This window comes from Microcystis sp. M049S2, from assembly GCF_020245625.1.
Taxonomy (GTDB): Bacteria; Cyanobacteriota; Cyanobacteriia; order Cyanobacteriales; family Microcystaceae; genus Microcystis; species Microcystis ichthyoblabe_A.
Window position 1 is genome coordinate 1 of sequence record NZ_JADBUN010000156.1, and the last position, 48,009, is coordinate 48,009.

Annotated in this window: 49 protein-coding genes and 1 pseudogene; 15 read left to right on the forward strand and 35 right to left on the reverse strand. The window is 41.3% G+C overall.

What is annotated here, in order from left to right; genetic code table 11:
* Positions 1–683: 683 nt before the first annotated feature.
* The 6 genes from argS to IM496_RS13740 all read right to left on the reverse strand — a co-directional run bounded on the left by argS (position 684) and on the right by IM496_RS13740 (position 10,359).
* Positions 684–2,441, reverse strand: a complete 1,758-nt coding sequence (gene argS / locus IM496_RS13715) for an arginine--tRNA ligase (protein WP_287662233.1) — start codon at positions 2,439–2,441, stop codon at positions 684–686.
* Between the two features lie 92 nt (positions 2,442–2,533).
* Positions 2,534–2,920, reverse strand: coding sequence for a type II toxin-antitoxin system VapC family toxin (locus IM496_RS13720; RefSeq protein ID WP_194013232.1), 387 nt, complete (start codon positions 2,918–2,920; stop codon positions 2,534–2,536).
* A complete protein-coding gene (gene vapB, locus IM496_RS13725) occupies positions 2,920–3,147 on the reverse strand; it encodes a type II toxin-antitoxin system VapB family antitoxin (RefSeq protein WP_002750932.1) in 228 nt (75 codons plus the stop codon). The genes IM496_RS13720 and vapB overlap by 1 nt, the downstream gene beginning before the upstream one ends.
* 41 nt (positions 3,148–3,188) lie before the next feature.
* Positions 3,189–3,668 carry a 2-C-methyl-D-erythritol 2,4-cyclodiphosphate synthase gene (gene ispF, locus IM496_RS13730; protein ID WP_045361179.1) on the reverse strand — a complete coding sequence of 160 codons (480 nt, stop codon included), beginning with the start codon at positions 3,666–3,668 and terminating at the stop codon, positions 3,189–3,191.
* A gap of 495 nt (positions 3,669–4,163) precedes the next feature.
* Positions 4,164–6,980 (reverse strand): preprotein translocase subunit SecA, encoded by a 2,817-nt coding sequence (gene secA, locus IM496_RS13735; protein WP_287662235.1) that lies wholly within the window; start codon positions 6,978–6,980, stop codon positions 4,164–4,166.
* A gap of 148 nt (positions 6,981–7,128) precedes the next feature.
* Positions 7,129–10,359 (reverse strand): type ISP restriction/modification enzyme, encoded by a 3,231-nt coding sequence (locus IM496_RS13740; protein ID WP_287662236.1) that lies wholly within the window; start codon positions 10,357–10,359, stop codon positions 7,129–7,131.
* 175 nt (positions 10,360–10,534) lie between these two features.
* On the opposite strand from IM496_RS13740, the gene IM496_RS13745 reads away from it, so the two are divergent.
* From IM496_RS13745 to IM496_RS13765, 5 genes are all read left to right on the forward strand, one after another.
* Complete coding sequence (locus tag IM496_RS13745) at positions 10,535–11,251, forward strand: DUF433 domain-containing protein (protein ID WP_016516788.1); 717 nt, start codon at positions 10,535–10,537, stop codon at positions 11,249–11,251.
* Positions 11,248–11,670, forward strand: a complete 423-nt coding sequence (locus IM496_RS13750) for a PIN-like domain-containing protein (RefSeq protein WP_151697272.1) — start codon at positions 11,248–11,250, stop codon at positions 11,668–11,670. The genes IM496_RS13745 and IM496_RS13750 overlap by 4 nt, the downstream gene beginning before the upstream one ends.
* A gap of 348 nt (positions 11,671–12,018) precedes the next feature.
* Complete coding sequence (gene rpmB / locus IM496_RS13755; protein ID WP_002775299.1) at positions 12,019–12,255, forward strand: 50S ribosomal protein L28; 237 nt, start codon at positions 12,019–12,021, stop codon at positions 12,253–12,255.
* A gap of 144 nt (positions 12,256–12,399) precedes the next feature.
* Positions 12,400–12,666: a photosystem I reaction center subunit PsaK gene (psaK, locus tag IM496_RS13760; RefSeq protein WP_002734065.1), complete on the forward strand. Its 267-nt coding sequence runs from the start codon at positions 12,400–12,402 to the stop codon at positions 12,664–12,666.
* Positions 12,667–12,946: 280 nt separating this feature from the next.
* Positions 12,947–14,083, forward strand: a complete 1,137-nt coding sequence (locus tag IM496_RS13765; RefSeq protein WP_287662237.1) for an amino acid ABC transporter permease — start codon at positions 12,947–12,949, stop codon at positions 14,081–14,083.
* A gap of 486 nt (positions 14,084–14,569) precedes the next feature.
* Here IM496_RS13765 and cydB read toward each other — a convergent pair whose 3' ends face one another.
* Positions 14,570–15,583 (reverse strand): cytochrome d ubiquinol oxidase subunit II, encoded by a 1,014-nt coding sequence (cydB, locus tag IM496_RS13770; RefSeq protein WP_287662238.1) that lies wholly within the window; start codon positions 15,581–15,583, stop codon positions 14,570–14,572.
* Positions 15,584–15,591: 8 nt separating this feature from the next.
* Positions 15,592–17,019, reverse strand: coding sequence for a cytochrome ubiquinol oxidase subunit I (locus IM496_RS13775; protein ID WP_287234382.1), 1,428 nt, complete (start codon positions 17,017–17,019; stop codon positions 15,592–15,594).
* A 232-nt stretch (positions 17,020–17,251) separates the two neighbouring features.
* Between IM496_RS13775 and mnmG the strand changes: the two genes are divergently transcribed.
* Positions 17,252–19,159, forward strand: a complete 1,908-nt coding sequence (gene mnmG / locus IM496_RS13780) for a tRNA uridine-5-carboxymethylaminomethyl(34) synthesis enzyme MnmG (RefSeq protein ID WP_159297283.1) — start codon at positions 17,252–17,254, stop codon at positions 19,157–19,159.
* A 499-nt stretch (positions 19,160–19,658) separates the two neighbouring features.
* Here mnmG and IM496_RS13785 read toward each other — a convergent pair.
* A pseudogene (locus tag IM496_RS13785) lies at positions 19,659–20,131 on the reverse strand (tetratricopeptide repeat protein); the annotation flags it as partial.
* Between the two features lie 418 nt (positions 20,132–20,549).
* Between IM496_RS13785 and hisIE the strand changes: the two are divergent.
* From hisIE to IM496_RS13805, 4 genes are all read left to right on the forward strand, one after another.
* Complete coding sequence (gene hisIE / locus IM496_RS13790; RefSeq protein WP_194013226.1) at positions 20,550–21,185, forward strand: bifunctional phosphoribosyl-AMP cyclohydrolase/phosphoribosyl-ATP diphosphatase HisIE; 636 nt, start codon at positions 20,550–20,552, stop codon at positions 21,183–21,185.
* A 239-nt stretch (positions 21,186–21,424) separates the two neighbouring features.
* Complete coding sequence (locus IM496_RS13795) at positions 21,425–22,810, forward strand: dihydrolipoyl dehydrogenase family protein (protein WP_287662240.1); 1,386 nt, start codon at positions 21,425–21,427, stop codon at positions 22,808–22,810.
* A gap of 27 nt (positions 22,811–22,837) precedes the next feature.
* On the forward strand, positions 22,838–23,461 hold the full coding sequence (gene tmk, locus IM496_RS13800) for a dTMP kinase (RefSeq protein ID WP_287662241.1): 624 nt from the start codon (positions 22,838–22,840) through the stop codon (positions 23,459–23,461).
* Positions 23,462–23,465: 4 nt separating this feature from the next.
* Complete coding sequence (locus IM496_RS13805; RefSeq protein WP_287662242.1) at positions 23,466–24,980, forward strand: thymidylate synthase; 1,515 nt, start codon at positions 23,466–23,468, stop codon at positions 24,978–24,980.
* A gap of 320 nt (positions 24,981–25,300) precedes the next feature.
* Here IM496_RS13805 and IM496_RS13810 read toward each other — a convergent pair whose 3' ends face one another.
* From IM496_RS13810 to IM496_RS13825, 4 genes are all read right to left on the reverse strand, one after another.
* Positions 25,301–25,732, reverse strand: coding sequence for a DUF4278 domain-containing protein (locus IM496_RS13810; protein ID WP_271938316.1), 432 nt, complete (start codon positions 25,730–25,732; stop codon positions 25,301–25,303).
* A 767-nt stretch (positions 25,733–26,499) separates the two neighbouring features.
* A complete protein-coding gene (locus tag IM496_RS13815) occupies positions 26,500–27,276 on the reverse strand; it encodes an ABC transporter ATP-binding protein (RefSeq protein WP_287662243.1) in 777 nt (258 codons plus the stop codon).
* Positions 27,277–28,080 carry an ABC transporter permease gene (locus IM496_RS13820; protein ID WP_287662244.1) on the reverse strand — a complete coding sequence of 268 codons (804 nt, stop codon included), beginning with the start codon at positions 28,078–28,080 and terminating at the stop codon, positions 27,277–27,279.
* A gap of 495 nt (positions 28,081–28,575) precedes the next feature.
* Positions 28,576–29,451: an ABC transporter ATP-binding protein gene (locus tag IM496_RS13825; RefSeq protein ID WP_194016692.1), complete on the reverse strand. Its 876-nt coding sequence runs from the start codon at positions 29,449–29,451 to the stop codon at positions 28,576–28,578.
* 164 nt (positions 29,452–29,615) lie between these two features.
* On the opposite strand from IM496_RS13825, the gene IM496_RS13830 reads away from it, so the two are divergent.
* From IM496_RS13830 to IM496_RS13845, 4 genes are all read left to right on the forward strand, one after another.
* Positions 29,616–30,116, forward strand: coding sequence for a L,D-transpeptidase (locus IM496_RS13830; protein WP_287662245.1), 501 nt, complete (start codon positions 29,616–29,618; stop codon positions 30,114–30,116).
* A 125-nt stretch (positions 30,117–30,241) separates the two neighbouring features.
* Positions 30,242–30,496, forward strand: coding sequence for a SemiSWEET transporter (locus IM496_RS13835; RefSeq protein ID WP_002739519.1), 255 nt, complete (start codon positions 30,242–30,244; stop codon positions 30,494–30,496).
* A gap of 153 nt (positions 30,497–30,649) precedes the next feature.
* Positions 30,650–31,903, forward strand: a complete 1,254-nt coding sequence (locus IM496_RS13840; protein WP_194016696.1) for an FIST signal transduction protein — start codon at positions 30,650–30,652, stop codon at positions 31,901–31,903.
* Between the two features lie 38 nt (positions 31,904–31,941).
* Positions 31,942–32,634, forward strand: a complete 693-nt coding sequence (locus tag IM496_RS13845) for a Uma2 family endonuclease (protein ID WP_287662246.1) — start codon at positions 31,942–31,944, stop codon at positions 32,632–32,634.
* On the opposite strand, the gene IM496_RS13850 is transcribed toward IM496_RS13845, so the two are convergent.
* From IM496_RS13850 to IM496_RS13895, 10 genes are all read right to left on the reverse strand, one after another.
* Positions 32,631–33,410, reverse strand: a complete 780-nt coding sequence (locus IM496_RS13850) for a DUF1350 family protein (RefSeq protein ID WP_004162891.1) — start codon at positions 33,408–33,410, stop codon at positions 32,631–32,633. The two genes, IM496_RS13845 and IM496_RS13850, sit on opposite strands and share 4 nt — an antisense overlap.
* Before the next feature lie 165 nt (positions 33,411–33,575).
* Entirely contained in the window at positions 33,576–34,124 is a 549-nt protein-coding gene (locus tag IM496_RS13855; protein WP_194016700.1) for a response regulator, read from the reverse strand.
* 250 nt (positions 34,125–34,374) lie between these two features.
* Positions 34,375–36,153, reverse strand: coding sequence for a S8 family peptidase (locus IM496_RS13860; RefSeq protein WP_287662247.1), 1,779 nt, complete (start codon positions 36,151–36,153; stop codon positions 34,375–34,377).
* 134 nt (positions 36,154–36,287) lie between these two features.
* Positions 36,288–36,722 carry a VOC family protein gene (locus IM496_RS13865; protein ID WP_287662249.1) on the reverse strand — a complete coding sequence of 145 codons (435 nt, stop codon included), beginning with the start codon at positions 36,720–36,722 and terminating at the stop codon, positions 36,288–36,290.
* A 285-nt stretch (positions 36,723–37,007) separates the two neighbouring features.
* On the reverse strand, positions 37,008–38,363 hold the full coding sequence (gene ovoA / locus IM496_RS13870; protein ID WP_287662250.1) for a 5-histidylcysteine sulfoxide synthase: 1,356 nt from the start codon (positions 38,361–38,363) through the stop codon (positions 37,008–37,010).
* A 40-nt stretch (positions 38,364–38,403) separates the two neighbouring features.
* Positions 38,404–39,414, reverse strand: coding sequence for an L-histidine N(alpha)-methyltransferase (egtD, locus tag IM496_RS13875; RefSeq protein WP_287662251.1), 1,011 nt, complete (start codon positions 39,412–39,414; stop codon positions 38,404–38,406).
* Positions 39,415–39,643: 229 nt separating this feature from the next.
* Positions 39,644–39,928 carry a DUF7734 family protein gene (locus tag IM496_RS13880; RefSeq protein ID WP_002743915.1) on the reverse strand — a complete coding sequence of 95 codons (285 nt, stop codon included), beginning with the start codon at positions 39,926–39,928 and terminating at the stop codon, positions 39,644–39,646.
* A 32-nt stretch (positions 39,929–39,960) separates the two neighbouring features.
* The gene (locus IM496_RS13885; RefSeq protein WP_002740183.1) at positions 39,961–40,554 is read right to left on the reverse strand and encodes a DUF3177 family protein; all 594 of its coding nucleotides are present in this window, start codon (positions 40,552–40,554) and stop codon (positions 39,961–39,963) included.
* Between the two features lie 175 nt (positions 40,555–40,729).
* Positions 40,730–40,954 (reverse strand): Calvin cycle protein CP12, encoded by a 225-nt coding sequence (locus IM496_RS13890; RefSeq protein WP_002792997.1) that lies wholly within the window; start codon positions 40,952–40,954, stop codon positions 40,730–40,732.
* 542 nt (positions 40,955–41,496) lie between these two features.
* A complete protein-coding gene (locus IM496_RS13895; RefSeq protein WP_194013626.1) occupies positions 41,497–41,814 on the reverse strand; it encodes a DUF4164 domain-containing protein in 318 nt (105 codons plus the stop codon).
* 189 nt (positions 41,815–42,003) lie between these two features.
* Between IM496_RS13895 and IM496_RS13900 the strand changes: the two genes are divergently transcribed.
* Positions 42,004–42,339 (forward strand): hypothetical protein, encoded by a 336-nt coding sequence (locus IM496_RS13900; RefSeq protein ID WP_104397707.1) that lies wholly within the window; start codon positions 42,004–42,006, stop codon positions 42,337–42,339.
* Positions 42,340–42,397: 58 nt separating this feature from the next.
* Here IM496_RS13900 and IM496_RS13905 read toward each other — a convergent pair whose 3' ends face one another.
* The 12 genes from IM496_RS13905 to IM496_RS13960 all read right to left on the reverse strand — a co-directional run bounded on the left by IM496_RS13905 (position 42,398) and on the right by IM496_RS13960 (position 47,870).
* Complete coding sequence (locus IM496_RS13905) at positions 42,398–42,679, reverse strand: type II toxin-antitoxin system RelE/ParE family toxin (protein ID WP_008207104.1); 282 nt, start codon at positions 42,677–42,679, stop codon at positions 42,398–42,400.
* Positions 42,676–42,891: a hypothetical protein gene (locus IM496_RS13910; protein WP_002782275.1), complete on the reverse strand. Its 216-nt coding sequence runs from the start codon at positions 42,889–42,891 to the stop codon at positions 42,676–42,678. The genes IM496_RS13905 and IM496_RS13910 overlap by 4 nt, the downstream gene beginning before the upstream one ends.
* Positions 42,892–43,017: 126 nt before the next feature.
* On the reverse strand, positions 43,018–43,362 hold the full coding sequence (locus IM496_RS13915) for a hypothetical protein (protein WP_104397709.1): 345 nt from the start codon (positions 43,360–43,362) through the stop codon (positions 43,018–43,020).
* A 256-nt stretch (positions 43,363–43,618) separates the two neighbouring features.
* A complete protein-coding gene (locus IM496_RS13920) occupies positions 43,619–44,293 on the reverse strand; it encodes an HAS-barrel domain-containing protein (protein ID WP_002759297.1) in 675 nt (224 codons plus the stop codon).
* 2 nt (positions 44,294–44,295) lie between these two features.
* Complete coding sequence (locus IM496_RS13925) at positions 44,296–44,490, reverse strand: NAD(P)H dehydrogenase subunit NdhS (protein ID WP_002759298.1); 195 nt, start codon at positions 44,488–44,490, stop codon at positions 44,296–44,298.
* A 438-nt stretch (positions 44,491–44,928) separates the two neighbouring features.
* A complete protein-coding gene (locus tag IM496_RS13930) occupies positions 44,929–45,108 on the reverse strand; it encodes a type II toxin-antitoxin system HicA family toxin (RefSeq protein ID WP_002782277.1) in 180 nt (59 codons plus the stop codon).
* Complete coding sequence (locus IM496_RS13935) at positions 45,105–45,323, reverse strand: type II toxin-antitoxin system HicB family antitoxin (protein WP_004163690.1); 219 nt, start codon at positions 45,321–45,323, stop codon at positions 45,105–45,107. Before IM496_RS13935 ends, IM496_RS13930 begins: the two co-directional genes overlap by 4 nt.
* A 116-nt stretch (positions 45,324–45,439) precedes the next feature.
* Positions 45,440–45,742, reverse strand: coding sequence for a hypothetical protein (locus IM496_RS13940; RefSeq protein WP_194013634.1), 303 nt, complete (start codon positions 45,740–45,742; stop codon positions 45,440–45,442).
* Between the two features lie 89 nt (positions 45,743–45,831).
* Entirely contained in the window at positions 45,832–46,023 is a 192-nt protein-coding gene (locus tag IM496_RS13945) for a hypothetical protein (protein ID WP_228009468.1), read from the reverse strand.
* A 222-nt stretch (positions 46,024–46,245) separates the two neighbouring features.
* Positions 46,246–46,470 carry a hypothetical protein gene (locus tag IM496_RS13950; protein WP_002782285.1) on the reverse strand — a complete coding sequence of 75 codons (225 nt, stop codon included), beginning with the start codon at positions 46,468–46,470 and terminating at the stop codon, positions 46,246–46,248.
* A complete protein-coding gene (locus IM496_RS13955; RefSeq protein WP_287662254.1) occupies positions 46,448–46,735 on the reverse strand; it encodes a BrnT family toxin in 288 nt (95 codons plus the stop codon). Before IM496_RS13955 ends, IM496_RS13950 begins: the two co-directional genes overlap by 23 nt.
* A 355-nt stretch (positions 46,736–47,090) precedes the next feature.
* Positions 47,091–47,870: an RHS repeat-associated core domain-containing protein gene (locus IM496_RS13960; RefSeq protein WP_287662255.1), complete on the reverse strand. Its 780-nt coding sequence runs from the start codon at positions 47,868–47,870 to the stop codon at positions 47,091–47,093.
* Positions 47,871–48,009 lie beyond the last annotated feature (139 nt).

The window sequence follows — 48,009 nt, forward strand, 5'->3', positions numbered from 1 at the left end:
CATTATTCACCAACTGGCAAAAACCTGATTGTGAGGACATCTCAAAAAACAGACTGTTTTTCAGCCAGATCGCTAGATGAACTTCTTGCCAAGGCTTTCGAGGATTTTCCAAAGTCTTCATGAATAATGCAGGCTAGGACTTTCGGACATTTGACCGCTTTAAAGATAACATCTCTGGGATAACAGATGTGGCTTATTGCGTCAGCGGCCTAGATGCGGGAGTAAGCTGTTAACTATCTAAATTACTCGTTAAGACTGTCTATGAGCAAGCAGGGAGCAGGGAGAGGAAGTTTGAGCATTTGTACTAACTTACCATCTCCGAGTTATCACCTGAAAGCGAATAGGCAACAGACGACAATAAGATAACGTCACGAGTCAGTTTAACTAGATTAATCTCTAAGCTTCGCCCAAAAATATTGGCTCTGATTAGAGCTATTTCTAGGTTAGCAAAAACTCAGGTTTTTTAACGTCAGCATAGTACACTTTTTCTGGGTATAAAATAGCACCCAGTTTTGTCAAAGATACGCAATGCAAGGGGTGGGGTGTGGGGTGTAGGGTGTGGGGTGTAGGGTGTAGGGTGTAGGGTGTAGGGTGTGGGAATTATGAATTATCAATTATGAATTATGAATTGGGTAGTTTTTTGCTGTGAATAGTAAACGATGAACTGATAACTGATAACTGATTTACATTCTTTCCAAAACGGGTATTCCCAGGAGATATAAGCCTAATTTTAGGGTTCTTGCCGTTAAATCACACAAGACTAAACGGGAGGTTTTAATCGGTTCTGCTGCTTTCAGAACGGGACAATTCTCATAAAAACGATTATACTTTTTACTGAGTTCATAAAGATAATCACATAAACGATTAGGTAATAAATCCTCTTCCACGGCACTAATTACTTCCGGCAGTTGCAGTAATTGTTTAGCCAGAATTAATTCGCTTTCATCCTTGAGAATTAGCGGTGAATTGGCACTTAAATCCTGAAAATTAATACCACCTTCGCGACTGATACTCTGAACCCTAGCGTAAGCGTACAGCATATAGGGGGCGGTGTTGCCTTGCAGATTGAGCATTTTGTCGTAACTGAAAACGTAGTTACTATTGCGATTTTGGCTGAGATCGGCGTATTTGACGGCACTTAATCCGACGGTTTCGGCAGTATTAGCGATAAAATCGCTGGTTTCTTCTCTTTCCTCGCTTGCTAGTCTTTTTTCTAAGTCAGCGAGGGAACAGGCGATCGCTTGATCCAGTAATTCTTGTAGTTTTACCGTCTCCCCAGAACGAGTTTTTAATTTTTTACCATCTTCCCCTAAAACTAATCCAAAAGCGACGTGAACCACTGCCACATTATCGGGTAAAAATCCCGCTTTTTTAGCCACCTGAAATACTTGGGTAAAATGGTTAGCTTGTCCAGCATCGGTAACATAAATTATTCTTTCGGCTTTATCTTGACGCACTCGATAACAAATTGCCGCTAAATCGGTGGTAGCGTAATTATAACCGCCGTCGGATTTCTTGACAATTAGGGGCAAAGGATCCCCCTCTTTGTTGGTAAAACCATCGAGAAAGACACATAAAGCGCCGTTGTCTTCTGTTAGCAATCCCTGTTGATCTAATTCTCTGATTACTGTCTCAAGGTAGGGATTATAAAAAGATTCCCCCCTTTCAGTCAGTTTTATATCGAGAATATCATAGATTTTCTGAAATTCCCGCCGTGATTGTTGACAAAGTAACTGCCATGCTTGACGACTTTGAGGATCACCTGACTGTAATTTTACTACGGCTTGACGGGCAGTTTCTTTAAAGTTTTCGTCTTCATCAAAACGAATTTTAGCCTTTTTATAAAAGCTAACTAAATCCCCTAAATCCAGAGCATCCGCTTGGGTTAAAGCCCTAGGATAAGCTTCTTGTAGATAGGTAATTAACATCCCGAATTGAGTACCCCAATCCCCGACGTGATTGAGACGAATTACTTGATGATGACGAAATTCTAAAATCCGAGCAATACAATCACCAATTATAGTCGATCGCAAGTGACCGACGTGCATTTCTTTAGCAATATTGGGACTGGAAAAATCGACAATAATTTTTTGACTGGGGTTAGCGGTGGCAACTCCTAAACGGTTGTCAATAATTAGGTCTTTTAATTGGGTTTCTAGATAACTGGGTTTAAGGGTAAGATTGATAAAACCGGGTCCAGCAATTTCGGGGGGTTGACAGAGATCATCTATCTCTAGATTTTTTAGTAAAGTTGCCGCCACTTCCCGGGGTTTTTGTTTTAATTCTTTGGCTAAAGAGAGGGAAATATTACATTGATAATCGCCAAAACGGGGGTTACTAGCGGCGACAATTAGAGGATCGGTACCAGTGAAGTTTTCACCAAAGGATTTAACTAGGGATTGGGAAAAACGCTCTTTTATTTGTTGGATAATGGCAGTCATAGAGAGAATTTAGCAATGAATGTTAGAAGTCTATGGGGAATTAGGAAATTTATCTTGCTCTCATCTTGAATAGAATTAAGCCGAACGAGGCATTATGTCCATTTTCTTGTTACATTATAAGCATCAAATTTAGTATCTTTACTAATTAGAATTAGCGATCTGTTTAGAGATTGAGCAATTAGCATTCTATCAAATGGATCTCGGTGATGCAAGGGTAAAGTACAAATTTTTAGAGTATCAGAAAATGATATAGATAGTAAGGTTACATCTGATGCTTCTAGTTTAGTTTCAATGGTTTCATAACTTTTTTGTAGGGCTAACTTACCTAAATTTAACTTAATCGCGATTTCCCAGAGACTAACAATACTGACATAAACTTCAGGAGCAAAATCAATTTCCTCCCGAAGATTATTAGGCAAGTTAGAATCGTTTTCAGTTAACCAGATGAAAGTATGGGTGTCCAGAAGAAAAGATGTCATCACATATATTCCTGAAAATCTTCCAAAGACTCATCAAAATCATCAGACAAAGGTAAGGTAAATGTACCTTGTAAAATTCCTGAACGACGTTTTCTAAGAGAAGGTTTCTCTATAATAACATCTGATTGATAATTGGCCATCAAATATTCAGCATAGTGAAGCAGCTCTATTTTTAAGAACTCTGGCATTGTTTCGACAGTTTCTAAGATTTTTGTGTCTATATTCATAAGTTATGGATACTTAATCTCAGCAAATTTTTACTAATTACTTATTCCTTAACCAATAAAACCACGGCATAAACTGCGATACCTTCTTCTCGTCCCACAGGTCCTAATTGTTCGTTAGTAGTGGCTTTAATTCCCACCTGTTCTGGATTAATCTTGAGAGTTTCTGCTAATTTGGCTCGCATCGCATTAAGGTGGGGTTTCATTTTCGGTTTTTCGGCAACAATTACCGAATCAATATTATTAATCTGCCAACCTTTATCGATAATTAATTGATTAACTTGTTCTAATAATTTTAAACTATTCGCCCCTTGCCATTGTGGGTCTGTGGGGGGAAAATAATGACCGATATCGCCTAAACTAAGCGCACCCAGCATGGCATCCATAATAGCGTGGGTTAAGACATCGGCATCACTGTGACCCAATAAACCCACAGTATGGGCAATTTCTACTCCTCCTAAAATTAAAGGTCTTCCTGTTACCAATCGGTGGATATCGTAGCCGTTACCAATACGAATATTCATAGAGCAGTCCTCATTGTCGGTGTTTCTGCAAATGTGAGATGCACCCAAATTGCGGTAGAATTTTCTTGGGGATAATCTCCTAACTTCTGACTATCCACTGCCGATTACCGCAAAGGATAGCCATTTATTCTATCAGATTGAGAAGATATTAGGTAAGAACTAACTAAACACAATTAATTACACATATCTAACCACCTCTTGCCTCTTGCCTTTTGCCTATCCTAACCAAAAAGTTAATTTTATCCTACTTACTTATGATAACACTTGTAACTATATTTTTCACTGCCTTGCTGGCAGTTACGGATTTTACTTACCAAGTTTTGATTCATTTTCCCATACAAATCATCAATTTTTTGGGGTCGTTGTTGTCCTATGGAGTAATCGGACTGATAATTTTTGTCCTAGTCTGGATTGTGGGTGACTGATTTCTCGGTAGAAAAAAATGAGAGAATCAGCCTTAGCCAATTCTCCCCAATTTAAGCCAACTTTTAGTTTTTACTGTTCACTAGCCACTGCTTGGGGTTGTCCTTGCGGTTGGAATTGGAACAGGGAATAAACCACATTGCGACGGATATCAATCATCATTTCTAAAAACATCTCGTAGCCTTCCTGTTTATACTCAATTAGAGGGTCTTTTTGACCGTAACCGCGTAAACCAATCGACTCGCGTAAAGCTTCCATAGCTTGCAGATGTTCGCGCCATAACATATCGATTTGCTGCAGGATAAAATAACGTTCGGCATCGCGCATTAAACCGGCGCGAATATTATCCACTTGACGTTCTTTAATTTCGTAGGCTTTACGAACTTCTTCGTGTAGGAACATCTTGATATCATTGACACTCATCTCCTCGACATCTTTAGCGGTAATATCTGCCAACAGATAGACGAATTCCTGAGATTTACTAATCAGTTTTTCCAAATCCCATTCTTCCGCCGGCAGTTCGGGATTCACATAAGCCATGACGATTTCATCCATGGTTTTTTCGGCGTATTGCAGCACCTGTTCTTTTAAGTCCATCCCCTCCAAAACCCGACGACGTTCGGCATAAATAGCGCGCCGTTGATTATTCATCACCTCGTCGTATTCAAACACCTGTTTCCGGGCATCATAATAGAAGGTTTCCACTTTTCTTTGCGCGCCTTCCAAGGAACGAGTCAACATTCCCGACTCAATGGGCATATCTTCTTCCACCCGGAAGGCATCCATTAAACCCGCCACGCGGTCGCCTCCAAAAATCCGCAATAAATTGTCTTCTAGGCTTAAAAAGAAGCGTGTAGAACCGGGGTCGCCCTGTCTGCCCGCCCGGCCTCGCAATTGGTTGTCAATACGGCGGGATTCGTGGCGTTCCGTCCCGATAACGTGCAGTCCGCCCCTTTCTACTACTTCATCGTGTTCTTTGCCTGTGTAATCTTCATAGGTTTTGCGAATTAATTTATAGACTTCGCGTAACTTTTGAATAACCTGGTCATCCGTGGGGGCTTTTTCGGCTGCGATAGCGATTTTTTCTTCTACTTCTAATTCCGGTAAACTTTGAGTTCCGTGGGTATCAACGGCAAATTTAACCGCTTCTTTCAGGGCATTTTCTACCTCTTTCGGTAACTCGGTGGGAAAAATTTCCGCCGAGGCACGCCAGTTTTTTTTCTTCTTACCCGGGGCGAATCCTTGCGGGCGATTGCGTTCTCCTAAACTGGGTAAACTAAAGGCCAAATTGTCATCTTCGGGCATAACTAATTTGGGCATTAAATACTCGCGAATTTTCAATCGGGCCATATAGTCGGAGTTACCACCGAGGATGATATCGGTTCCCCGTCCCGCCATATTCGTAGCAATAGTTACGGCCCCGGCCCGGCCTGCTTGGGCGACGATTTCCGATTCCCTTTCCACGTTTTCTGGACGGGCATTAAGCAAGTTATGGGGAATCTTTCTTTCCTGTAATAACAGCGAAAGCACTTCCGATTTTTCCACACTGGTAGTACCGACTAAAACCGGGCGACCCTGTTCGTGCATTTGTTGACATTCTTCGGCGACTGCGTTCCATTTTGCCTGTTCATTTTTATAGACCACATCGGCTAAATCTTGCCGACGAGAAACGCGGTTAGTGGGGATAATTGTTACTTGCAGGTTATAGACTTTTTCTAGTTCCGTTTCTTCGGTTTTGGCCGTCCCGGTCATGCCGGATAATTTCGGATAGAGTAGGAAAAAGTTTTGATAGGTAATCGTGGCTAAGGTTTGGGTTTCCTGTTGAATTTCTACCCCTTCCTTAGCTTCCACTGCCTGATGTAAACCATCGCCCCAACGTCGCCCCGGTAATACCCGTCCCGTGAACTCATCAACAATAACAATTTCACCACTGCGGACGATATAGTTAACGTCTTTTTTCTGGAGTTCTTTGGCACGAATAGCGTTAGAAATATAGTGCGCCCAGGGATTTTCTTGGTCGTATAAATCGGTAACTCCTAATAGTTCTTCCGCTCTTTTAAAGCCTTCATCGGTCATTAAAACGTTACGGTCTTTTTCGTTAACTTCGTAGTCTCCCGGTCCGTCTTCTACTTTTTGGCGCACTAATTGTTTGGCGATTTCGGCGGCGAGAATATATTTTTCTGTGGGTCGATCGATCGGTCCTGATATAATTAATGGAGTTCTGGCCTCATCAATAAGAATTGAGTCCACTTCGTCGATAACGCAGTAGTTAAAGGGTCTTTGGACAACTTCCCCCATCACTGTAGCCATGTTATCGCGCAGATAATCGAAGCCGAGTTCGCTGTTAGTGGTGTAGGTGATGTCACAGGCATAATTTTTCTTTCTTTCTTCTGGACTCATGCCGGCTTGAATTAGTCCCACACTTAACCCTAAAAAGCGATGTACCTGCCCCATCCATTCCGCGTCACGACGGGCGAGATAATCGTTAACGGTGACGACGTGAACCCCTTTTCCGGTCAATCCATTCAAATAAGCGGGGAGTGTGGCAACTAGGGTTTTTCCTTCCCCGGTTTTCATCTCGGCGATTTGTCCTTTGTGCAGTACCATTCCCCCCAATAACTGCACGTCAAAGTGACGCATCCCTAAGACTCGGATTCCCGCTTCCCGGACAATGGCGAAAGCTTCGGGGAGGATTTCCTCGAGAATCTCCTCTCTTTCGTCATAATTTCTCGCTTTGTCTAATCTTTCCTTAAATTCGCTGGTTTTGCTCCTTAATTCCTCATCGGACAGGTTTTTAATATCCTCTTCCAGCAGGTTGATTTCGGTGACGAGGGGCTGAAATTTTTTAATTTTGCGGGCGTTGGGATCTCCGAGTAGGGCTTTTAACATAGCAGTTTTTATTCTCTCGCTTCGATTGGCTCTTGATCTGTGGTGTTAACAATTGTATCACTCTCGTTGGGAGTAGAGAGTCATTTATCGGTGAACAGGGACTCTTGCCAGTGGGCAAAAATTAAGTTAATCTTCTCTCACCGGTGGCTTAACTAAAGGGGAAACCACCATATTTATTGATAATTATATCTATGGTTTCCATAATTGCGATCGATTCTCCCAAAATGGAGATAATTTGTTGATAATGTTCTAGGTCGTCGTAGCTAAGGTGGCGACCTTTGCGGTCTTTTAGCCACTTCTGACACACTTGATAACCGCCGATATAAAAGTTCCAAATTTGGAGCGGAATCCCCGCAAAATACTGGTCAGAATTAATCGAAATTTGTTGTTTATTTTCGTCATATTTCACCTGCTCGACTAGATTAGAACCCGCCACGGGATAGCTACTAATTTCTTTTCCCGTTGCTTTCATTAGGTGTAAATGTACTAATCTGTCACCTTTTTTGACTAATTCCCAGAATAATTCTTGATTACTGGTTAGAGGAACACGAGGAAAGTCTATTTTTAAAAATTCGGCGTAACGTTGGCGATATTGGGGAGAGTGAAAGACAGCATAGATATAGTTAAAAATGTCTTCTGGTCCAAAAGTTTTCTTTTTGTCTCCTTTGCCATCATTGATAAATTCTAATTCAAGTTTTGCCGAAAGTTTGTTAATAAATTCAGGCGCTAGATTAGGACGGCGACCATTTGGCGAGTTGGTTGGTTCTGTGTCAAATAAGGTTGGGGTATTGGTTGGGTAAAGATAGAGAGGTAAAATTTGCGTGTTTCTATCATGTGAGCCTACTTTCAATTCAATCAATGATTCTGATACATTGACGTGAGAAAAATTCAAAGAAGTTATTTGTCTGGTTGCTATTAATCCAATATTTTCCCCAGCTAGTATATGCTGCATTACCTCACCTCTTGGCATACAGTGAAAGCCTCTTGAGTGAAGAGTATAGTAGGTGTATCTTAAATCAAAAGGTCTATATAAAATAGGCACTAAATTCTTTTTTAATAAACCAGATTGCCTAATATCTTTTTGCGCTAAATCAACCTTCCAATCTCTTGTATCTTTTCCTAAATTGTACTTTTGCCTTGCTTCTTCAATACTTAGACTTGCAAAATCATTAACTACATTCCAAGTTTCTTCTTCAGTCTGTTGAATTGTTAAACTATCTCTAGCTGTGACGATACCAACACTATTAACTGGCATAATTTCAGTAATCTTCCAAAATTGATCGTATTCTGAGCGCAGATTGATATTCTGAGGTTTAAATAGATAAAAAGGAGAATCAGGTTGTAATTCCTGCCAAGAAGTAGAATAAAGATCATTTTCCTCTAACCAATGATACTTACCACAGACAATAACTTGATTCTCAATCATCTCTCTTTTGCCCCATAAATCAGCATGATAAACTTTAGCTAAATTTGAAGAACTATTGTGATATTTAATAAAAATACCAATAGCTACACCTTGCTGAATATCAAACACATTTTGATCCGGTGAACCGTCGGGACAAGCTTCTTTTTTCTTACTGTTGCCGTGTAAATCGAGTATATAAATATCATCAAAAGTTTTTAATAAACTTTGACGCATTCCCCGAAAAGTTGGGTTATCCAAATAACCATGATTAGTAACAAAAGCTAAAATTCCGTAACCAGTTTTCTCGATGCGCCATTGACTAAAGCGAATAAATTTGACATAATCATCATTTAACCATTTGGGATTTTTTTCGCCTAAAGGTTGCTCATCTACTTCAAAATAACTAGCAGTTTTTTCTCCAGAAATAATATCTTTTCCCTTCAATAATTCCTTAATCCATTCTCCTGTATTTACGGAATGTCCAGAGTAGGGAGGATTACCAATAATCACCATAACCGGATGTTCTTGCTTAACACCTTGTGCTGACTCTGCTTCATCGCGAATACGATTTAAAAACCCATCAGCAGGGGGAATTTGAAAAGCTTCCTGTAGGGTGTTAGTGAGATAGATTCCCAAGCGTTCATCGGCACTAAAATCATAGCCTAATTCCTGAAGTTGTAAACCTAACTTCATGTGTGCTACGGTGTAGGGAGCCATCAGTAATTCAAACCCAAAGAGACGGGGTAATAAATGTTTACTGACATAACTAGACCACATCCCTTTCTGTTGACGAAAACTGTCATAGATATGGTCGATAACCGAGTGTAAAAAAGTGCCAGTTCCCACAGCAGGATCGAGGATTAAAACTTGGTGAACTTCCTGAGTTTCTTGGCTATTATTAGGATTTTTAATCGTAATTTTTTTGGCATCGGCCAAACCTTTAGGAATCTGAAACTTATTTTTTAGAATATAGTCCACACTGCGAACCATGTAAGAAACCACGGGTTCAGGGGTATAATAAACCCCCCTAGACTCACGCATTTTACTATCGTATTCTGCTAAAAAAGTCTCATAAAAGTGAACCACAGGATCCTGCTTGCGTGTGCGTTTTCCAAAGCTGCCGAGAATCCCCTCCATGTCCGTTTGTTGTAAAATAGTCGCTAGAGTATCCACGGCCCAAGTAATCCGCTCATCTAATTCTGTACCAGCAATTTGATGAAAAATTCCCCGCAAAAAAGGGTTAGTTTTCGGTAGTCGAAATGCTGCCGTTTCCCTGGAAAAAGAACTTATTTGATCCGTATTACAGCGTGCTGCGAATAAACCATAACAGATTGTTTGTGCATACATATCCGCAAACTGCGCTTCATTGAGATCACTAATTAAAACTCGTTGAAAAGATTGCAATTGTTGCCGCAACATTCCCCCGCAATCTTGATCTTTTAAAGCTTGGCCGATTGCATCTCGAATTAACTGCGCTAAAGCGGCCATTTTTTTCGCTAATTCTCGCGGTGTTGTTATCTGAATAACTTTTGAGAGGAAAAACTGACAGAACAATTGTTCTACTTGTAAAATACCCTGGGAATCAGGTTTAATTTGCTTTTTTTGATTAAGAGTTGCCACGGACGCTGATAGACGCAATTCTCCCGATACATACCAACGAAATTCTAAATGATCAGTGATAATTAAATTACCCAAAGCCTGTAAATAACGTTTTATTTGGGGAGTATTTTCAACCTTTTTGAGAGAAGTTCCGATATCTTTTGCTTCCAGATGGCCAATTTCTACTATACCCTGATTAATCACAAAATCTGGAGCGCCACAAGCAATCCTTTTTGGCTCATTGAGAGCTTGTAGGTTATTATTTAGGGATTCAATTAATTTTTTTAAAGCAGGACGATAACTGTGTTCTGTGGCGTTACCCTGTTGATAAATGCCTGTGATTTCCTCTAGATATTTTGGCAGTGAATTACTCATTATCGTTGCGACATACAAACGTTCTTCTATAGATAAAATATAACCTCATTTAGCCCCCAATGTCCACTGAGATGCCCTCATCCTACTTTATCCCTATCCTCAAGGATACCAAAATTAGCTAAAATGAAATGATAGGCGATAATCTCATCTCAACAACTTCACCAAAATATTAACGATGGTCAAAGCATCATCTCCCTTATCTCTAGAGCATCTCTATCATGTTCCCACCTACACTATAGCCGATACTGCGCGCTATCTCCATATTCCTTTGCCCACTCTGAGAACGTGGGTACGAGGACGCACCTACCCCACTAAAAAAGGACAAAAAGAGTTTTTACCCCTCATTCAACGACCTAATCCGAATATTCCGCAACTTTCCTTTACTAACTTAGTGGAAGCGCACGTTTTAAGAGTTATTCGCAAAGTTCATAACATCCCTCTCGATAAAGTTAGACTGGCCCTAGACTATATTAGTGAACAATTTAACACCGATCATCCTCTGGTTCAAAAACAATTTAGTACCGATGGAATTGACCTTTTTATTGAACAATTTGAACATTTAATTAATGCCTCCCGTTCGGGACAATTGACGATGAAACAATTCTTAAATAATCTCTTAACTCGTATTGAATGGGATGAACAAGATATCGCCACACGGCTTTTTCCCACTATCGACATAAATGGGGAAGACTTCAGCAATAAAGTCCTAAAGATAGACCCTAATATTTCCTTCGGAAAACCCGTGATCACAGGAACAGGAATTCCCACTAAAGTTGTCACAGAACTTTATGATGCGGGGGACTCTATAGAAGATATTGCCAATGATTATAATTGTCAACCTTGGCAAATTGAAAAAGCGATTTTATTCGAGTGCAATTGGCAAGCGGCATGACCTATCAATACACCTATTTTATCGACCGCGCTTTAGGAAAGTCTATCGGTGAAGCTTTGCAAGAAATAGGGGTTAAAATTGAATTTCATCATGCCCATTTTGCCCCAGATGCCCCGGATACGGAGTGGCTACCTATTGTTAGTCAAAGAGGATGGATAGTATTAACTAAAGATGTAAACATTGGTAGAAATATTTTAGAAGTTCAACAGATAGCCCGTTATCAGGCTCAAGTATTTGTTCTAGTTTCTGGCAACTTACCTCGTCAGACTATGATTAATATTTTTGTCGAAACAATCGATAAAATCGAAAAAATAACTCAAGGTAATCAAGCCCCTTTTATCGCCAAAATATACCAAGATTTTCAAGTAAAATTGTGGAAAAATAAAAATGAATTAACCAGAATAATAGAAACTATGTAAAACTTATTATAGCGTTTCTGATTCACAAGAGGTACATTCCCGATCCTGAACAGTTTAATCAGCAAAGATTTAAGTGTGCCGCACAGATGCGAGAAATGCTATAAAATATTTTTTATTCAGTAAAAAATTACAGCTAAATTTGTTGACAATATTCTCACCATTACCTCTGATGCAATTGTGGAAATTGTCTGAGCAGTGAACCGGTTTAATCAACTTCTTAATCCCCCCACTTGCTGTTAAATTTATCTCCGTTCACTTCACCCAGGGGAAGGGGGGGACTTCTGGCGAGATTTGAGTTAAACTAGAAAGGTTGACTATTGACAAACATCGATCGCACAGGAGTAAATTATGTCTAGAGTCTGTACTATGACGGGGAAAAAGGCCAATAACGCCTATGCGGTGTCCCACTCCCACCGTCGCACCAAAAAATTACAAGAAGCTAACCTACAATGGAAAAGAGTTTGGTGGTCGGAAGGCAACCGTTGGGTAAAACTACGCATCTCCACCAAAGCTATCAAAACCATTGAAAAGAAAGGATTAGCCGTCTTCGCTAAAGAAGTAGGCTTAAACTTGAATTTGTACTAAGCGAGTAGTTCATAAGTGGAGACGAATCGGCCTTATTGTTGACTCCTCTGCTTTTGATTATTAAGTATTGCAACAGGGCGTGATGTGGGGTGAAAACTACCTTTAAGATTAAAAACTTAAAACGACCTGTTCAGGAGAATTTCAATGTATTCAACCCTATTAATGGCCGCCACCGCCGTACAAGGTTCCAGCGAATGGAGTCCCAAAGTGGCGATTGTCATGATTATCTGCAATATTCTCGCTATTGCTTTCGGTAAAGCGACTATTAAACAACAAAATGTCGGTCCTGCTTTACCTTCCCCCGCTTTATTCGGTGGTATGGGATTAGGCGCTTTACTAGGTACTACCAGTTTTGGTCATGTCCTCGGCGCCGGTGTCATCCTCGGTCTTTCCCGTCTCGGAGTTATCTAAGTCTGTTTTGATTTTCTCAATCGGTGGCCAAAAGTCACCGATTTCTTTTGTTAAAAATTCTGGACTGTACAATAAATATGACTGGGTGCATCTTAATATTTGTGACTTTCTCTCACATATAGGTGAGCAGCAGAAGTTATTAAAAGAGGGCGAATGCCATTCGCCCCTACAATAATATTATCGCGCCAATGGTAGGGGCGCATCGTGGTCAGTGAGTTTATCGAACTGCGTGCGCCCAAATGTAATATAGATATTTCTCCAAAATTGAGATGCACCCATTATGACTTTACCTCAAAAAAATTCTTTTTGGTACGATGAGCGATTTCAGAAGATTTTTCTACAGGTAATTATCCTGCTAATTGTCTGCCTAATTTTCTGGTTTTTTGGTCGCAATTTAGTGATTAATTTCCAACGCCTACGCTTAAGTTTTGGCTTTGGCTTTCTCTTTGATCCTGACCGACCAGCCTCTTTTGCTATTGGTGACTCTCCTATTGCCTACAGTCCCACCGATACCTATTTTCGCGCTCTTTTGGTGGGATTAGTTAATTCTCTCCGCATTATGATTACTGGCATATTTTTGGCGATTAGTCTGGGAATCGTCATCGGGTTAGGTCGCTTGTCGGATAATTGGTTAATTCGTCAGTTAGCAACAATTTATGTGGAAACTATTCGCAATACTCCTTTATTATTACAATTATTTTTTTGGTATTTTGCTGTATTTCTAAAACTGCCGAAGATTGAGGAATCTTTAGAGTTCTTTGGCAGTATATTTTTAAATAACTCAGGAGTCTATTTACCTTTCCCCGCTAATAGTTTCAGGACATGGTTAGCCTTATTTATCATTGCTTTAGGAATAATTATCTCAGTATTTTTATACCTAAAAAATAAACTTAGTTTATGTCTAACTAGCCTAATACTCCTAGTTATAATTCCTCTAATCTGGGGTTTACAATGGCAAAGTCCCCAAGTTAATCCTCTTAATCAAAATATTGACTTCGGTTTACATCTTTCTTCCGAGTTTGCCACCCTTTTAATCGGTTTAACTGTTTACACAGCTGCCTTTATCGCGGAAACGGTACGGGGAGGAATTCAATCGGTTAATCGGGGACAATGGGAAGCAGCTAAAGCCTTGGGATTAAAACCTTTATTAGTGATGAGATTAGTGATTTTTCCCCAAGCTTTGCCAGTGATTATTCCTCCTTTAACTAATGAATGTTTAAATCTGGTTAAAAACTCTAGTTTAGCGATCGCTATTGGTTATAATGATATTTATGCTATCTCTAGTACCATCGCTAATCAGACAGGAAAAGCTGTAGAGATGTTAATAGTAGTTATGGCCACCTATTTATTCTTTAATCTGGTGATTTCTCTGGCTATGAATCAATTAAACAAACGGGTAAAAATTCAGGAAAGGTAGAAAGGTAGTGGACTGTTTCAGCTAATTTATTGCAATAGATTCTCCCGATTCCTCCTCCTTAAACACAGGATAAAGATGTTTCAGCTTGACCCTAGCATCGCTGGTCGTAAACGTCCATATTACCGTAGATGCAGGGTGAGAGCATCTCAAAAGCTATTGACAATTGGCCAATTTTGTGATCCCCATGGGCATTTCAGGTGATACCAGTCAATCAGAATAGTTACGAAATCGACCAAATGGGTCGATTTTTGCTTAACAATTGAGATAGCCAATTCTCCTCAAATATGCCTGAATCGCTCTCTGGGTAAGCAACTCACATAAAGTTCATTTTGTCAAGGATTGTTAAGATGCGCTCACCCTGCCCCAATCCCTTTACTATTGCCTATTGCCTCCTTTCAACAAACAATTTAAATTACCAACAGCTTAGAGAGTTTCCCCTTAAAAATCCCACCGAAGAAGATTGATAACTCAAATCGGCAACGTCATCTATTCTCCGTAGGATTCAGCAGTAATTTTACCCCGAAAAACGATGTAATTATAAACCGTATAGGCTAGTAAAATTGGGATTAAAAAACCCACAAAAGTCAGCATAAACACCAAAGAACTAGGGGCGGCCGCCGCTTGATAAATTGTCACTGACGGGGGAATAATATCGGGGAAAATCAACAATCCCAAACCGATAAAAGAGAGCATAAACAGCAATACTGTCCAGACCATGGGGGTGTTTTCTTCCTGTAGTTGCAAACTCCGCAGTAATAAACCCAGTAAGACCACAGCTAGAATCGGGATGAGGATAAAGATGTAAATTAGTCGAGGGTCAAATAAACGCTGACGGATATGGTCAGAAAGCAGCGGCGTACTGATGGTGATAAAGACAGCACCGATAAAAGTGGTAATAGCGGCAATTTTTGCCGTTTTATAGTGAACTTCCTGTAAATTACCCGTAGTTTTCAGAATTAGGTAAGTGGAACCCACTAAAACATAAGCTTGGATTAAAGTTAGAGACACTAGAATTGATCGCCATGTTAACCAATCAAAGGGACCGCCGGCAAAATGACCCAATTCATCCACTTTAATGCCCTCAAAAACCGCACCGAGGGCGAATCCTTGCCCCAAAGCGGCCAAAAAACTGCCGAGTCCGAAGGCATAATTCCAGAACAACTTGCGACGAGAATGTTCACGAAACTCGAAGGAAACAGCCCGAAATAACAGCCCCACTACCATAATCACTGCTGGCAGGTATAAAGCGTTTAAAATTGTCCCGTAAGCTAGGGGAAACGCCCCAAACAGGGAACCACCCATCAAAACAATCCAAGTTTCGTTAGCATCCCAAACATTGCCCAAACTGGTCATTAAAATACTGCGACGCTTCTCGGAGGAGGAAGTCAGGGAAAGAATTCCCACCCCCAAGTCAAAACCATCGAGGAGGACGTATAGAAACAGGAATAAACCCAGAATAAAAAACCAAATTTGTGGCAAAAAATACTGTAACGGTTCCATAGTTCCTCCTATTGTTGCGCTTCTAGGGAACGAGGATTTAGTTCTGGTGAGGTCACTTTTTCCTGTTGAGTCCCCGGCAGTGGTAAGTTAAGATTTGGTCCCTGACGGATAATAAGACTACCGAAATAGAGAGCAGAAACCAAGAAAACGACATAAATCGCCGTAATTCCGATTAAAGAGGTTAAAATCTCGCCTGCGGGCAGTTTAGAAGCAGCATCCACTGTCCGGATTTGATTGTAAACCGTCCAGGGTTGACGACCGACACAACGGACAATCCAACCGGTTTCAACCGCAAGATAACCCAGAGGGGCCGCAAAAACCCAAGCGCGCAGTAACCATTTTTGACTGTCGATTTTTTCGTTACTCAGTTGACCGCGCAGCCATTGCCCGACAGTTACAGTCATTAAAGAAGCGAGAAAAAGACCGATAGCGACCATAATCCGGAAGGAATAATAGATTAGCCCCACCATGTGCGGTCTGTCTTCGTATTTCCACGTTTTTAAGCCGAGAACAGGTTCCGATAACTTGGGTTTTAACTCCAAAAGATAACCCAAAGCATTAGGAATCTTCACTTCCCAGCTATTTGTCTCCGCTTTATCCTTGGGTAAAGCAACCAAACTCCAACCGGCAGTTTCTCCCGCAGGAATAGTTTCCCATTGCGCTTCCATGGCGGCTAATTTAGCCGGTTGATAGTGATACACTTGTTCGGCACTAAGATGACCGACAAAAATTTGCAAGGGAGCGATAACAATCGCTAGAGTAAGAATAATTTTGAGAGAACGACTAAAAAAGCTAATGTGACGTTTATTGAGCAAATACCAAGCACTAATCCCACCAATGACGAAAAGAGAAGTTTCCAGAGTTGCGAAAAACATATGCAGGAAACTATTAACCATGAAGGGATTGAGAATCGCTTGTAGGTAGTCCTGAACGATAAATTTACCATCCACGAAGATGCCACCGGCGGGGGTTTGCAGCCAAGAATTAGCGGTTAAAATCCAGAAAGTGGAAAGATTAGCCCCGAAAGCGACGAGAATTGTCGCTAGGAAGTGAATTAACGGGGGAACTCGTCCCCAACCAAACAGCATAATTCCTAGAAAACTAGCCTCTAGCATAAAGGCCATGGTTCCCTCGAAACCGAGGATAGTTCCGAAAAAGTCCCCCACTGCTTCCGAAAAAGGCGCCCAATTCATGCCAAACTGAAAAGCCATCGGTAAACCAGAAGCAACTCCAATGCCGAAATTGAGAATGTAGAGTTTTGACCAGAAGCGAGCGTGATGATAGTAGTCCGGATTGCGGGTTTTTAGCCATAATCCTTCGACAATAACTAGATAAATTCCCATACCAGTGGTTAACACCGGCCAAAGCATATGAAAAATAGCGGTGATGGCGAATTGTATCCGCGACAAAGCAACGGGATTGGCAAGTAAATCCATGATTATAATCTTTAAACGATCGTGAAAATATCATAAGCACCTATAATACTTAGCCAGTAATACCCTGAAAAGGCAAGGGTAAATAGGGATTATATAGATTGTTTTTAGATTTATGCGATCGCTTTGGTGTTAGTCAATGACTTAGTTAGTATTCTTGTATTATATTGGGGGGAAAACTCAGAAAAATTGCTAGAATATTAGCCTGATTAATTAATTTTCCCCTCGATCGAGTATGACTTTCTCCTCAGCCGCAGACTTTCAAGACGAATTTGATGTCATCGTCGTCGGGGCGGGCCATTCCGGCTGTGAAGCGGCCCTAGCCTGCGCCCGTCTCGGTTGTCGTACCCTTCTCCTCACCCTTAATCTCGATAAAATCGCTTGGCAACCCTGTAACCCCGCCGTTGGTGGTCCGGCTAAATCCCAATTAACCCACGAAGTGGACGCTTTAGGCGGCGAAATTGGCAAAATGGCCGACCGCACCTATCTGCAAAAACGGGTTCTTAATGCCTCTCGCGGACCAGCAGTCTGGGCCCTACGGGCCCAAACCGATAAACGGGAATACGCGGCGGTGATGAAAGGTATCGTCGAAACCCAAGCAAATCTGGTTATTCGGGAAGGCATGGCCACAGACCTGATTTTAGGGGCAAATGAGCAAGTTTTAGGGGTAGAAACCTATTTCGGCACTTGTTTCGCCGCTAAAGCCGTCATTTTAACCACTGGCACTTTTTTAGGCGGCAAAATCTGGATCGGCGGCAAATCCATGGCAGCTGGACGGGCGGGCGAATTTGCGGCGGTGGGTTTAACAGAAACCCTTAATCGTCTCGGATTCGAGACCGGTCGCCTAAAAACTGGCACTCCTGCCCGTGTGGATAAGCGTTCGGTGGATTACTCGCGCATGGAACCGCAACCGCCCGATGACGAGGTGCGTTGGTTTAGTTTTGATCCGGAGGTGTGGATCGAACGGGAACAAATGAACTGTCATCTCACCCGCACCACGGCGGCAACTCATCAATTAATCAGAGATAATTTACATTTATCCCCCATTTATGGCGGTTTTATTGACTCCAAAGGGCCGCGTTATTGTCCTAGTATTGAGGATAAAATCGTCCGTTTTGCCGATAAAGAAAGTCATCAAATTTTTATTGAACCGGAAGGGCGCGATATTCCCGAACTTTATATTCAAGGCTTTTCAACGGGACTGCCGGAAAATGTTCAATTAGCAATGCTGCGGACTTTACCCGGTTTAGAAAACTGTGTGATGTTGCGTGCTGCCTATGCAGTGGAATACGATTATTTACCAGCAACTCAGTGTTATCCAACCCTGATGACGAAGAAGATTGAGGGGTTATTTTGTGCGGGACAAATTAACGGCACAACCGGTTATGAAGAAGCGGCAGCCCAGGGACTGGTGGCGGGGATTAATGCGGCGCGGTTTGCTCTAGGAAAAGAGTTAATTGTTTTTCCCCGGGAGGAAAGTTATCTAGGAACTTTGGTCGATGATTTGTGTACCAAGGATCTGCGGGAACCCTATCGAATGTTAACCAGTCGCTCTGAATATCGCTTAGTATTGCGATCGGATAATGCCGATCAAAGATTAACACCTTTAGGGCGAGAAATTGGTTTAATTGATAACCGGCGTTGGCAATTATTCCAGAGCAAACAAGCTAATATTATCGCTGAAAAAGAACGCCTACACGAAACGAGAATTAAAGAACGGGATGAGGTGGCAATCGCCATCGTTAAGGATACAGAACAAAAAATCAAAGGTTCTCTCTCTTTAGCGGATTTACTGCGTCGTCCTAGCTTGCATTATCTCGATCTCGATCGCTATGGTTTGGGTAATCCCGATTTAAATTTAGCCGAAAGAGAAGGGGTAGAAATTGAAATTAAATATTCCGGTTATCTGAAACGACAACAAAATCAAATCGACCAAATTAGTCGCCACAGTAACCGTCATTTATCCCCCGATATTGACTACATGAAAATCGAAACTTTGTCAATGGAATCCCGGGAAAAATTAACAAAAATTAAACCCGCCACCATCGGCCAAGCCTCGCGAATTGGCGGAGTCAATCCCGCCGATATTAACGCTTTATTAGTGTATTTAGAAATGCGGCAGATGTCGGCAGTTAAAAGTTAGTAAATAATCCTGATTATCAGCGATCAAGAGTTATTATTGGCTGCTTAATTAGGGTTTGCTGAATAAATGTGAAATGTAGGCAAGGTAAGGGTTTTTTGGCTTTTCTCGCCAAACAGGTGCAAGATTTTGAGAGAATCGTGCTTCAAAACCTTGCGTCTTCATCGGCCCGCGTCCTGTAGGGGCGAAGCATTCGGGCAATAACCTATCGGTGAAACCGTAGATTTTCTATCCGAATGCTTCGCCCGTACTTTTTGCCGCAAACCCTAATTTGGGACAGCCAGCGAGTTCAAAACAGCCGTGAGTTCCGAGGTGTAAAATCGGAAAGCGAAAGGCTTGTTTTTTGGGCGTTGTCAAATTGAAAGATGCTCCGAATCAGCTTGGAACTGAAATTACTTTGACTTGCCCTGAGCCAAGTCGAAGGGTAGCAAGGATTGCATTGCATCTTTCATATTCTGATCTGACAACGCCCGAATTGTCGGATCTGTTGTGCCAGTTCTTCCTAGTATTTATCCTGTAGTTGTCGGCGCATTCCTTCGAGTTGTTGATTGTCGGTGTTCCAGTTATCAAGTGCTTTTTGTGCATCGGGATCGGTAACTTTGGCATTAATCAAACGATTGTAATCGGCGAGATCGGCGGTAGTAGCGAGGTTGAGCCATTCAAAAGCTTTTTCGGGTTGGTTTTGTTGGATAAGGACTTCGGCGAGAGTGATGACGGTTCTTTCGTTAGCAGCTAAAAAATCCTTGCGATCGTGGCGGGATAACTCGCTACGAGTTTTTAAAGTAAATTATCGATCGCCTTTTGGTACTATCCGAGGGAACGGTAAGCGTTTCCTAAATTGCCTAAAGAATTGGCTTACCTTTGGCGATCGCTGATCTCCCTTTTGATGGCTAAAGACTGTTGCTGGAACTCGATCGCCTTTTGGTACTATCCGAGGGAGTAGTCAGCGTTTCCTAAACTGCCTAAAGAATTGGCTTACCCTTGAGGTGGTTCTCTCCTCAAACTTTCGCGACCTTACAGAAGCCTGTTCTCCTATGCCCTAGGATACAGTTCAAAACCTCTAAAATAATTAGTTTCTTTGGTACTTGACGCTTAGAGCTTTTACCTATAGGAGCATTCCCCTATAGAACCCCATAACTTTAGTTTTCAAGGCTTCGGCCGTGAGCTTTTGCCGAACGGTGCGTTCATCGGTTGATGACTGGGTTTTTTAAGCGGCTGCTTACTCTGCCCGCTATTCTTGATATCATACATCCTATCAAGTCGCCCTAAAAGGGCGAGGCTTTAAACCCAATTTTTCGGTAAATTTGTGCGGCCATTTAGGGGAATTCCTCAAGGCTATATAATTAAGCTTTGGGCAATTTGTCCCACCATAATTCTTGACCGCGAAAAACTGATGTCCTCTTTACTCTCCGCTATTCCCCTCGACGCGATCGCTTATAATCCCCAGGGTTTAGTACCAGCAATCGCTCAAGACTATCTTGATGGTACAGTGTTAATGATGGCCTGGATGAATCGGGAATCTCTCGAAAAAACCCTCACCACCGGGGAAGCGTGGTATTGGAGTCGTTCTCGTCAAGAATTATGGCACAAAGGAGCCACCTCAGGCCATATCCAAAAAGTGCGTCAAATTCGCTACGATTGCGATAGTGATGCTATCTTGCTAACTATTGAGCAAATTGGTGATATTGCCTGTCATACCGGCGAAAGAAGCTGTTTTCACCAAGTAAACTGGCAAAAATCACCACCAGCGGCCGACACCCTCTCGGAATTGTTTAAGGTAATTTGCGATCGCAGGGACGATCCTCATCCGGAATCCTACACCTGTAAACTTTTGGCCGGGGGAGATAACAAAATTCTCAAGAAAATCGGCGAAGAATCGGCAGAAGTGGTCATGGCCTGCAAAGATAATGATGGCGATGCTATTGTTGCAGAAGTGGCCGATCTTTTTTATCATACTCTCGTCGCCCTCGCCTATCATCAAGTCCCCCTGCGAGATGTCTATAAAAAACTGCAAGACCGGCGCCGGTAATCAGTTAAGGGATTAGGGGTTAGGGGATAGGGGATAGGTGGTAGGGAAATGGGGGAATGGGGAAATGGGGAGACCACTTCGTGCGCGTTGCGGGGGGAAGTGGGGAAGTGGGGGAATTTCAACTAAAACCCTTAAACCCTAACACCCTAACACCCTAACACCCCAAAACCCCCAACACCTTTTTTGACTTTTGACTTTTGACTTTTGACTTTTGACTTTTGACTTTTGACTTTATATTTGTGGTTTACGACTTAGTAATTATCGGTGCCACTCCTGCGGGGATAGAAGCGGCTTTGTTGGCTGTTCACCTCAAAAAAAGGGTGGCTTTAGTGCAACAGCCTTCTAGCGACAATTTAGAGGCATCTGAGGAAATTTTTAGCAAGGGGTACAGCCAAATTATCCATCTCTATAAACTGCTGAATCATTGGCAAGAAACGGCCATTTATCCCCAATGGCAACGGTTGCGGCAATGGTTAGAGGAAGTGGATAAAACTATTAATAAACATCATTCTTTGGCAAGATTAGCCACGGAAGGAATAGATGTGATCCCGGGTGGGGGGGAATTTGTCCGGCTGCCCCATTTAGGATTCGTGGTTAACGGTCGGCAATTGTTGGCTAAACACTATCTTATCGCCCCGGGTTTTTATCCACAAGTCCCGAAAATTTTTGGCTTAGATGAGGTTAATTATTTTACCGCTCAAACCCTTTGGCAAGAGCCAAATTTAGACAAGTTGGGACAACATTTAGCGATTATTGGCAACAGCAGCATGGCTGTGAGTTTAGCGCAAATTCTCCGACGTTTGGGGAAAGAAATTAGCTTAATTATCGAGGATAATTATCTACTGCCGGATATTGATCGGGAAATATGCCATTTAGTTACTGCCATTTTAGAAGCGGAAGGAATTAAGATTTTACCCGGCTATTGTCCTAGTCAAGTAAAAGCGATCGAGGGTCAAAAATGGCTACAATTAGGCAATCGCGTCATCGAAGTTGATGATCTCATTTTTGCTGGTAATTATCAAGTCAATGAACGGGGATTAAATTTGGCTGGGGTGGGAGTTAAACTAGAGCAAGGATTAATTAGGGTTAATCAGCAATTACAAACCGATAATTCCCGCATTTATGCCCTAAATTTGCTCAGAAATAATTATCCCGATCCTACTTTAAATCACCGGGCTGCTTTTGGGTTAGTCAAGCATCTGCTCACGGGAGAAAAATTTAACTTTAATCCCGATCAAATTCCCTCATTTATTGCTTTTGAGCCGGCTATTGCTTGGGTGGGTTTAACTGAAAAAGCGGCCCAGGAGATCTATGGTGAGGAGGTAAAGATAATCAACTATCCCATCAAAAATATGATCCCACAGCAAATCTGGGGAGAAACCACCGGATTTTGTCAATTAATCTACCGAGAAGATGGTAAAATACTGGGAGCGCAAATAGTCAGTAATCAGGCAGCAGAAATGATCGGTATCATCGGTTTAGCTTTACAAGAAAATTTAACCATACAATCCCTCAATAAAAATATTTATATTTGGGGAAGTATGGGAGAGATTATCGGAGAAATGACGCAATTAATCCCCCAGAAAAAATCTTGGTTAACTTGGCTAAAAAAATTATTCAGATAATTAGATATAAAAAAAGAAGATTAAATTATGAAACCGAAATTTATTGTCTTTGAAGGTATTGACGGATCTGGAACAAGTACCCAAGCAAAACTCCTACAAGAATATTTTTTCAAGCGAGGGGAAAAAGCAGTTTTAAGTCCGGAACCTTCCGAGGGAGTCATCGGTCGTTTGATTCGAGAAATAATGCAAACTAATCTTATTTCTATCCAAGATAAAAATCAATTTGACCGACAAATGGCTTATCTGTTTGCAGCTGATCGCCATTATCACTTATATAATGATCACGATGGTGTTTTTAAACTTATTCAGCAAGAACAAACCCACGTTATCACTACGCGTTATTATTTTTCTTCCCTGGCCTACAATGGCAATAATCCCGAAGAATTGGCTTTTATTCGGCAGTTAAATCAACATTTTCCCAATCCCGATTTAGTCATTTATATCGATGTTCTTCCCGATATTTCTCTGGCAAGAATTAAAAACCGAGCCATCACAGAAGTGTACGAAAAACAAGAAAAGTTAATGAAAGTTCGTCAGATGTTTCTCCAGATATTTAAAAAATATAAAGATAATTGTTTACAACTGGATGGCAATGATACAATAGAACACCTTCACCAAAATATTATTAATTATCTTGACCGATTAATTTAAATCCATGCTCAGTATAGAAACCACCCCTAGTTCGACAAGCTCACTAACAAAATTCACCTACCAACCCCACTATAAACCTAATCAATTAATCTGTGGTCACGGCCAAACGGCAATTATCACGGGATGGACAGTAAAACAGTCCCTTGCTAAACATTTAAATCCCGACCAATATGCAGTAATTGGTAATCTTTATAGTCCCACCAGAGGAATTAGTCCCCTGCTGAGAAACTTAATCGCAAATCCCCACGTTAGATACTTAGTTATTCTCAACGCTACTAAGGAAGATAAAAACTCCGGTAGCTGTCAGTGTTTGCTAGACTTTTTTAGTCAAGGATTTCAGTTAGGCAAAAGTGACACAGGTAGAGAATGTTGGCTAATTAATTCTCCTATCACGGGATACATTGACAAAGAAATTGACCGAGAAACCCTCGAAAAATTACGTCAATCGATTCAATATCAACTGGTTAAATCCATCCCAGAAGCGATTGAAATTGTCAAAAGTTATGCAGAACAATCTCCCTTACCAACTTGGGGAGAACCCTTAATCTTTCCCATCTTAGAAAATCTTCCTTCTTTGCTACCCGGGACAAGATACGGTCATCGCATTGAAGGCAAAACTATTGCCGAAACTTGGGTAAAAATTCTCCAAAAGATTAAAACCACCGGCACAATTAGACCCACAGGATATGATGGTAAATGGCAAGAATTAATTGACCTAATGGCCGTCGTCACCGATGAACCCCCAGACTTTTATTTTCCCGAACCTAATTATTTGCCTATAGATAGACCTTTTCTCACCGAATATATCGGACAAATTCTCGATGATTCCCCTATACACCAAGGAGTTAAATACACCTATGGTCAAAGATTGCGCTCTTGGTTTGGCCGGGATCAAATTGCACAGGTTATCAATAAATTAATCTCAGAAATTGACGCAGCTAGTGCAGTTATGTCCCTCTGGGATGTGAAAGACCACGAAAAGGGAGGTAGTCCCTGTTTAAATCATATTTGGGTGCGAGTGGTGGAAAATGAATTATCTCTCACCGCAATATTTAGAAGTAATGATATGTTTGCCGCTTGGCCGGCAAATGCCATGGGATTGCGTGCTTTACAGCAACATATTAGGGATGAGATTAGCAACCACTCTGACTACAATTTATCAATTGGTCCATTAATTACTATTAGCCAATCGGCCCATATATACGATGATACTTGGGAGAATGTCGAACGATTAATCGCCACCCAGTACGATAAAATTGTCAATCAGCGCGATTTTTTTGACCCTAGCGGTAACTTTTTGATTTCCGTGGAAAAAGAACAAATTCTCGTCCAACAAACTACCCCCGGCAGTGGGGAAATTGTCGCCTGTTATCAAGGCAAAAATCCCCTCAAATTAATCCGCGAGCTTGCCGCTACCAATCCCGCAATTATTCCCGAACATATCGGTTATCTGGGAATCGAGTTACAAAAGGCATACAACTGTCTCAAGAATAATCAGCCTTATATTCAAGACCAGTAGATAAGTGGGAAGTAGGAAGTGGGGGCATCTCAATAATATTATTGTAGGGGCGAATTGCATTCGCCCTCTTTTAATAACTTCTGCTGCTCACCAAAATCACAAATATAAGATGCACCCAATCAGTGAACTTAAAACTCAAATCTGATAACTCGACCGAATCTAATACCTAATTGGTTAAGCCAAAAGCTTTGATGTGCTTAGTTTCTAACCTTCTTTTTAGGTAAGAGAATTGCCAGATTCTTTCTTTTGCCTTTTGCCTTCAGAAGCTGATAACTGATAACTGATAACTGATAACTGATAACTGATAACTGATAACTCACTTACTGGTCCTTGTTTGTCGAACCAGCACCGCGATATTTGAGAGATGAGGAGCGAATTGGGTTAGCCACCGTGGGATTATTGGTGATTTTAACCTCCGCACCGCGATATTTACCCCCCCGCTCCTTGACAGGAGCCTCGGCGACTGTTGGCTCCATATAGGTGACCCCACGATACTTTTTCTCGCCGGCGGTTTCTGGAGTGGGGACGGGGACATTCTTCTGCTCTTCTCGTCCTTGCCATAAAAAGGTGACGACAATCACAACTGTCAAGAGAATTAATAGCTGAATCTGCCAAGGAGCTAAAACCAGACTCAACACTAAACTAATTACCGTGGCAGCACTGGCGAGATAAGCGATCTCATCGCTGGACTTCTGCCAGAAATAGGCAGCCAAGGCAGCGGTGAACAGTGGCAACAAAAACAAATAGGACATTCTGGGTACACCTTGTCACGCTAGTGAACCAATCTCCCTATATATTACCTCCCTAGCTTCGATCGGCGAAAAATATTAACTCAGCTTATAACTCATATAAGTTTTATTTTGTCAATCCTTCTTTACAATTTGTAAAAATATTGTTACATTTATTTACATGAACTAAAAGTTAAAGCAAAACAGCCAAGACACCAAGCCAGTTCAGATTGTCTCGAAGAGTATAGGACAGAAGATGATTCCTTGAGTCCGAGATAACAGCAAAAAGCTTGGCCTACTAGCTTAAAAAAGTTTTCGGGGTTTGGGTTTACCCCATTGACAGATTTGCTTGAGTTCTCCTACATAACTTAGCGCTACCTCGGCTGGACACCGAGGTTTTTTATTTTTTTACAGCGTTTTCGACTAAGTAAAACGTAGCCTCTCTTATTCTTTGTGTGATAAGTTTAGATTATCTAGAAGCGATCAATCTTTGTGTCCTTTGGGTCTTTGTGGTTCGTTCCAGTTGGTCTCGCGTAGCGAGCGCGTTGCGACCGCCAGCAGGAATGTACCCTATAATACATTTTACCCACCAAACCCAAGAGGACCAAACGTAGATAAATTAATTGAGATTACCTACTTAATTAAAAATTAAGGTTCTTCCGAACTTACACTGTAGAAAATTCCTCAAGCTCCCGCTCTGCCCAGCAATGCTCTAAAGTTGATAAATATCAATCTAAAAAAAACTCAAAGCCTTAGTATACAAGCTTTACAAGCACAAGTTGTTAATAGTTTTACATGACAGGTTCGGTAGAGCCAAAATTAACTTCATTTTGATGCACGGAATCCAAATAAAACTTGATTACATCTTCCGATGCACCCTGACATTGCAGCTGGCCTTTATTCAGCCAAATTGCTTGATCACAAGACTCTTGAATTAAAGTCAAATCGTGGGAAACTACTAAAATAGTAGCGTTAGAATTCCAGAATTTTTTTAAACGTCGTTTACACTTATTTTTAAAACTTTCATCCCCGACGGAAAGGACTTCATCAAGAATAAGAATATCGGGATGAACCTCTGTGGCGATCGCAAATCCCAAACGAGCCACCATCCCAGAAGAAAGAGATTTCACCGGTGCTCCCATGTATTCTTCTAACTCAGCAAAGTCAAGGATATCTTTGGTTTTTTCCTTCATTTCCTGACGAGAAAATCCCAGCATTACCCCATAGAGAATAATATTATCTATTACTGGTAAATCTGGATCAAAACCCGCTCCTAATTCAATTAGAGAAGCAATTTGTCCCCTGACTCTCACCTGTCCTTTTGTCGGTTCTAGAATACCACAAATAACTTTTAGGAGAGTAGATTTTCCTGCGCCATTAGCTCCAATGATACCTAATTTTGCTCCAGAATTAATGACTAAATCTATATCATCTAGAACTAATTTTTTGGCAGGTTGACGATATTTGCCTTCAAGAAGAGAGAAGATTGTCCTTTTTAGATCGTAGGAAAATTCTTCTTGAGTGCGTCTTTCGAGAGACACTTGATCGAGTCGAATTACTTCTGTCATTTATAATAAATCCATAAATAAATGTCGCCATAGTCGGAAGCAAGTCCAACCAATTCCTAAGATAATGATCCCACCGAGTAGAGATTGAAAAATCAAACCAAAATCTGGTAATCCGGGGGAAAGGGACAATTGGCGAATACTTTCAATTACTGGTAATAATGGGTTTAATATCAGGAATGGTTGTACGGAGGGAGGAATAATTTCTGGAGGATAGAAAATCGGGCTGCTAATCCAAGCGACAAAACAAACAATTTCGTAAAAATAGGGTAAGTCTCTGAAGAAAACGTAGAGGGTACTGACAAAAAAACCCACTCCCGTGCAAACTAGAGAAAGACCGATCACGGGAAAAATCAGAGCAATTACATTAAGTAAACTTTGAGACTTCCAGAGAGTTACTATGGCCAAAAGGGGAAAGATACTAATAGCAAATTGAAAAATATTTGCCACTACCATCGAAAGGGGAAAGATGCTAACTGGCAGACGAATTTTATTTAAAATACTGCCATTACCAACGATACTAGGTAAAGCTTGGTTAGTGGAAGCATTAAAAAAATTTATTACTACTAAACCAGTGAAAGCCGCTAGGACATAGTTAACTATAGAATTATCAAAATAAGAGGCGAAAACCGTGCCGAAAATTGCCGTGTATAGTGCCGTCATAATCAGGGGATTTAACAAGGACCAGTAAACCCCCAGAAAAGAACCCCGATAGCGTCCCTTGAGATTACGTTCCACTAAAACACTAAGCAATTCGTAATATCGCCGCGCTGTTGACCATCTAGTTTTTGCTTGGAGATCGGTCATAGGGATAATTGTCATCTCGTCAGTATTCAGTGCCTTATTCTAAACGATTACCGTCAATTTTGTCTATCGATCGAGGGAGTACTCTAGTTTTTATCCAGTCCCCGACGACTCTCCCTCTCCAGAAAAAGTTCCCTTCTTGGTCGATTTATCTGGCTCAAAAAGCTTAAAAATTGCTAAAAGCCTCTTTTTTTAGGGTTGAATTCGGTTTTTAGAGACAGCCTCAGCTAATTGACCTAGACTCTAAGCTGTTAAGTATTTAAATTGCTTGTTGAGATGAGGCAAGAGGCAACAGGCAAGGGGCAACAGTAAAGGGATTGGGGGAAATTCAGCTAATCTAAGGATAGGCAGTTAAAATGTGTCTTAGCTTATCAGGTTGCCCCATAAAATTGACACCAGATCAAAGCCAAGAAATGCCGATTTAAACACAGCTAATCTCAGAAAAACCGGAGTCAAAAACCGATAACTGAACAACTTCCTAATAGCCAAACCAAGAATTTAATCTAATTGATGTCCCGTCAGTTCCACAAAGATATCTTCTAGGTTGGAAGGGCGGCACATTACTCCAGTTTTATCACTCAAAGTGTCCAGATAAGAGTTAGCATCGGCCACAGTGGGGAAGAATTTATAATCGATTTTATCGCCAACTTGTTTGATAACTAAACCCTCGCCATACTTAGCACGAAAATCCGTTAGAGTTCCTAATTCGATTAATTTGCCCGCATCCATAATGCCAATTCTGCCCGGTTTTCCTGCGGCGTTATCCTGACAGAGAAATTCCACTTCTTCCATGTAGTGAGTGGTTAACAAAATTGTCATTCCTTGCTGGTTTAAATCGCGAATTACTTCCCACAAACGACGACGATTTTGGGGATCTAAACCGACAGTCGGTTCATCGAGAAAGAGGATTTTTGGTTCGTGAAGAAGAGCGCGAGCAATCTGTAAACGTCGTTTCATCCCTCCGGAAAGAGTTTTGGCAAGGGTAGATTTTCGATCGCTTAAACTGACATAATCTAAATAGCGATCGATTAATTCCTGTCTCTGGGGATTGGGGATATGGTGCATCCGTCCGTGAAATTCCATATTTTCCCAGACGGTTAATTCCCCATCAACGCTAATCTGTTGTAAGACTACCCCAATATTTTTCTTCACCTGATCGCGGTATTTTTTGACATTATACCCCGCCACTTCGATTTCTCCTTGACTTGCTTCGGTTAGAGTGATAATCATGCGGATTGTCGTCGATTTTCCCGCACCGTTGGGACCGAGCAAACCAAAGATTTCCCCTTTTTCGATGGCAAAGGAAAGCTCGTTAACTACTGGGAGATTATTATAGATTTTAGAAACGCGATCGAGAGCAATAGCGGCGGTCATAGTTACAAAACTTAATATTCTAGCTATGGATTAGTGTAACCGAATTAGCCCAACTCGACGGCGATTTTATCCTTCCCCCTCGGGATCATCCTATTGACTTTGGTTTGACATCTTCACAATCAGATTAGAATACGGATAAAAAATCTTGACTTTGCTGGTATCAGATGCGAGTTTTTCTGCCAATTCTGTGTTTATGTCTAGGAATAGGGGAATTTTTCCTCAATCCCCCCATTAGTCCCGTCAATTCCTTTCCCGCAACCACGGTAACTCGAACGGAAACCCGTTTGCTGCTAAATTTAAAAAAAAGACGGGTTTTTGTTTACCAAGGACAGAAAATGATCGCTTCTTACCCAGTGGCGATCGGTCGTCCGGGTTGGGAAACCCCGACGGGACAATTTAGGGTGATTCAGATGGTGCGGGAACCAGTCTGGGAACATCCTTTCACTGGTCAACTGGTGCCATCGGGAAAAAACAACCCCTTAGGGGCTCGTTGGATTGGATTTTGGACCGATGGCGCGAATTTTATCGGTTTTCACGGTACACCCCAAGAAAATCTCATCGGCTGGGCCGTCTCCCACGGTTGCGTCAGGATGCGCGATCGAGATATAAAAGCTTTATTTGAAAAGGTAAAAATCGGCACTTCGGTGATAGTAGTCGCTCAATAGAAACAATGGGAAAAAATGTCACATTTACCAACACTTTACCCGATGATGTCGAGAGATCCGTCTTAACCAGTAATTTAGATAGTCAACAGTTTAAAATGAGAGAAACTGAGCCAAGAGGATAATCGGTGAATATTATTGAACTAATCGGGATCGTGGCGGGAATATTAACCACTGTCTCCTTTTTACCCCAAGTGATTAAAACTTGGCGTTATCGTTCGGCTAAGGACTTGTCCTTAACTATGTTTATTTGCTTTTGTCTGGGGGTTTTTCTTTGGCTCATCTACGGCCTTTATATGAACAGTAAACCGATTATTATTGCTAATTTTGTTACTTTTATCTTAGCGGGGACAATTCTCTATTTTAAGATTAAATATGATTAAAATAACTGACAATCCCTTGCGGCCTTATTGGCTCACGTCATGACAATTCTACAATTTATTGCGCCATCTAGGGGCGCGGATAGGATTTTTAGGTTAATTTATTGTTAAGATGATCATCTTTGACCATTGAGACCAAATTTGGGGTCAAGAAACATGAGCGATCGCATCGAGTGGATTAATGCCCTGTCAACCCGTCCCTCCCTAGAAGCGGCGGTGACGGAAGTAGTGGAAAAAGTGACAGATAAGTTAGTTGGATCGGCAGATCTAGCCATAATTTTTATTTCTTCTGCCTATGCCAGCGACTATCCCCGTTTAGTTCCCTTAATCTTGGATAAACTCCCTGTTCCTGTGCTGATCGGCTGCGGTGGGGCGGGGATTGTCGGTATGGGTGAGAGGGAAAAAGCGCGAGAAATCGAAGCGAGTCCGGCTTTAAGTCTCACCGTCGCCCATTTGCCTAATGTGGAAGTGCAGCCCTTCTATATTGAAGCGGCGGAAATGCCCGATCTCGACAGTTCCCCCTCTAGTTGGACAGAATTATTAGGGGTAGAAGCGGCCAAAAATCCCCAATTTATCCTTTTAGCCGATCCTTTTTCCAGTCGCATCAATGATCTGTTAGAGGGTTTGGATTTTGCCTACCCTGGTTCGGCCAAAATCGGCGGTTTAGTCAGTGGTGGCATGATCGAACGTTCTGGGGGTCTATTCTACCACGATCAACAAAAACCCCGTAATAGCTATCTCTATCGTCAGGGAACCGTAGGAATCGCCCTTTCTGGCAATATTATCGTCGAAACTATCGTCGCCCAGGGTTGTCGTCCCATTGGACCGATTTATCAGGTGAGTGAGGGAGAACGCAATATTATCATCTCCATGACCGGTAAAGGGGCCGATGGGACTCCGCAACCACCTTTAAACCTACTGCGGGATTTAATCCCCTCCTTAAGCGAAAAAGACCGAGAATTAGTGCAAAACTCCCTTTTTATCGGTATTGCTAGGGATGAGTTTAAAATGCAGTTGCGGGCTGGGGATTTCTTAATTCGCAGTGTTTTGGGAGTAGATCCTCGCCAAGGTGCGATCGCAATTGGCGATCGAGTTCGTCCGGGGCAGCGGGTACAATTTCACCTGCGTGATGCCGACACTTCCGCCCTAGATTTAGAATTACTTCTGCAAGCTTTTCCCCGAGACAAACCTAATAGCTCAGAGGTACTAGGGGCTTTAATCTTTTCCTGTCTCGGTCGCGGGGAAAATCTCTACGAAAAACCGGACTTTGATTCGGGTCTTTTTCAGCGTTATTTCGCCAATGTTCCCCTCGCCGGTTTCTTTGGCAATGGAGAAATCGGGCCGGTGGCCGGTCGCACTTTTTTACACGGTTATACCTCGGCCTTTGCCCTCTTTCGTCAGGGAATTTAATGTTATACTAAATAGTTAGTACGCTAGGGAGTAGAACGATGGTAAAAGCCCAATCTTTCTCTGAGTCGGAGATTATCTATGCCGATAGTGATGGTAAACCGATGGCCGATAATACCAAACAGTTTCGCTGGATTGTGACGATTAAGGAAAATCTCGAATGTTTATTCGCAGACAATGACAATGTGTTTATCGCCGGCGATCTGTTGTGGTATCCGGTCGAGGGGGATAATAAAATCTGTCAAGCGCCGGATGCTATGGTGGTGTTTGGCAGACCCAAGGGCGATCGAGGTTCCTATAAGCAATGGTTAGAAAACCAGATTGCGCCGCAGGTAGTCTTTGAAATTCTCTCTCCGGGCAACACTAAAGCGGAAATGCGCCGAAAATGGCAATTTTATCAGCGTTTTGGCGTAGAAGAATATTATCTCTACGATCCCGATGCTAATTATCTACAGGGTTGGTGGCGCAGGGGTGATCAATTGGAGATGATTGCCGCGATCGATAATTGGCAGAGTCCGCTTCTACAGATTCGTTTTCAACTGGAGAGTCCCCAGTTAGCTATTTTTTATCCCGATGGCTCGCGGTTTTTGACCACCCTAGAAATCAAGCAAAAAGCGGAATTAGCCGAACAACGAGCCCAACAGGAACGCCAACGGGCCGAATTAGCTGAGGCAAAATTAGCCCGCTTAGAGGCGCAATTACAGGCCCTGGGGATTAATCTAGAGGAAAGCTAACGAGAGGCGGGAAGGACGGGATTTAACCAGTGGAGAATCTCATCTTTGAGACGGGAATTATCCCGGGCAAGTCCCTGTTTTAACCATTGGCCGATCGCATCGAGGGGAGTAAATACTTCTCCGGTTTGCCAACTGACATCTTGACTCAAGGGAGTGAGATGATTACCCGGGAGAGTTCGCAGGGCAATTAAATCATTAAAACGTTTTTTTAGCAGGGGATTTAATACCAGCGATTGATCGATCGTGTCGTCTTGAAAACGGATTAAAAGATTGCGACGAATGGCATAATCTTGGAAAATTAACTCGTTTGTTTCTTCGGGGGAAGGGGTAAATTCGAGGTTAAAAGTGGTGTCAATTTGTAAAGGTTCGATAAAGGGAATAGCTCGACGAATGGGATAATTATTAAAGGAAATGAGGATATTTCCCGCCCGTTCCACTTCGTAGAGACTACCGATTAATAAATGCAGTTTACACCCCATACTGTGACCCAATCCGTAGATGGGGAGATAACCTTGGGGCAGACTATGATTCCAGCGCAGACGTTCAATAATATTATCAAAACGGTTTAAAACTGTGCGGGCGATCGATTTGTGATCGAGGGTATTAACAAAGGGAGTAGCGACAATAGCATATCCTGAATTACCAAGGCTTTCTAATAACCAACGATAGGTAATATTCGGGGCCGCCGCCACAAATGCCCCACCTAAAAAGTGAATGATACCCCGGGGACGACGGGGGAGAAAAACCCAATTACCTGCTATTTCTTGCCAATTCATAATTAGTTATCAGTGAATTAATAACTTCTTAGTCACTCACTAAATAAATACCACTTCATATTATACTAAATCTTGTTGAAAAGGGATAGGAGATTAGCCAGAGATTAGCGACACCGGATAAGGATTACTGCTTGCCCAAGTCACCAAAGATCGGGATGAATAGTTCTAGTCCAGTTTTTTCTTAATAAAAGCCACTAATTGAGACATTTGTTTCTTGATAGTTTCCATTTCTGTTTGCATTTGGGCAATTTGGGCATGGAGATTCTGAATATCGGTGCTATAATCCCCAGTGAGTTCCTCTAGTTTCCGGCTAGAAACTTTTGGTTTGGGAGAATACTGTTTTGCCTTGGCTATCGCTTCTTTAATCGCTTGTATCAATTGTTTTTGGTCGAAAGGCTTCTCAATAAAGGCAAAATACTGGAAAGGTTCGGGTATTTTCTCTACTAGCTCCTCTTTCCGTCCCGACATCAACACTAGGGGAATACTTTTGAGATTATCTTCGCTTTGGATTTGCTGAAACACCTCCCAACCGCTCATTTTTGGGAGAAGGAAGTCCAAAATAATCAAATTTGGGTTTTCGGTACGAATGAGATTATAGCCCTCTAATCCGTCTTTAGCTTCGAGGAATTCAAAGTTACCCTCTGGTAACATATCGCGAACGCGCATCCTAATCACTTTACTGTCATCGATAACGAGAATTTTATGATTTGACACGATAGACACCTTAGACAAGAGACAATAGATAAACTCGATGATTCGAGGGGATATTGGCGAAAACTTTCGGCATAGGCATTGAGGATTCCCAAAAAACCCTTAGAAACTAAGATACACCATAAAGAAAAAACCTCGGTTAATGTCCGAGGCTGCTGTTGTAGGAGAACTCAATGCAAAACAAAAGGAAGATACCAAAACCAAAGAGGTTTTTATCGGTAAATCACCTTTGTTGTCCCATTGTAACCCCTGTTTAAGCGTATCGGGAGGAAGTAGCACTTTTTAGGGCTAAATAACCTAAACCGAGACATAAAAGCGCATTTACGCCCAAAAATGCCTGAGCGATTCTACCGGAACCTAACCAGATCAGAGTAGGATCGATAACGGCACTGATACCTAAACTCACCGCCATGGCTAAACTAACCCCCACCGCCAACCATTTTGCACGGGGATGACCTAAAAGCAGGGCAATCAGGACAAAAGGCAGGATAACACTGGCAAAAAGCGGATTAAGGGCAGAACTGCCCTGAATAACGCCTCCTAGGTCAGAAAGAGAACTCCCCATGACTCGGAAAGGCCATTGGGGTAAATCGAAGATATAAAGACCTCTGAGGAAAAATAAGCCAGAACTGCCAAAAATTAGACCAGCATTCAAAAATCCGTTCCAGGAGAAGGGAAAATAACTTCTTAGCCACCAAGCAAGAAGATAAGAACCCAAAACCATGGCCATTTTGGGCAAAACCGCCACTGCGCCGCCATCAATCCAGAAACGGGGGTTGAGATAACCGTTATCGCGCAACCAACGCCAAAAATCCCGGAAAGTAATCTGTCCTTTTAGGGCCAATTGTAGAGCATTGCCCGCGTCTAATTGTCCGGCCCCAAAATGATTAAAGGGATCATCATTGATCTTACGGGCTGACTGTTGCAAAACCTCTAAAACTGCACTGGGTTCTTTAATTCCCGCAGCTTTGATTAAAGCTACCACCCCAGCAACGTGAGGGGCTGCCATGCTGGTTCCCTGAAAACCGAGGAACGCCGGTTCCCCCCCCTTAGCGGGATCGATGGTTTCTTGGATAATTTTACCCGTATCGGAGCCGCCGGGGGCAGCAATATCGATTCCGGCTCCGAAATTAGAATAGGGGGCCTTATTTCCGGAGGCATCTACCGCAGAAACGCCGATAACGTGGGGAAAACGGGCAGGATAGGCGGCGGAATTATCATCGGCATTACCGGCAGCAGCGACGATTACCACACCTTTACTATAGGCATATTCGATCGCCTCTTTCATTACTTGGGTTTCGCCTCCACCCCCTAAACTCATATTGATGACATCGGCTTTATTATCGACGGCAAAACGGATCGCTTCGGCAATATCTCCCACACTTCCCCCGCCCGTCCCGGAAAGCACCTTGAGGGGCATAATTTTGGCTTTGTAGGCGATGCCGGCCACCCCGTAGTTATTATTGGTCGATTGGGCAATTGTTCCCGCTACATGGGTTCCGTGACCGTTATCGTCCTCGGCATTGCTGCGATCGTTGACGAAGTCGTAGCCTTCCACAAACTCGGTTTCTCGCAGATCGGGAACTTTTGATACACCTGTATCAATAACGGCGACGGTGATCCCTTCACCGTGATTTTCTTCCCAAGCGCGTTCGATGTTAATTCCTCGCAGGTTCCACTGTTTGCTATAGTCGGGGTCGTTAGGGGCGATAAAAGCATGATAAATATAATCGGGTTCGATCGATTCAGTGTATTTTTTTAGGTCGGAATTGCGGAGAGTTTTCAGAAGTTTGCTATCTCCTGCCACGGTGTAAAGATGTTCATCGATGGAAAAAATACTATTTAAACTGGTGGTTTTTCCCGCTTTTTTGTTGATAGCATTTAACTGCTCATCGAGGACGCTGACGGGTACATCGTCCTTAAAGTCGATCAAAATTGATTGATATTCGCCCCGATTTGCTAATCCAGTAAAGTTAAAGAGAGCAAATCCTAGACCGATAATGAATAGGGTTAACAATAAAATTTTTTTCATAGATTTCCTAAGAATTGATCATTACAAGCCAAGATTTTTTTAGTTTCGATCAGAGAATCCGAGGGAAGTTCCCCTGTTTTTGTCGCAGTTGAAGATAGGACTAACCAATTACAAAAAGTCACCTGTTGTTTATTTTAAGCTCGATCGCCGATCGCTGTTAATTGCCGACTGGCAAAAATAGCTTCATAGTAGCGATAATGTTTAAATTCGAGGAGATTATAGAAAGGATCCTCTAGGAAAAAGGTTTTATGTTCGGTTATCTCCCCAGCAAAGCGAGTTTTTGGTTCTAGATAAAATTTTAGTTGATTGACTCGTGCTTGTGCGAGAAGATTGTCCCAATCGCTGGCATCTGGCAGAATTAGACCGAAATGGCGAGGATAAATGCTATTTTGGGGAGTAATAGGCATTTCGGTGACGTGAGCGACTACCTGATGACCATAGAAATTTAAGATAATCGCTTTCTTGGTTTCCCTTCCCGCTAAACAACCTAAACCATCACAGTAGAAGCTTTTAGCGGTGGACACATTGGTAATCGGAATAGCGAGATGAAAAATTGCAGGTTGATTCATGGCGATCGATTTTATCCGCGCTCTACTAGGTTCTATTGTAGCGATCGAGGGGCAACTGTTACAGGAATTTTTTTTAAAATTGGCAATTACCTAAAGTTTGCAGAATAAATCTAAAAACCTTGTTGGATAATATATTTAGGCTTTTTTGACATCAAAAAGTGCCGACTCTTAGAGTAATCATAGGGAAATTTTAGGCACTTTTTCCCTGAAAATTAGGTAATTGACCCCCTCAAAATCGGTAAAACCCCACACCCTACACCCCACACCCCACACCCCACACCCCACCTAAAGACTTTGCGCGATTCTAAAACCAGCGTGTTGATAAAAATTCCGGCGAAACCAATTGCGATAGTAGGGTAGGATTTCTGTGCCGTTAGTCACCCAAGCTCCTCCTAACATCATTTTATGTTGACTATTAAAGAAAGGAGTGGAATTGTCAGCATAGAGGTAATGGGGTTGAAAGTCAGTTAAGGGATTAAAATCATCTTCTAGCCATTCCCAGACGTTACCGCGTAAGTCATAAATTTCTGAGTTATTGCCCGTATTTTTTAACATTCCCACGGGAGTGGGAGAACAGAATTTTAAATTGAGGTTATAGTCATCAAATTTATCGTTTTCTAGGGTATAACATCGATTTTTTTGACTGCCATAGGTGACTAAATTCCACTCAGCTTCCGTCATTAAACGTATTCCTTGACCTTGAAAACGACAGTAAGCGATCGCTTCATAATAGTTCACTTCTACCGGCCAATCAAGAGGTAAATCGAGAACATCAAACATGGCTCGATATTGATAATTTCCTCCCTCATCTACCAGCCAAAATTTAGGATACTTGACTTGATAATGATTTTTCCATTGCCAAGCTTCCTCATCCCAATAACTGGGATTTTCGTAGCCACCATTATGGACAAATTCTTTAAATTCTCCGTTGGTAATCATATATTTACTCACCAGAAAATTGTTAACTTGAATTTGACGATAACCATACTCGTTGTCCCAACCATAAACAGGAGAATCCTGGGGTTTACCAATTTCTACTATTCCCCCAGAAACCTCCACCATTTGATTAGGATAAGCTTGACCAAAAGAAGGGGCATAATGCCAACCAGAAGGACGTTGCAGACAGTCTAACGGCAGTTGTCTGAGTAACATTGAAGATGTTTCAAAGTGAACACGCTGATGCTCGATTCCCATCATTAATGACCAGAGAGAATGCTGCGGATGAATAGGAAGATTAAGGGGGATATTTTTAATTATTTCAACCACAATTTCATAGACTTGTTGCCGATATTCCCAAACCTTAGCCACCCCGGGCCACTGAATATGGGCGATAGCAGAGTTTAATTCTTCAGAAGTTGCCGGATCTACTCCCACTCCAAACAATAATTCATAGTCAGAATTAGGGCTTTTTTTTAATAGGTTAACCATCTGCAATTTATTCAGATAAAAAGCGGCAGCATGACCTAAATAAAAGATGAGAGGATTTCTTAAATCGTCAGGGTTACAATAAAAAGCTTCTTCTTTGATGATGCTTTTTAACAGCATATCTTCTAATTGCCAAGCATTTTCAAAATAGTCCAGTATATTTTCTCGACTACAGTTACTTAGAGAGATAGGAGCCTGTGCTTGAATCTTTTCCATGTTTTTGTGCCTCTATTACTGATGATAATGTTTTCGTTAATTACAGGGATAACTGACAGAGAATTAACCCAAATAAATTTTCAGGATCGGTGAAAACCTTGAGCGGGTTTAATCCCTTTGATTCTAGGTCTTTTTGCATAGTTTCTAGGTTGAATTTACGCGAGATTTCTGTTAAAATACTCTCCGATGCTTGAAAATTAACTGTTAAATCGAGTTTTTTAAGGTGAACAGGGTGAGTTTTTTGACAAATTAAATACATTTCAATTTGAGATTTATCTTGATTATAGATAGCTTGATGACTAAATAAATCAAGATTAAAATCAGCTTGAAAACGCCAATTTAAATGGGAAAGCATATTTAAATTAAAAGCGGCCGTCACCCCTTGAGAATCATTATAAGCTGCTTCTAAAATTGCCACCGGTTTTTGGAGATCAATCCCCAATAAAAAATAATCTCCAGCTTTTAGAACAGTGCCAATTTTTCCTAAAAATTTGTCACATTCAGCCGCAGAAAAATTACCGATCGAACTTCCCAAGAAAAAAATCATTCTAGTATTATCAGAAGCATTTTGATAATAAGCTAAGGCCTGTTCATAGGTTCCAATTAACCCCTGAATCGGTAAATTAGGATATTCTTTTTGTAATTCTATGGCACTAGCTTGGAGAATAGTTTCACTAACATCGATAGGTACATATTTAGAGGATTTTTGTTGCCGATAATAAGCGTCCAATAACAGACGAGTTTTAGTGGAACTACCACTACCTAATTCTATCAATTCGCAGGGACCGGTATAGGCGACAATTTCTTGAGCATATTCTTGGAGAATAGCCGCTTCTGTCCTAGTGGGATAGTATTCTGGCAATTGACAGATTTCTTCAAAAAGTTGGGAACCTTGCCGATCATAAAAATATTTAGATGGTAAACTTTTGGGGGTTTTAGTTAATCCTTCAATCACATCTTTTCCCTGATCTTTAGCTATATTTTTACCGGTGGCAGCGGTGGCTAAATACTCAATTTGTAATAGTTCTTGTTTAGATGGTTTAAGCTGCATAGATTCTCCAGATTATTCTCCAGTTTTTTGATTGTTCTCGATCGATGCCGGGGACGAAATCCACTTTGACAGCTTGAATGCTGGCAGAGATTATCGTTCCCCGGTAATTTTACCATAAAACGCCGCAAAATTTACCTCTTGTCTATCTAGACAAGGTTTGTGGAAGGTAAATAAAAGCTGTTAAATCCATCGAGATGGGTGCTGATATTATCCAAGCAAAATTACCCGTTCAATTAATCAGTAAAAATTGCATTTCCTCTAAGCTAAGATTTTCTTGGATATAGCGAGGATTAAGGGGATGATAAGGACTAGCAAGACGATCTATCTTAATAATTGTCGCCGTTTCAGGAATGATCGGAATATCGGGATCGTAGGGGGTGCTGCGAGTAAGAGAACTAGAAAAACCCTTAAAAATAGAGATTTCTTCCTCCTCCCCATCCACAGCAATAGTCACTAATAAAACCTCTTGGGGATTTTTGAGGGTGTATTGTTCGAGTTGTTGACCAATATTCATAGAAAAATGGCTAATTATCGATAGCTAAAGACTTACTGTTGTAAAGCTGAACGTCCCTGTTTGCCAAGGCGAATAAGAAGAAAATGGGCAAAATAGAGAGTATAAAAAGAGAGACCAACTAAACCAAAAAAGCCCAAAACATTAGCGGTAGCTTCTGAATGAAAAATCTCGCGAAACTGCCAAGGTGCTTCCTGCCAAACTTGACAATAGGGAGAATTTAGCAATTCCCCTGACATAGCACAGGAGAGAAAAGGTAAGGTAGAAATCGCGCCCAGAGGAGAATAGATAGTTACTGCCCAACGCCAAGCAGTGGTGACAAATTTAATCGGACTAGCGGGTAAATCTTTAATTTCATCGTTAATATCCACCCAAAACCAGAGAGAAATCGGGATTAAAATCTTAGCTAAAAAACTGGTGACAAAACCAATCGGCCAGGAAGCAATCATTAAATATACAGTAATTAATAAAAGACTAGCCACTCGCCAATAGATAATCAACAATTTCTGTAATGATTCGATTTTTGCAAATAAAGACCAAATCAACAAAATTGCCGGAATAATCACCGTAAATAGGACGGCTAAACGATAATCTATCCAAACGAGAGGACGAAACCAAAGTTGATTCATAAACTATTTAGACATAATTACACTGTCACCATTTTACTGTCTTCCGGTGCGGGAGCCAAAATCGGCCACAGCTTGACCAACAAACAAAAAAACGAGGGGCGATCTCTTTATAGCTGAGATCGCCCTAAAGCTAGGATTCTACTGTGAGGAGAGAAAAAACCGCTGCCCGACTCCATTAATCGTCATAAACGCGACACTCGGCGGCATCGGGATTATCATCACAATACTTTTCGAAGTAGGTTTTTTGGGGGTGGTCTTGACGTTGGTGAGCTGCTTCTGCTTGTAATTCTTCCACCGCATCCCAAGCGGCGGCGCATTCGCCAGAGGTGGCACCTTCCGTACTACAGACGGTTCTGGCGTTTTCTAGCTCTTCTTGAATTTTATCTTGGATATTGCTCATGATTCCTCTGGAATTGATCTATTGACACTCTAACAATTATACAGCCACGTTCTCAAACCACAGGATCGGTTATCCCACTTGATCGCCTTTCCTGTTCCATTAAGCCGATCCTAGCGCAATTTTTGGGGAATTTAAGATCAAGATTTCCTGACTAGGCCAATTTTTAGCCCAGATTTCGCACTGGAGGAACGCCACAGGGATTTCTCCCCAAGATAGACAGCGAGCAGAAGCATATATCGACTTATTTAGGGTTTGCTGAATAAATCTAAAAACCTTGTTGGGTAAAACTTTTAGACTTTTTGTCAATCAAAAAGTACCAGGTATGGGAGTGATCAGGGGGAAAATTCCGGGACTTTTTCCCTAAAAATTAGGTAATTGGCCACCTCAAAACCAGTAAAACCCCACACCCCACACCCCACACCCCACACCCCACACCCTGCCCCCACCGAAAAACTTTTTCAGCAGACCCTATTTAGGCCGTCTTACCAGTCTCGATGCTCCCTTAGACAGGGTGGCGCAGATCGAATAAGTTATTCTAGAGACTAGGGGAAAAAGACTGTTTTACCAGCAATAGTCAGCATTCCTGTCACCAAAATGCCGACAATGCTAAGGAATCCAATGGTGGTAATGTTGACTCGTGCGTTGAGATCGTCAACCCGCTTTTCTAGTCGCGTAACTTTGGCATCTAAGGCCTTAATATCCCCTTTAATTTCTCCTAAACTGTTTTCGATCGCCTTCTGTCCATTTTCTAGGTTTGTCAGTCGGGACTCGATCGCTGTCAGTCGGGATTCGATCGCTTTCTGTCCGCTAACGATTAAATCTTCTAACCTTTTCAGATCATTCTCGGTAACTGCTGTCATCAGTGACAATCCTCTTAAAGTTGAATTTTTCCCAGTCTCCTATCAATACTCTATCAATATTTTCTCGGTCGAGCATTTCTACTCTAGAATAAAAGATATTGCAATCCCTGTTAGGGAATTTATTAGAAACTTGAGGTATGTAAATGTGACATAATCACAGTTTCGCATTTAACCTTCATAAGATGGAATATGAATATCATTGACGCTTTAAATCTCAAAAAACCCCAAGATTACCCCTCTAGAGAAGCCTATCAGCAAGACGTTGTCAAAGCGGTACAGGTATTGATGCGTCTAGGTATTATGGATAGTCCCTCGGCCGATTTAACCGCTTCCCTAGACTCTATCCTTGAGAAATTACAAGAGGATGAACTGACTATCTACGGTAGAAAACGCAGTAAACAGGAAATTATCGCCGATTTAAAGCAAGTTAATAGTGAAATTGCCGAACTCGATCGAGAAATAGCCGACTTAGAATGGCAAATTGCGCTCAAAAAAGCTGAAATATCTGTTAATGAAACATCTTAGGGGTTTTTATCTTGATTCTGTTTCGGTTTCTCCAAACTGAGCGCAATAATCATCCGCACTAATAAACTTCATCGTGAGTCCCAATTGACTCCAAAAGAATTGCCTGTTTCTGCTCATATTCAACGAATTTAAAGACAATTCTTAAATCATAGCCCACACTACAAGCATAAGAGTCTTTAAGCTCCCCTTTTAATTTGTGTGTTCTTAATCGAGGTTGAAATGGATCTACGGATAATAAAGCTAAAGTTTCTTGGATATTTTGAGCTAAAAAAGCCTGTTTTTTCACAATTTTTCGAGCATTTCTAATAAATATATTGGAGCGTAATAAAACAAAATTCACGAAAGAATTTCCTCCATGATTTGTTCAGGTGTCAGGGGTTGACATTGACCTTGTGCAAATTCTTGTTGAGCTTCTTGAACATCTCTAAACAACTCTGTTCTTTTTTGATCTCGAAGACGATTCTGTAAAATATGAATGAGATTTTCTTGATCTTCAAGGGGAAGTTGCTCGGCTGCTTCTAAAATCTCTGCAAAGGTTGTTTGTATTGCCATTTTCTTAAGGGGCGATCGATTAAACTATCTAGAATTTACAATCAAGGCTAAAAATGATGTTGGGTTTCGTTCCGAGTACCCCACCTAAGAGATTGGTGATCGCACTAAGTTAAATTAGGTCGAGGTCTATTGGATTGATTGCTCAACTTCAACAATATCAAAATCTGGAGCCACATAATAATTTATGTATCCAGGCTTAACATCAAACCAAACAGATAAAGTTAAAATTTGTTTCCCATTGGGAGAAATAAAGGTAGCACTACATAATCTGTTTCCACAAATAATTTCTGGCCAACCTGGTACATAATCTGGAACAACACTTGGTTTTGGCTTCCAACCTAAATTGAGGATTTCTTGACGATATTCACCATAGGGAGATAAACCCTTAGTGGGAACTAGCTGTGCCTTAACCGCCTCTCCCCACAAGAAAACCCCAAAAAATAATATCCCGATATTTAACTTGATACTCATTATCCTTATTCAGCGAGAGTTACCGCATAACCATTTATTATATCGACATTTTTTGTCTAGTCAACCCAGAGAACAAAAAAAACAGAAACTTGACCTATATTCACTGGGTAGAGAATTTTATCTAGAAACATTCCCGACATTTCCGAGAATGGCCAAGGGTTACTGATTTTTTTCTTAACCACAAAGAGACAAAGGACACAAAGAGAGGGAGTAAGGGATTTCCACCACTCTAAGAGCGCCAAGAGAGCCGAATCATCTAAGGACTAATATGAATTTGACTGAGAATATAACGCAAGCGATCATAATCATCTTTAAGTAAAACACTTAACTGTCTGCCTACATTCACTAACCATTGTCGATCGGCTTGACGCAATTGATACATCTGACGGATAGAAGCAGCTGCCAAAGCTTCCACGGGAGTATTCTTGACCTGTAATAAAATTCGTAAAAAGTCTAATTGTTCACTAAAATAAACCACTTCTAACGACTCACATTGATAAACTGCCTGATGAATTTGTGGAGGCCGGGGAGGAATATATTGATAGATATAACCTCGCCCGGCACCATTGCCATTAAATTGTCCGGGTAAGGTTTCAAAACCGACAATAGTTGCCCGAAATTCCGTTTTTAACATAGCGAAAATCTGCGGCTGTTGTTCCCGCAATTCAGCCAAAGATAACCCCAAAGCTCTAGCGCGATGTACCGAATCGATGGGTGCAGTGGTGGCAAAGGTGACAATCCCAAAAATCTTATTACCCGTTTCTTCATCGTAGGCTTTTACCCAACTACCAAAAGCAGGCATAAAAGGGAAGTTTAACTCCTCTGGTTCCAAACATTGCGCCAAAAACTCGGTCGTCGTCGTCTCGATAACTTCGGCGATATGATCGGGATGGCGGTTATCCGTGGCCAATTGCGGTAAGGGTGGACGCATGGTTATTTTTTGCCTTTAGCCGGGGCAATAATTACTTCTTCTAATTCCGAGAGATTAAAGGTGACTAACTTATCCCAGTTACCCCCCTCAAAAAGAACGGCCACTTTCCCATCGCTTAAACGCTGGGCTAAACCTTCAAATTTATAGTAGGTATCATCGGGATTGGTGACTCGAACGGTACTACCTGGCAAAATCATAGGATTGACGACGAAATTATAATTAACTGTCTCTTAGCTTATCAAAATTTAGTGATCAGGGAGTCGTGACTTACCCCTACCTTCTGTTATCCGTCTTAGGCAATACGTCCCTGTTCTCTACCCGATCAGGCGATCGCAATTTGTTCCTCAGGCGACAATTGTTGTACTGCTTAAATAAGCTGTTCTAAAGTTAAGGGAATGGTTCCCATCGATTTTGCTTTAATAATTTATAATTTGCTCTATTCAACCCTCAACCCCAGCCACAGGCGAGCGCACTAACTCGTAGAGTGAGCTTTTCGATAGCGTAACGCACCAATTTAATAATAAAGTTAGTGCGTGGGGCGCCGATTGTTAATTTGAGTTTTTATCAGAAATTATCGCCGCAAACACGCACCCAACAAGATCGGCGTACTGCTAGGCAGTGCCTTCGGCATCGCACTATTGAGCATTCAGGTTTCTGAGAATTTTTTGTGCTAAAAATTCTTTGATTTCTGTATGTCGTGGTACAGCTTCAATCACCCCAGTTTGAGGGTTAATCCAAAGAGAATGAGAAGCGCCCTCTCGCTTAAGATAACAACCAGCTTTCCGCAACTTTTTTTCTAATTCTTGACGTTTCATGGAATGGAAATTGTCTCCTCGATCGCCTCTTTCGGTAGTCCTCGACGAATATCAGCTAAACGATCTTCAAAAATTAGTTGAATAGCACTTTTTAAGCTTTCTTTGGCTTCTTCAATGGTTTCTCCTTGACCATTTGCACCTAGGACTTCAGGACAAATCGCCCAGTATCCCCCTTCTGTTGCTGCTTCAATGATGGCGGTGAATTCTCCTTTCATGACAATCTCCTTTGATAATTTATGAATTATTCGATAATTTATGAATTAGCGTGCTGCTACGCAGTGCCTTCAACATCGCACTCTCAACCAAAATATCACAAGATCACGACACAAGATTAGAGCATCATGGGGATGATGTTGGGTTGAGTACCCATCACCCAATCTACAAGATCAGGCGATCGCACTGATATTGATTGAGAAGAAATAACAATAAATTGTTCAGGAGATAAAATTACATTTTCATAAGTAAAACCACCAATGACTTTAGGATTAGAAATCATTAAATCAATAGCGTATGCTTCAGGATTAGGATAGCATTCAACTATTGCACCAAGTGTTCCTTTAGGAATAATTAAATCTGAAAAATCGGCGGTTATATTTATTAAAGTTTGAATCAAATCATTAATTTTTGCTTTCATTATGTTTTGCTCCTTTAGCTGTCAACTTCTAACCAGTTTGTAATTAATCTAGGAATAATTTTGCCTTGATCTATTTGCCAGATTGTGATTCAATTTCCTTGCACTCCATTAAAACCTTTGATCCTAATTGTAACTTTTAATCTCATACCATAGGGATTATTTTTGCTTTTATAGGCTGGTGCATAAGGTAAAATTTGACGAATTTGTTGAATTATATCTTGAGTTGCAATTTGACGGTCTTCTTGAGTTTCAACAGAATAACCTATCATGGCAAATCCCATCCATTTTCCTTGATTTTAAGGGTTGTTAGGTTGCAATGAGTAATCGGTAAACTTTCGCAATTCTATTTCGGCTTGATCTGCATTTGGTAAGGGATATCCTTCTTTCCAGCTAATACTCATACGCAGTTTGAGCTAAACGAAGTGCCACCCAACCCATAACATGAAGAATAATCGGGGGATGATGTTGGGTTTCCGTTGTCAACCCAACCTACAAGATCAGGCTTATTTTTCAGGGATAGCGGATAAGATAGCTCGCAGTGCTTTGTTTACATCTTCAGAATTTTTGAAAACTTTAGCGACATCTGGTTCTAAGGTGACAGTTATTTTTATTTCATTTACCTGAGAAGCAAAACGATTAGGATGAGCCTTAGTATAATCAAAATTATATTCAGGAAGTAGGTCATCTTGTAAATTTTGTTTGGTTTCAGAATCCTGTGTATTTTTCATAGTCTTGGCGTTCTTTTTTGGTTGTTAAACGTGCGCTGATAATACGAATCATTTGATTTCTTTCAGTAAAACAAACTACTAAAAGACGATTCTTGTCATCGTGTCCGATAATAATTTCTCGTTTTTCACCGACCGAATGCCACTCATCATCAAAAATGTAGGCTAAAGGCTCTAGAAAAACAGCCTTGGCTTCCTCAAAATTGATGCCATGCTTTTTGAGATTAAGTTTTGCCTTGGGGTTATCCCACTCAAATTGTAAGTTCATAAACTCAATTCTAGTTCAATCTCCCCCTAAACAGCGCACTCTCAAATTTTGTCGTTGTCATACTCCCAAGGTATCATAGCTAGTGGACTGTTTCAGCTAATTTGGTGTATTAGAAAAATGCTATAAATTCTATAATCTAAGACTTTAAGCCGAAATCTATTGCCCTATTTTAGCTGAAACAGTCCAGTAGGGTGCGTTAGCCAAAGCGTAACGCACCAATTTAATGATGAAGTTGGTGCGTTACGGCGGATTGTTAATTGAGGTTTTTTAACAGAGATTATCGCCGCCTAACGCACCCTACAAGATCTACAAGATTGGCGATCGCACTACAATATCGGCGATCACACTACAATATCTAAAACAACATACTTAAAAACTCAAGCAAATTTAGTCCATTCAAAATTGCTCCAAGCTTTTCTAATCTTACAGGGAAATAAGGTAAATACAATGGACTAAAAGGACTTGATGGACGTAATAAAAATGGAATTACTCTTGTCAAAGTAAATATTTTAACATACTCTATTAAAGCCACCTCCCCACTAGGATCGATCGCATTTACCGGATTAACCCCAGCGTATAAATAATCATGCAAGGTTATCGGTTGATTATTGTAACCCTCAAAGGGATCAACGGAAGCAAAACGCCCTGTATTAGGATCATAATACCTTGCTCGTAAATAATAACCATCTACCGCATCATCAAACTGCTCACCCGCAAACAGATAATTATTCTCCGCATCCCCGACTTTACGGGTTAAATTACCATAAGCATCATAATCATATTCTACAATGACAGAACCATTATTACCCGTCATTAAACGAGTGCTACCTAAACCATCCACTTGATAGTAAATCCGATTTGCACCGTCATCTTGGGAGATTAAATCCCAACCGTGAGTATAGGTATTATTAACTGTACCATTAGTTTGATATTCCTCAATCACTTGGGCGTATTGCTGTTGATTGTTGTCGATTAAGAAGCGAGTCACCTCACCATCCACATCAATCGCCACTCGGATACCATTATGATCATATTCAAACTCAATGCGTCCGGTTTCGCCGTTTTCCGTGACTTCTACCGCGGTTAATTCACCCTTAGCATTCCACTCATAATTAGGGCTTGCTGAAAAAGTCATTAGATCTCTTGCATAAGTCTAGACAAAATAGGATAAAATAGTCCAAGAGTTAAGATTGAAAGATGACTTACGAACAAGTAAAAACTTTAAAGCCAACAGAGTTCAAACGCTTGTGTGGCGTGTATCCAGATACATTTAA

Excerpts from the sequence above, each read along its gene's own strand:
- IM496_RS13845 (WP_287662246.1), top strand. The coding sequence starts at position 31,942 with ATGGTAAAAGCCCAATCTTTCTCTGAGTCGGAGATTATCTATGCCGAT.
- IM496_RS13960 (WP_287662255.1), bottom strand. The coding sequence starts at position 47,870 with ATGACTTTTTCAGCAAGCCCTAATTATGAGTGGAATGCTAAGGGTGAA.
- IM496_RS13830 (WP_287662245.1), top strand. The coding sequence starts at position 29,616 with ATGCGAGTTTTTCTGCCAATTCTGTGTTTATGTCTAGGAATAGGGGAA.
- ovoA (WP_287662250.1), bottom strand. The coding sequence starts at position 38,363 with ATGGAAAAGATTCAAGCACAGGCTCCTATCTCTCTAAGTAACTGTAGT.
- IM496_RS13900 (WP_104397707.1), top strand. The coding sequence starts at position 42,004 with ATGAATATCATTGACGCTTTAAATCTCAAAAAACCCCAAGATTACCCC.
- argS (WP_287662233.1), bottom strand. The coding sequence starts at position 2,441 with ATGACTGCCATTATCCAACAAATAAAAGAGCGTTTTTCCCAATCCCTA.
- IM496_RS13955 (WP_287662254.1), bottom strand. The coding sequence starts at position 46,735 with ATGAACTTACAATTTGAGTGGGATAACCCCAAGGCAAAACTTAATCTC.
- secA (WP_287662235.1), bottom strand. The coding sequence starts at position 6,980 with ATGTTAAAAGCCCTACTCGGAGATCCCAACGCCCGCAAAATTAAAAAA.
- IM496_RS13950 (WP_002782285.1), bottom strand. The coding sequence starts at position 46,470 with ATGAAAAATACACAGGATTCTGAAACCAAACAAAATTTACAAGATGAC.
- IM496_RS13805 (WP_287662242.1), top strand. The coding sequence starts at position 23,466 with ATGCTCAGTATAGAAACCACCCCTAGTTCGACAAGCTCACTAACAAAA.
- IM496_RS13815 (WP_287662243.1), bottom strand. The coding sequence starts at position 27,276 with ATGACAGAAGTAATTCGACTCGATCAAGTGTCTCTCGAAAGACGCACT.
- IM496_RS13775 (WP_287234382.1), bottom strand. The coding sequence starts at position 17,019 with ATGGATTTACTTGCCAATCCCGTTGCTTTGTCGCGGATACAATTCGCC.
- IM496_RS13745 (WP_016516788.1), top strand. The coding sequence starts at position 10,535 with ATGGTCAAAGCATCATCTCCCTTATCTCTAGAGCATCTCTATCATGTT.
- IM496_RS13910 (WP_002782275.1), bottom strand. The coding sequence starts at position 42,891 with ATGGCAATACAAACAACCTTTGCAGAGATTTTAGAAGCAGCCGAGCAA.
- egtD (WP_287662251.1), bottom strand. The coding sequence starts at position 39,414 with ATGCAGCTTAAACCATCTAAACAAGAACTATTACAAATTGAGTATTTA.
- IM496_RS13885 (WP_002740183.1), bottom strand. The coding sequence starts at position 40,554 with ATGAATCAACTTTGGTTTCGTCCTCTCGTTTGGATAGATTATCGTTTA.
- IM496_RS13895 (WP_194013626.1), bottom strand. The coding sequence starts at position 41,814 with ATGACAGCAGTTACCGAGAATGATCTGAAAAGGTTAGAAGATTTAATC.
- IM496_RS13935 (WP_004163690.1), bottom strand. The coding sequence starts at position 45,323 with ATGAAAGGAGAATTCACCGCCATCATTGAAGCAGCAACAGAAGGGGGA.
- IM496_RS13810 (WP_271938316.1), bottom strand. The coding sequence starts at position 25,732 with ATGTCCTATTTGTTTTTGTTGCCACTGTTCACCGCTGCCTTGGCTGCC.
- cydB (WP_287662238.1), bottom strand. The coding sequence starts at position 15,583 with ATGGAACCGTTACAGTATTTTTTGCCACAAATTTGGTTTTTTATTCTG.
- IM496_RS13945 (WP_228009468.1), bottom strand. The coding sequence starts at position 46,023 with ATGGGATTTGCCATGATAGGTTATTCTGTTGAAACTCAAGAAGACCGT.
- tmk (WP_287662241.1), top strand. The coding sequence starts at position 22,838 with ATGAAACCGAAATTTATTGTCTTTGAAGGTATTGACGGATCTGGAACA.
- IM496_RS13920 (WP_002759297.1), bottom strand. The coding sequence starts at position 44,293 with ATGCGTCCACCCTTACCGCAATTGGCCACGGATAACCGCCATCCCGAT.
- IM496_RS13765 (WP_287662237.1), top strand. The coding sequence starts at position 12,947 with ATGACTTTACCTCAAAAAAATTCTTTTTGGTACGATGAGCGATTTCAG.
- IM496_RS13840 (WP_194016696.1), top strand. The coding sequence starts at position 30,650 with ATGAGCGATCGCATCGAGTGGATTAATGCCCTGTCAACCCGTCCCTCC.
- IM496_RS13930 (WP_002782277.1), bottom strand. The coding sequence starts at position 45,108 with ATGAAACGTCAAGAATTAGAAAAAAAGTTGCGGAAAGCTGGTTGTTAT.
- IM496_RS13820 (WP_287662244.1), bottom strand. The coding sequence starts at position 28,080 with ATGACCGATCTCCAAGCAAAAACTAGATGGTCAACAGCGCGGCGATAT.
- hisIE (WP_194013226.1), top strand. The coding sequence starts at position 20,550 with ATGTCCTCTTTACTCTCCGCTATTCCCCTCGACGCGATCGCTTATAAT.
- mnmG (WP_159297283.1), top strand. The coding sequence starts at position 17,252 with ATGACTTTCTCCTCAGCCGCAGACTTTCAAGACGAATTTGATGTCATC.
- ispF (WP_045361179.1), bottom strand. The coding sequence starts at position 3,668 with ATGAATATTCGTATTGGTAACGGCTACGATATCCACCGATTGGTAACA.
- vapB (WP_002750932.1), bottom strand. The coding sequence starts at position 3,147 with ATGAATATAGACACAAAAATCTTAGAAACTGTCGAAACAATGCCAGAG.
- IM496_RS13850 (WP_004162891.1), bottom strand. The coding sequence starts at position 33,410 with ATGAATTGGCAAGAAATAGCAGGTAATTGGGTTTTTCTCCCCCGTCGT.
- IM496_RS13860 (WP_287662247.1), bottom strand. The coding sequence starts at position 36,153 with ATGAAAAAAATTTTATTGTTAACCCTATTCATTATCGGTCTAGGATTT.
- IM496_RS13750 (WP_151697272.1), top strand. The coding sequence starts at position 11,248 with ATGACCTATCAATACACCTATTTTATCGACCGCGCTTTAGGAAAGTCT.
- IM496_RS13890 (WP_002792997.1), bottom strand. The coding sequence starts at position 40,954 with ATGAGCAATATCCAAGATAAAATTCAAGAAGAGCTAGAAAACGCCAGA.
- IM496_RS13925 (WP_002759298.1), bottom strand. The coding sequence starts at position 44,490 with ATGATTTTGCCAGGTAGTACCGTTCGAGTCACCAATCCCGATGATACC.
- IM496_RS13720 (WP_194013232.1), bottom strand. The coding sequence starts at position 2,920 with ATGACATCTTTTCTTCTGGACACCCATACTTTCATCTGGTTAACTGAA.
- IM496_RS13915 (WP_104397709.1), bottom strand. The coding sequence starts at position 43,362 with ATGAGTATCAAGTTAAATATCGGGATATTATTTTTTGGGGTTTTCTTG.
- rpmB (WP_002775299.1), top strand. The coding sequence starts at position 12,019 with ATGTCTAGAGTCTGTACTATGACGGGGAAAAAGGCCAATAACGCCTAT.
- IM496_RS13825 (WP_194016692.1), bottom strand. The coding sequence starts at position 29,451 with ATGACCGCCGCTATTGCTCTCGATCGCGTTTCTAAAATCTATAATAAT.
- IM496_RS13865 (WP_287662249.1), bottom strand. The coding sequence starts at position 36,722 with ATGAATCAACCTGCAATTTTTCATCTCGCTATTCCGATTACCAATGTG.
- IM496_RS13940 (WP_194013634.1), bottom strand. The coding sequence starts at position 45,742 with ATGAAAGCAAAAATTAATGATTTGATTCAAACTTTAATAAATATAACC.
- IM496_RS13880 (WP_002743915.1), bottom strand. The coding sequence starts at position 39,928 with ATGAATATTGGTCAACAACTCGAACAATACACCCTCAAAAATCCCCAA.
- IM496_RS13740 (WP_287662236.1), bottom strand. The coding sequence starts at position 10,359 with ATGAGTAATTCACTGCCAAAATATCTAGAGGAAATCACAGGCATTTAT.
- psaK (WP_002734065.1), top strand. The coding sequence starts at position 12,400 with ATGTATTCAACCCTATTAATGGCCGCCACCGCCGTACAAGGTTCCAGC.